The sequence below is a fragment of the uncultured Nostoc sp. genome (assembly GCF_964247315.1).
In the GTDB taxonomy this organism is placed as follows: Bacteria; Cyanobacteriota; Cyanobacteriia; order Cyanobacteriales; family Nostocaceae; genus Nostoc.
In genome coordinates this window covers 1-46,951 of the sequence record NZ_CAXTTT010000057.1, presented here as the reverse complement: position 1 = coordinate 46,951, position 46,951 = coordinate 1, and the positions used below count along the sequence as shown (strand labels likewise).

46 protein-coding genes, 2 tRNA genes and 1 pseudogene are annotated in these 46,951 nt (G+C 42.0%); 24 read left to right on the top strand and 25 right to left on the bottom strand.

Annotated elements, in window-relative coordinates:
* Nucleotides 1-14 precede the first annotated feature (14 nt).
* Nucleotides 15-290 carry a hypothetical protein gene (locus ACFE93_RS18090; protein WP_375474808.1) on the bottom strand — a complete coding sequence of 92 codons (276 nt, stop codon included), beginning with the start codon at nucleotides 288-290 and terminating at the stop codon, nucleotides 15-17.
* A gap of 217 nt (nucleotides 291-507) precedes the next feature.
* On the opposite strand from ACFE93_RS18090, the gene sat reads away from it, so the two are divergent.
* Nucleotides 508-1,686 (top strand): sulfate adenylyltransferase, encoded by a 1,179-nt coding sequence (gene sat, locus ACFE93_RS18085; protein WP_375474806.1) that lies wholly within the window; start codon nucleotides 508-510, stop codon nucleotides 1,684-1,686.
* Nucleotides 1,687-1,867: 181 nt separating this feature from the next.
* Nucleotides 1,868-3,976, top strand: a complete 2,109-nt coding sequence (locus tag ACFE93_RS18080) for a caspase family protein (RefSeq protein WP_375474804.1) — start codon at nucleotides 1,868-1,870, stop codon at nucleotides 3,974-3,976.
* A gap of 176 nt (nucleotides 3,977-4,152) precedes the next feature.
* On the opposite strand, the gene hisC is transcribed toward ACFE93_RS18080, so the two are convergent.
* The 4 genes from hisC to ACFE93_RS18060 form a co-directional block, all read right to left on the bottom strand.
* Nucleotides 4,153-5,202: a histidinol-phosphate transaminase gene (hisC, locus tag ACFE93_RS18075; protein WP_375474802.1), complete on the bottom strand. Its 1,050-nt coding sequence runs from the start codon at nucleotides 5,200-5,202 to the stop codon at nucleotides 4,153-4,155.
* A 402-nt stretch (nucleotides 5,203-5,604) separates the two neighbouring features.
* Nucleotides 5,605-5,676, bottom strand: a tRNA-Val gene (locus tag ACFE93_RS18070).
* Nucleotides 5,677-6,019: 343 nt separating this feature from the next.
* Nucleotides 6,020-6,508 (bottom strand): DUF1499 domain-containing protein, encoded by a 489-nt coding sequence (locus ACFE93_RS18065; protein WP_375474800.1) that lies wholly within the window; start codon nucleotides 6,506-6,508, stop codon nucleotides 6,020-6,022.
* 74 nt (nucleotides 6,509-6,582) lie between these two features.
* Nucleotides 6,583-6,807 (bottom strand): hypothetical protein, encoded by a 225-nt coding sequence (locus ACFE93_RS18060; RefSeq protein ID WP_375474798.1) that lies wholly within the window; start codon nucleotides 6,805-6,807, stop codon nucleotides 6,583-6,585.
* Nucleotides 6,808-6,831: 24 nt separating this feature from the next.
* On the opposite strand from ACFE93_RS18060, the gene ACFE93_RS18055 reads away from it, so the two are divergent.
* Nucleotides 6,832-7,095 carry a hypothetical protein gene (locus tag ACFE93_RS18055; protein ID WP_104907192.1) on the top strand — a complete coding sequence of 88 codons (264 nt, stop codon included), beginning with the start codon at nucleotides 6,832-6,834 and terminating at the stop codon, nucleotides 7,093-7,095.
* On the opposite strand, the gene ACFE93_RS18050 is transcribed toward ACFE93_RS18055, so the two are convergent.
* On the bottom strand, nucleotides 7,092-7,277 hold the full coding sequence (locus ACFE93_RS18050; RefSeq protein WP_375474796.1) for a hypothetical protein: 186 nt from the start codon (nucleotides 7,275-7,277) through the stop codon (nucleotides 7,092-7,094). The genes ACFE93_RS18055 and ACFE93_RS18050 overlap by 4 nt on opposite strands.
* 549 nt (nucleotides 7,278-7,826) lie before the next feature.
* Here ACFE93_RS18050 and fbp point away from each other — a divergent pair.
* The 4 genes from fbp to opcA all read left to right on the top strand — a co-directional run bounded on the left by fbp (nucleotide 7,827) and on the right by opcA (nucleotide 13,526).
* Complete coding sequence (gene fbp / locus ACFE93_RS18045) at nucleotides 7,827-8,876, top strand: class 1 fructose-bisphosphatase (RefSeq protein WP_334931501.1); 1,050 nt, start codon at nucleotides 7,827-7,829, stop codon at nucleotides 8,874-8,876.
* A gap of 300 nt (nucleotides 8,877-9,176) precedes the next feature.
* Entirely contained in the window at nucleotides 9,177-10,322 is a 1,146-nt protein-coding gene (tal, locus tag ACFE93_RS18040) for a transaldolase (RefSeq protein WP_375474794.1), read from the top strand.
* A gap of 134 nt (nucleotides 10,323-10,456) precedes the next feature.
* Nucleotides 10,457-11,986 carry a glucose-6-phosphate dehydrogenase gene (zwf, locus tag ACFE93_RS18035; protein ID WP_375474792.1) on the top strand — a complete coding sequence of 510 codons (1,530 nt, stop codon included), beginning with the start codon at nucleotides 10,457-10,459 and terminating at the stop codon, nucleotides 11,984-11,986.
* 157 nt (nucleotides 11,987-12,143) lie between these two features.
* On the top strand, nucleotides 12,144-13,526 hold the full coding sequence (gene opcA, locus ACFE93_RS18030; protein WP_375474790.1) for a glucose-6-phosphate dehydrogenase assembly protein OpcA: 1,383 nt from the start codon (nucleotides 12,144-12,146) through the stop codon (nucleotides 13,524-13,526).
* Nucleotides 13,527-13,796: 270 nt separating this feature from the next.
* Here the strand turns inward: opcA and ACFE93_RS18025 are convergent, their stop codons facing one another.
* Nucleotides 13,797-14,819 carry a Rieske 2Fe-2S domain-containing protein gene (locus ACFE93_RS18025; RefSeq protein ID WP_375474788.1) on the bottom strand — a complete coding sequence of 341 codons (1,023 nt, stop codon included), beginning with the start codon at nucleotides 14,817-14,819 and terminating at the stop codon, nucleotides 13,797-13,799.
* A 234-nt stretch (nucleotides 14,820-15,053) separates the two neighbouring features.
* Here ACFE93_RS18025 and ACFE93_RS18020 point away from each other — a divergent pair, with 234 nt between their 5' ends.
* A complete protein-coding gene (locus tag ACFE93_RS18020) occupies nucleotides 15,054-15,968 on the top strand; it encodes a DUF6602 domain-containing protein (RefSeq protein WP_375474786.1) in 915 nt (304 codons plus the stop codon).
* Between the two features lie 206 nt (nucleotides 15,969-16,174).
* Here ACFE93_RS18020 and ACFE93_RS18015 read toward each other — a convergent pair whose 3' ends face one another.
* From ACFE93_RS18015 to ACFE93_RS17985, 7 genes are all read right to left on the bottom strand, one after another.
* Nucleotides 16,175-16,639 (bottom strand): SMI1/KNR4 family protein, encoded by a 465-nt coding sequence (locus tag ACFE93_RS18015; RefSeq protein WP_375474784.1) that lies wholly within the window; start codon nucleotides 16,637-16,639, stop codon nucleotides 16,175-16,177.
* A 14-nt stretch (nucleotides 16,640-16,653) separates the two neighbouring features.
* On the bottom strand, nucleotides 16,654-17,046 hold the full coding sequence (locus ACFE93_RS18010; RefSeq protein WP_375474782.1) for a deaminase domain-containing protein: 393 nt from the start codon (nucleotides 17,044-17,046) through the stop codon (nucleotides 16,654-16,656).
* A 32-nt stretch (nucleotides 17,047-17,078) separates the two neighbouring features.
* Nucleotides 17,079-17,363, bottom strand: a complete 285-nt coding sequence (locus tag ACFE93_RS18005; protein WP_375474780.1) for a 2Fe-2S iron-sulfur cluster binding domain-containing protein — start codon at nucleotides 17,361-17,363, stop codon at nucleotides 17,079-17,081.
* 94 nt (nucleotides 17,364-17,457) lie between these two features.
* Nucleotides 17,458-18,591, bottom strand: a complete 1,134-nt coding sequence (locus tag ACFE93_RS18000; RefSeq protein ID WP_375474778.1) for a P-aminobenzoate N-oxygenase AurF — start codon at nucleotides 18,589-18,591, stop codon at nucleotides 17,458-17,460.
* A gap of 39 nt (nucleotides 18,592-18,630) precedes the next feature.
* On the bottom strand, nucleotides 18,631-19,521 hold the full coding sequence (locus ACFE93_RS17995) for a ferritin-like domain-containing protein (protein WP_375474776.1): 891 nt from the start codon (nucleotides 19,519-19,521) through the stop codon (nucleotides 18,631-18,633).
* A gap of 2 nt (nucleotides 19,522-19,523) precedes the next feature.
* Nucleotides 19,524-20,609, bottom strand: coding sequence for a Rieske 2Fe-2S domain-containing protein (locus ACFE93_RS17990; protein ID WP_375474774.1), 1,086 nt, complete (start codon nucleotides 20,607-20,609; stop codon nucleotides 19,524-19,526).
* A 5-nt stretch (nucleotides 20,610-20,614) separates the two neighbouring features.
* Nucleotides 20,615-21,355 carry a hypothetical protein gene (locus ACFE93_RS17985; protein ID WP_375474772.1) on the bottom strand — a complete coding sequence of 247 codons (741 nt, stop codon included), beginning with the start codon at nucleotides 21,353-21,355 and terminating at the stop codon, nucleotides 20,615-20,617.
* 454 nt (nucleotides 21,356-21,809) lie between these two features.
* Between ACFE93_RS17985 and ACFE93_RS17980 the strand changes: the two genes are divergently transcribed.
* A complete protein-coding gene (locus tag ACFE93_RS17980) occupies nucleotides 21,810-22,079 on the top strand; it encodes a hypothetical protein (protein WP_375474770.1) in 270 nt (89 codons plus the stop codon).
* Between the two features lie 268 nt (nucleotides 22,080-22,347).
* Here ACFE93_RS17980 and ACFE93_RS17975 read toward each other — a convergent pair.
* The 3 genes from ACFE93_RS17975 to ACFE93_RS17965 all read right to left on the bottom strand — a co-directional run bounded on the left by ACFE93_RS17975 (nucleotide 22,348) and on the right by ACFE93_RS17965 (nucleotide 24,098).
* Nucleotides 22,348-22,420 (bottom strand) — tRNA-Ala (locus tag ACFE93_RS17975).
* A gap of 65 nt (nucleotides 22,421-22,485) precedes the next feature.
* Complete coding sequence (locus tag ACFE93_RS17970) at nucleotides 22,486-23,214, bottom strand: HAD family hydrolase (protein WP_375474768.1); 729 nt, start codon at nucleotides 23,212-23,214, stop codon at nucleotides 22,486-22,488.
* Entirely contained in the window at nucleotides 23,211-24,098 is an 888-nt protein-coding gene (locus tag ACFE93_RS17965; RefSeq protein ID WP_375474766.1) for a class I SAM-dependent methyltransferase, read from the bottom strand. Before ACFE93_RS17965 ends, ACFE93_RS17970 begins: the two co-directional genes overlap by 4 nt.
* A 489-nt stretch (nucleotides 24,099-24,587) precedes the next feature.
* Between ACFE93_RS17965 and ACFE93_RS17960 the strand changes: the two genes are divergently transcribed.
* The 5 genes from ACFE93_RS17960 (at nucleotide 24,588) to ACFE93_RS17940 (ending at nucleotide 27,808) form a co-directional block, all read left to right on the top strand.
* Nucleotides 24,588-25,769, top strand: a complete 1,182-nt coding sequence (locus tag ACFE93_RS17960) for an RtcB family protein (RefSeq protein ID WP_375474764.1) — start codon at nucleotides 24,588-24,590, stop codon at nucleotides 25,767-25,769.
* Nucleotides 25,770-25,968: 199 nt separating this feature from the next.
* Nucleotides 25,969-26,265: a hypothetical protein gene (locus ACFE93_RS17955; protein WP_375474762.1), complete on the top strand. Its 297-nt coding sequence runs from the start codon at nucleotides 25,969-25,971 to the stop codon at nucleotides 26,263-26,265.
* 165 nt (nucleotides 26,266-26,430) lie between these two features.
* Nucleotides 26,431-26,664, top strand: coding sequence for a hypothetical protein (locus ACFE93_RS17950; RefSeq protein ID WP_375474760.1), 234 nt, complete (start codon nucleotides 26,431-26,433; stop codon nucleotides 26,662-26,664).
* On the top strand, nucleotides 26,661-26,888 hold the full coding sequence (locus ACFE93_RS17945) for a helix-turn-helix transcriptional regulator (protein ID WP_375474758.1): 228 nt from the start codon (nucleotides 26,661-26,663) through the stop codon (nucleotides 26,886-26,888). The genes ACFE93_RS17950 and ACFE93_RS17945 overlap by 4 nt, the downstream gene beginning before the upstream one ends.
* 107 nt (nucleotides 26,889-26,995) lie before the next feature.
* Nucleotides 26,996-27,808, top strand: a complete 813-nt coding sequence (locus tag ACFE93_RS17940; RefSeq protein ID WP_375474810.1) for a class I SAM-dependent methyltransferase — start codon at nucleotides 26,996-26,998, stop codon at nucleotides 27,806-27,808.
* A gap of 8 nt (nucleotides 27,809-27,816) precedes the next feature.
* Here the strand turns inward: ACFE93_RS17940 and ACFE93_RS17935 are convergent, their stop codons facing one another.
* Nucleotides 27,817-28,683 carry an Rpn family recombination-promoting nuclease/putative transposase gene (locus tag ACFE93_RS17935; protein WP_375474756.1) on the bottom strand — a complete coding sequence of 289 codons (867 nt, stop codon included), beginning with the start codon at nucleotides 28,681-28,683 and terminating at the stop codon, nucleotides 27,817-27,819.
* A gap of 162 nt (nucleotides 28,684-28,845) precedes the next feature.
* Entirely contained in the window at nucleotides 28,846-30,147 is a 1,302-nt protein-coding gene (locus ACFE93_RS17930) for a dihydrolipoamide acetyltransferase family protein (protein WP_375474754.1), read from the bottom strand.
* Nucleotides 30,148-30,615: 468 nt separating this feature from the next.
* Here ACFE93_RS17930 and ACFE93_RS17925 point away from each other — a divergent pair, with 468 nt between their 5' ends.
* A complete protein-coding gene (locus ACFE93_RS17925) occupies nucleotides 30,616-31,134 on the top strand; it encodes a hypothetical protein (RefSeq protein WP_375474752.1) in 519 nt (172 codons plus the stop codon).
* 62 nt (nucleotides 31,135-31,196) lie between these two features.
* On the opposite strand, the gene ACFE93_RS17920 is transcribed toward ACFE93_RS17925, so the two are convergent.
* Together ACFE93_RS17920 and ACFE93_RS17915 are read right to left on the bottom strand one after the other, a co-directional pair.
* The gene (locus ACFE93_RS17920) at nucleotides 31,197-31,646 is read right to left on the bottom strand and encodes a YlqD family protein (protein ID WP_069072569.1); all 450 of its coding nucleotides are present in this window, start codon (nucleotides 31,644-31,646) and stop codon (nucleotides 31,197-31,199) included.
* Nucleotides 31,647-31,688: 42 nt separating this feature from the next.
* Nucleotides 31,689-33,665 carry an AMP-dependent synthetase/ligase gene (locus ACFE93_RS17915; protein WP_375474750.1) on the bottom strand — a complete coding sequence of 659 codons (1,977 nt, stop codon included), beginning with the start codon at nucleotides 33,663-33,665 and terminating at the stop codon, nucleotides 31,689-31,691.
* A gap of 229 nt (nucleotides 33,666-33,894) precedes the next feature.
* On the opposite strand from ACFE93_RS17915, the gene ACFE93_RS17910 reads away from it, so the two are divergent.
* Nucleotides 33,895-34,140 carry a hypothetical protein gene (locus ACFE93_RS17910; protein WP_375474748.1) on the top strand — a complete coding sequence of 82 codons (246 nt, stop codon included), beginning with the start codon at nucleotides 33,895-33,897 and terminating at the stop codon, nucleotides 34,138-34,140.
* Nucleotides 34,141-34,236: 96 nt separating this feature from the next.
* Entirely contained in the window at nucleotides 34,237-34,419 is a 183-nt protein-coding gene (locus tag ACFE93_RS17905; protein WP_375474746.1) for a hypothetical protein, read from the top strand.
* 333 nt (nucleotides 34,420-34,752) lie between these two features.
* On the opposite strand, the gene ACFE93_RS17900 is transcribed toward ACFE93_RS17905, so the two are convergent.
* A complete protein-coding gene (locus ACFE93_RS17900) occupies nucleotides 34,753-35,676 on the bottom strand; it encodes a LysR family transcriptional regulator (protein WP_375474744.1) in 924 nt (307 codons plus the stop codon).
* A 560-nt stretch (nucleotides 35,677-36,236) separates the two neighbouring features.
* On the opposite strand from ACFE93_RS17900, the gene ACFE93_RS17895 reads away from it, so the two are divergent.
* The gene (locus ACFE93_RS17895; protein ID WP_375474742.1) at nucleotides 36,237-36,425 is read left to right on the top strand and encodes a hypothetical protein; all 189 of its coding nucleotides are present in this window, start codon (nucleotides 36,237-36,239) and stop codon (nucleotides 36,423-36,425) included.
* 300 nt (nucleotides 36,426-36,725) lie between these two features.
* Nucleotides 36,726-38,489 carry a Rieske (2Fe-2S) protein gene (locus ACFE93_RS17890; RefSeq protein WP_375474740.1) on the top strand — a complete coding sequence of 588 codons (1,764 nt, stop codon included), beginning with the start codon at nucleotides 36,726-36,728 and terminating at the stop codon, nucleotides 38,487-38,489.
* A 5-nt stretch (nucleotides 38,490-38,494) separates the two neighbouring features.
* Here the strand turns inward: ACFE93_RS17890 and ACFE93_RS17885 are convergent, their stop codons facing one another.
* Both ACFE93_RS17885 and ACFE93_RS17880 read right to left on the bottom strand, forming a co-directional pair.
* Nucleotides 38,495-38,635 carry a hypothetical protein gene (locus ACFE93_RS17885; RefSeq protein WP_375474738.1) on the bottom strand — a complete coding sequence of 47 codons (141 nt, stop codon included), beginning with the start codon at nucleotides 38,633-38,635 and terminating at the stop codon, nucleotides 38,495-38,497.
* Nucleotides 38,636-39,016: 381 nt separating this feature from the next.
* Nucleotides 39,017-39,988, bottom strand: a complete 972-nt coding sequence (locus ACFE93_RS17880; RefSeq protein ID WP_375474736.1) for an RsmB/NOP family class I SAM-dependent RNA methyltransferase — start codon at nucleotides 39,986-39,988, stop codon at nucleotides 39,017-39,019.
* 185 nt (nucleotides 39,989-40,173) lie between these two features.
* Here ACFE93_RS17880 and ACFE93_RS17875 point away from each other — a divergent pair, with 185 nt between their 5' ends.
* The 3 genes from ACFE93_RS17875 (at nucleotide 40,174) to ACFE93_RS17865 (ending at nucleotide 44,579) form a co-directional block, all read left to right on the top strand.
* Nucleotides 40,174-41,592 carry a DUF2157 domain-containing protein gene (locus tag ACFE93_RS17875; RefSeq protein WP_375474734.1) on the top strand — a complete coding sequence of 473 codons (1,419 nt, stop codon included), beginning with the start codon at nucleotides 40,174-40,176 and terminating at the stop codon, nucleotides 41,590-41,592.
* Nucleotides 41,593-41,725: 133 nt separating this feature from the next.
* Nucleotides 41,726-42,436 (top strand): GDYXXLXY domain-containing protein, encoded by a 711-nt coding sequence (locus ACFE93_RS17870; RefSeq protein ID WP_375474732.1) that lies wholly within the window; start codon nucleotides 41,726-41,728, stop codon nucleotides 42,434-42,436.
* A gap of 793 nt (nucleotides 42,437-43,229) precedes the next feature.
* Nucleotides 43,230-44,579, top strand: a complete 1,350-nt coding sequence (locus tag ACFE93_RS17865; RefSeq protein ID WP_375474730.1) for a beta strand repeat-containing protein — start codon at nucleotides 43,230-43,232, stop codon at nucleotides 44,577-44,579.
* A 288-nt stretch (nucleotides 44,580-44,867) separates the two neighbouring features.
* Here ACFE93_RS17865 and ACFE93_RS17860 read toward each other — a convergent pair whose 3' ends face one another.
* Entirely contained in the window at nucleotides 44,868-45,278 is a 411-nt protein-coding gene (locus ACFE93_RS17860; RefSeq protein ID WP_292858888.1) for a universal stress protein, read from the bottom strand.
* Nucleotides 45,279-45,367: 89 nt separating this feature from the next.
* Between ACFE93_RS17860 and ACFE93_RS17855 the strand changes: the two genes are divergently transcribed.
* A complete protein-coding gene (locus ACFE93_RS17855; protein ID WP_375474728.1) occupies nucleotides 45,368-46,570 on the top strand; it encodes a phosphoglycerate kinase in 1,203 nt (400 codons plus the stop codon).
* A 124-nt stretch (nucleotides 46,571-46,694) separates the two neighbouring features.
* Nucleotides 46,695-46,898 (top strand): annotated as a pseudogene (locus tag ACFE93_RS17850) (NUDIX hydrolase N-terminal domain-containing protein); the annotation flags it as partial.
* Between the last annotated feature and the right edge of the window lie 53 nt (nucleotides 46,899-46,951).

The following is a 46,951-nucleotide window of genomic DNA, read 5'->3' as shown; positions in this document are numbered from 1 at the left end:
GTGGTGCGGCAGCGCTACGCCCCGCCCGCTATTTGTGCCAGTTGCGTAAGTCCTGTAAGAGTAATACCTTCATTTTTTAAATCTTTAATTCTTTGAAAATAAGATAAAGCTTGACTGAACTGTTTTAATGCATCATGATAAAGTCCTTGGTTATATAAGTCAAGTCCTAAATTTAAATGTCTTATTCCGTCTGCTTGATATTCTTGTTTTATTAAAAACTTAACGAAACGATGGATTGCTTTTAATGGTCTAAGTAAAGCTGAAGCTAGCACAGGTAAGTAAGATAGCACTTGCAACCTCCAAAGGTTAGTTCTTGAGTTCAAACTTATTTTTCCTAATTATTAGTCTGGAGTTGCAGAAAACTGAAAGCAGTTCTTATCTCAGGTAAATCTATGTGGTAGGTTGAAATGACACTATTTTTCCAACTATTTTTTTTCTACGTACCAGCATTTGATAAGTTAGTACATAATCTGAAACAATAATAGTAAAAGCAGAGAGGGGATTACGTTGAGTCAGAATCCAGATGCCATAGCCCCCCACGGTGGACAATTGGTTAACCGTATCGCCACACCAGAACAAAGAGCAGAGTTTCTCTCAAAAGCTGACTTTTTGCCGCGAGTGCAACTTGACGATCGCGCCCTTTCCGATCTAGAAATGATTGCGATCGGTGCTTTTAGTCCACTCACGGGTTTTATGAACCAAGAAGACTACGATCGCACTGTCACAGAAATGCGATTAGCTAACGGTCTTGTGTGGTCAATCCCGATTACACTATCGGTAAGCGAAGAAGTAGCTTCACCATTGCCAGAAGGCGGCTTAATCCGTCTGGATAACTCGATGGGCGAATTTATCGGAGTTTTGCAACTTACGCAAAAATATGACTACGACAAAATCCGCGAAGCAATAAAAGTCTACCGTACTAATGATGTCAATCATCCTGGCGTACAGGTACTCTATAACCAAGGTACTGTAAATCTCGCGGGTGATATTTGGTTGTTGCAACGCGAACCTCATCCCCAGTTTCCCACTTACCAAATCGATCCAGCTGCCTCACGGCAACTATTTCAAGACAAGGGTTGGAAAACCATCGTCGGCTTTCAAACTCGCAATCCTATCCACCGCGCCCATGAATATATTCAAAAGTGCGCTTTAGAAATCGTTGATGGTCTATTTTTGCACCCATTAGTCGGGGCGACAAAAGAGGACGATATCGCTGCTGACGTGCGGATGCGCTGCTATGAAATTTTGCTGGAACATTACTATCCCTTAGACAGAGTATGTTTAGCAATTAATCCGGCCGCAATGCGTTATGCTGGCCCTCGTGAAGCCATATTCCATGCTTTAGTCCGCAAAAACTACGGCTGTACTCACTTTATCGTTGGACGAGATCATGCTGGTGTCGGTGACTATTACGGCACTTACGACGCTCAATATATCTTTGATGAATTTGCGCCAAGTGAATTAGGCATTGTGCCGATGAAATTTGAACACGCTTTTTACTGCACGCGCACTAAGCAGATGGCAACATCTAAAACCAGTCCCAGCAGGCCAGAAGAACGCATTCACCTATCAGGGACAAAAGTTAGGGAAATGCTGCGGCGGGGTGAGTTACCTCCACCAGAGTTTTCTCGTCCAGAGGTAGCAGCAGAGTTGGCGCGGGCAATGCGGATAGAAGTAAGGGCTTAGGGCATTGGCAAAGAGAAGGCAGGAGGCAGGAGGCAGGAGGCAGAAGTTGTTTAATTTTGAATTTTGAATTTATTTCTCCCTCATCTCCCCCACTCCCTACTCCCCACATTTTTGTAACTTTACAATACAGAGTTCAGCCCTGTAAGCTGCTAACTGAATAGCTGAGGGCTGATAGCTAATTATGAAACGTCGCACGTTTTTAGAGAGAATTGGCTCAATACTCGCGGTATTGGGGATAACTGAAGCTGAGTGGTTGTCTTTGGGAAATCGCTATTATCAGGCTTTAGCACAACCCAGTCCGCGCAAGTTGGCATTGTTAATAGGTATTAACCAATACCCAAAAATTCCAGCCCTCAGTGGTTGTCTGACGGATGTGGAACTACAAAGAGAACTTTTGATTCATCGCTTTGGTTTCCAAGGGTCAGATATCTTAACTTTAACTGAGGAAGAAGCTAGTAGGGAGTTCATTGAGGCGGCTTTTTTGGATCGCTTGGGTAAGCAAGCTAAACCCGATGATCTGGCCGTTTTTCACTTTAGCGGTTATGGCAGCCGTGTCAAATTGGGGACATCTCCAGAGACAATGCAAAATGCTCTGGTAACAGCTAATGCCAGTCTAATTTCACAAAAAGAGACAATAGTCAACTATATATTAGAAGAAACTCTACTGCTATTATTGCGATCGCTGCCTACAGATCGAGTCACAGCAGTATTAGATACTAGCTATTATGCGCCAACCCCAGTATTAGGATTAAAAAGTCGCGCCCTTCCAGAATCAGTAGAGGCAAAGCTAGCAGCAGAAGAACTTGACTTTCTCCAACAACTTAAAACTCAAAAGTTACCCAGCACGCCGATTGTCTTAGCAGCTACCTCAAATCCCAAGCAGTCGGCGAGGGAAGAACTCTTTGCTGGTTTTAGTGCTGGGTTATTTACCTACGCCTTGACGCAGTATTTGTGGGAATTCACCCCAACTACCAGAATTCAAGTCGCTCTCTCCTATATGGAAAATTCTCTATCCAAATTGGGTAGTAAACAGCAACCAGCGTTATTAAGTAGTCAGAAAAATCAACATCTAACCTCTCTACCGCCAGACGGTACTATTGGTGCAGAGGGCGCGGTGAGAGCGATGGAAGAAGATGGCAAAACAGTCCATCTCTGGTTAGCAGGATTACCCCCCCAAGTGCTGTTATACTACGGAGTTAATTCTCGATTCACCTTAGCAACAACAACAGAGGAATTAGTATTGCGATCGCGGGCTGGGTTAACAGCAAAAGCGCAAATTTCCCAAATTGAAGGTGTATCTCTACAAGTCGGGCAACTTGTCCAAGAAGCAGTCCGAGTTTTAGCCCGAAAGATCCATTTAATAATTGCCTTAGATACTGGATTGGAAAGAATTGAGCGGGTAGATGCTACAAGTGCCTTTGCTGCATTTCCCCATGTCTCCACCGTAGTTATAGGAGAAAAACCAGCTGATTATTTATTTGCCAAACTACAGCAAACACCTAGTCGCTATGGTTTATTTTCTCTTAGTGGCGAACTAATTTCCAATGCCACAGGGGAAGCAGGAGAAGCAGTAAAATCAACAGTGCAAAAGTTAGCGCCAAAATTATCAACCTTGTTAGCAGCTAAGTTATGGCGACTGACAGAAAATCAAGGTTCTTCCCGCTTGGCTGTGAAGACAACTTTAGAAATAATTAACAACATATCGCTTCGCGTTATTATGCAGCGCGAAACAGTACGAACTTTCAAAACAGAAACTTCGATTCAAAAATCACTTCCTACTCCGATTGTCCCTATCGGTAGTCAAGTGCAATATCGAGTAGAAAACCAGAGCGATCGCCCAGTATATTTAATCTTGCTGGGATTAAACAATAATCATACAGCGATCGCCTTCTACTCTTGGGAAACCCCCCAAGAACCAAACACTGCGGACACCAAGCCCGTCCTGAAACAAGTCGTCATCTCTCCAGGTGAAACCCTCACCCTACCCCAAACTAATACTACTTCCGAATGGATGATTTCAGGGCCAGCTTCTGAGTGCGAACACCAACTGATTTTTAGTACTGCCCCTTTTAGCGAAACTCTCGCCGTCTTGAACACTGCTAAGTATTCCACAGCCGAACAACAGCCGATTGTGCCATTGTCGAATCCCTTAGATGTTGCACAAGCCTTGCTACAAGATTTACATAACGCCAGCGCCCTCAAAACAGATATGAACGGCACAGCACCCGATTCATATAGCTTGGATGTGAATAGTTGGGCAAGTCTTGGCTTTAATTTTCAAGTACTGTAAGTTAATTCAGTAGTACTGAGTGCTGAGTGCTGAATATAACCCTATAGTTAAAACTAGCGAACAGAACTTTCTAACAGAAGGGCGCGACTACCCTATATGCTGAGTGCAATTAATTTTACTTTTTACTCAGCACTCGTTACTCTAAGCCGAGGCACTATTTTGGTGGGTGTGAATAATTAAAGGTTTGTAGTTAGTGCCTCTATCAAAACCTGATTTTGCTCATCAGTCCCAACAGTAATGCGTAATTTATCATCTAGTCCGGGCTGCTTGAAATAGCGGATTAAAATTCCCCGTTCCTTCAGTTTTTGATAGAGATATTCTGCGTTTCCTTCTCTTGGCTGTGCCAGCAAAAAGTTAGCTTGGGAATCCCAGATATGAAAACCTAATTGTTTCAAATCTGTAGCTAACTTAGTCCGTGATGCTTTAATCTTGGCTACACAAGCATTTTTATAAGCTTGGTCAGTGATGGCAGCCGTGCCAATTGCACAAGCGATCGCATCAATGTTATAGCTATCTTTAACCTTAAACAATCCCTGCAACAGTTTGGGATTCGCCACCCCAAAGCCTAATCGTAATCCTGCCAACGAGTACCCCTTAGATAGTGTCCGAATCACGATGACATTTTCGTACTCCTTAACCAAAGCTAATGCATTCTCTTCGGTAAAATCTATGTATGCTTCATCGATCGCTAAAACTCCAGATAACTGGCTGGCTAATTTTCGTAAATCATTTGTTGCTACCAGATGCCCCGATGGACTATTAGGCGACGCAATAAATGTCACCGCCCCATTGGCAGCAATTAATTCTTCCAAAGGTAAACTGTAATCTTTGCTGTAGGGAACCTCAATAATTTCCGCCGCTTGCATTTCTGTTAATGTGCGATATAGCACGTAAGTAGGCATCGGATAAACTACCTTCTTCCCAGGTTCTGCACAAGCTCGAATTATTACACTCAACAATTCATCACTGCCATTTCCGACAATTATCCAATCACTAGGAACTTCTAAAACTTTACTTGCAGCTTGCCGAAACTCCCCCCCAAAAGGTTCTGGATACCGCCGCAACCATTCACCATCAATATTCTGTAGCACAGCTAATGCCGCAGGAGAAGGAGGATAGGGGTTTTCATTGCTATTAAGTTTAATAATTTGTGTACCGCGTTGAGGCTGCTCACCAGGAACATAGCTAGCCATTGCATCAACATTGGAGCGAAAGTAGTTGGTCATAGGGCATTGGGAATTGGATAGGATTTCTACCACGGGCTACGCTTACGCACCTCATGGTGTATCTTAAGCAAATTTCAACCTGCAATTTCTGACGATATCGTTTTTTGTTGTTTACATCAGAAAATAGGGCTTTATAAATTAAGAATGTGATATTTTCTAGTGCAACATTGCAGCGCCCATTCTTTTTCCCCTATAAGCGCATCTTAATGTGGGGGGCGTATTTAAGAAACTGAAGCTAGTTAGCTGAAAACTTTATTAGACCTCTTGCAAAAATCCTTGAATTACCCCTCCCCAACCCTCCCCTTTACAAGGGGAGGGGGTAAGGTTTCAAGTTTCCCCCCTTTATAAGGGGGGATTAAGGGGGGTCTATTCGACTTATGCAAGAGGTCTATTGTGTATAAGTGGGCGATACTGGATTTGAACCAGTGACCCCATCCGTGTGAAGGATGTGCGCTACCCCTGTGCTAATCGCCCAAGACCTTTTATATTACCATAACTTACTAAATAGCAACGTAAAACGTAAGCTGAAATGCCAAAGGTTTATTTGCTGCGCCTACGCAATTGAAGTTATTTTTCATCATTGCCGTATGTCACGCAAGGACTGTCAATTATGAGTGCTGGCTCAAATGAATTGCAGAAAATGACAGTAGAACAATTAACCCCAGATTCATCAGGGTGAATGCACTTTATCGCTTCTTCTACTAAGGTATGGAAAGCACAATCATTGCAGATAGTCTGACATTTACCCACTAAGTATAAATTTTTAAATGGTATTGCTATCGCCTCTCTATCAGTTAAATGAGAACAAGTAGCGGCATCAGATGTTTAAATCGCGTAGAGCCAGACGAATTTGCTCGCTTCGCCTGCGGTTGACACCAAGATCAAACTCTCCCACGCGAGATGCCGATCGCAGATGAATTACTGACTCATTAGCAGGTAAATAAAATTCTACATCATCAACAAATTTGAAGATGCGGCTTTTAGAAAGAGCGTGGATGTAAGTATCTGTTTGTTCTACAATTTCTGTACGGGGAACAACGCTGAGAACTTTTAGTAAGATTTCTCTAGTTGTATTGCGGTCTAGATGATAATGAATCGGGTCGATGGCGTGTTTGGCATCTGCGTTTTGACTGACAACACAGTTGTTTGAAGCCGGACAAGAACTAAGATGACCATTATTAACTCCCAAGCTAGAAGCCGCCCAAGTAGCCCCAGGAAGTATTAAACTACTAATCAAAGTTAAGAGTATTGCAAAAGCGATACTCCGCAAGAATCGCTGCCGGAAGACTGTTAGCAGACGGGACATGATAAATTTACTCTTTTTGTTCGGTTATTTCGGGTGAGTACTGCGAGTTGCCAATTCGTTCTACAGATTATCATCTATCCAGCTACACTCTGAGTTTGGGCAATCCCAATGCACCCGCGCCGACCAGTCCCTTTTGCCATTATTGCTGCCAATAACGAAATCAAGCCAAAAAGTGACCAATAATTCAGATTTCCATTGACTACGAACCCAAAATCATTAGCAGGGGGTGCTACTGCATTCTCTGGTGATTCCAGCTTTGACTCAGAAGAATTGGCTGGTATCGACTTTGTTGTGGCCAATCTTAGAAAGTTTGATGGTTGTAGATGAATATAGGAATAATCCAGCCTTACAGTAACGGGTTTTTAGAAGTTGTACCAGAGAGCGATTATTGGCAGATTGCAGCTATACACATCAATGGCCAAGCTTACTGCCCTACTCCTCAGCTTTATCGTTCAGAAAAAGTGGCATTAGCAAAAGCTACACAAATTTATGATTGGATAGCTAACCACGAACACCAAATTAGCGATGAGGCTTACTACTGCTCTGAATTGAAACTCATCCTATGGCAGCAACCAAAAGTATCTTAATACAGCATTTCATTAATTTGTAGCGAATTAAATTTGGCAATACCTTGCAATGCCAATGCGTCCCTCTGCAATGCCAATGCATCCCTCTGCAATGCCAATGCATCTCGATACAATGTTAATGCATCTCTCTGCAATGCCAATGCATCTCGATACAATGTTAATGCGTCCCTCTGCAATGCCATTGCATCTCAATACAATGTCAATGCGTGCCGAGACAATGTTAATGCATCACCCTGCAATGCCAATGCATCACCATGCGTTAAAAACGCTACGCTTTTACGCAAAATTTTACTTAGTTAACCAGGGAGATTACTTGCCTTAAAGGTTGAAACCCCTCCCCTTTGTACCTCTGCTCCTGGAGCGGTCTTAATGATAAGTCTTTAGCTGGACACGATATTATACCGACAATACAACTTTTCAAACATTCTCTTAGGCAAATCTGATAAAACTTTCGTATTAATGTTTCAGAGTAAACCTATAGCCCCTGCTGCAAATGTGGGGATCTTACTTTGTTGATAGGATGCGTGGGTATACCTGCCCGCTTGAGAAAGTCGTGTTAAGTCAAAGTAGCTAGGCTCTGGTTGCAGGGGTCGCTGAAGCTTCATTTCTTTAGTTTATCTAAAGTCGCATCTAAGTTATCAAATTACCTTTCTAAGATAGAAGCAGCAACTATAAGTTGCTATAGATGACTAAAACCCAATTAACAGCTAGTGGCTGCGGAGAACATAAAAATGGCTAAAGCGCCAGAATCTTTAGACTTATCTACAGACGATATTACAGACAGAGCTTTAGATCGTGACTGTACAACCTTATCCCGTCACGTCCTCCAACAACTTCAGAGTTTTTCGCCAGATGCACAGGATTTAAGTGCGCTAATGAATCGCATCGCCCTGGCTGGGAAACTGGTTGCTCGTCGCATGAGTCGCGCTGGTTTAATGGAAGGCGTTCTCGGATTTACTGGGGAAGTTAATGTCCAAGGCGAATCCGTCAAAAAGATGGATGTCTATGCCAATGATGTATTTATCTCAGTGTTTAAGCAAAGCGGCTTAGTCTGTCGCCTCGCTTCTGAGGAAATGGAAAATCCCTACTACATCCCAGAAAATTGCCCCATTGGGCGCTATACCCTGCTGTATGACCCAATTGATGGCTCATCCAATACTGATAATAATCTCAGCTTAGGTTCCATTTTCGCCATTCGCCAACAAGAAGGAACTGATAGCGATGGCAAGGCAACCGATCTCCTCACTAATGGACGTAAGCAACTCGCTGCGGGATACATCCTGTATGGGCCCTGCACAATGTTGGTTTATACTATAGGTAAGGGCGTTCATTCTTTTGTCCTCGATCCCAGCTTAGGAGAATTTATTCTCACAGAAGAGAATATCCGCATTCCTAAACACGGTTCTGTTTACAGCGTGAACGAGGGTAACTTTTGGCAGTGGGAAGAATCGATTCGAGAATACATTCGTTACGTTCATCGCACAGAAGGCTACAGCGCTCGTTATAGCGGCGCAATGGTAAGCGATATCCATAGAATTTTAGTTCAAGGCGGCGTGTTTCTTTACCCAGGTACAATTCAAAACCCAGAAGGAAAATTACGCTTACTTTATGAAACGGCTCCTCTGGCCTTTTTGATTGAGCAAGCTGGCGGCCGTGCTACTACAGGACTGGTAAATATCTTGGATGTAGTGCCAAAAAAACTGCATCAGCGCACGCCTTTAATTATTGGTAGCAAAGAGGATGTCGCAAAGGTGGAGTCTTTTATTCAAAACGGACACTAGAAGACAATTCGTAATTCGTAATTCGTAATTACTGTTACGTAAGAGTTTTAGACGTTTTATAAGAGTGACTTATTTCCTCTGTGCTGTACTGTCATCTGCCTATTAATTAAACGTTAATCATAGTGATTTAGGATTGGGAATGCAGAATAGCACTTTTTGAAGATGTATTAAAGATTATCTCAGCTGGCCGATGCGATAAGTGATTGGCAACGCCACAATTCAAAGTAAGCATCAAATTTTGATGGGTTTTGCCAACTTACTTAGAAACATCACTATACAGGAGTGAAACAAATTAGAGCTATGTCTACCAATCATCTACTAGAAATTAACCAATACGGTCAAAGTATCTGGATGGATAATTTGACCCGTGACATTATTCAATCAGGTGAACTCAAAGACATGGTTGAAAATCAAGGTATATCTGGGATTACCTCTAACCCAGCCATCTTTGAGAAAGCGATCGCAGGTAACGTCATTTATGATGGCGATATCGAAGCCGGAGTTCGGGCTGGCCTACCGATATACAAAATTTACGAATCCCTGGTTTTTGCAGATATCCGTAATGCATGTGATATTTTACGCCCTGTTTATGAAGCCTCGAATAGACTAGATGGTTATGTGAGTATTGAAGTACCACCAACCATTGCCCATGATACTGAAGCAACAATAAGCGAAGCCCGACGCTATTTCCAAGAAGTTAGTCGGGAAAATTTGATGATTAAAATTCCTGGTACAGAACCTGGTTTGCCAGCAGTGGAGCAGGTAATAGCCGAAGGGATAAATGTTAATGTTACGTTGCTGTTTTCTGTAGAAAGCTACATTAACACAGCTTGGGCTTATATTCGGGGCTTAGAAAAACGGGTGGCTGAAGGTAAGGACATCAGTAAAATTGCTTCAGTCGCTAGCTTCTTCCTCAGCCGGATCGATAGCAACATTGACGGCAAGATTGATGCTAAGTTGAAAAAAGGCGTCGATGATATTACCGTAGAAGCAAAGCTCTTGGCTGTTAAAGGGAAAGTAGCGATCGCTAACGCTAAGATTGCGTACCAGGAATACAAAAAAATTATCGAGAGCGATCGTTGGAAAGCTTTGGTAGAAAAAGGAGCCACAGTACAGCGGCTACTTTGGGCTAGCACCAGCACCAAAGACCCCAACTACAGAGACGTAATGTATATCGAAGAGTTGGTTGGCCGTGATACCGTCAACACCGTACCACCAGCGACAATTAAAGCTTGTGCCGATCATTGTAACGTAGGCGATCGCTTAGAAACCGACGTAGAAAATGCTTACACACTGATCGAAAACCTCAAAGATCCTGACATCAACATCGATCTCGATAACGTAATGGATGAACTGTTAGTCGATGGTATTGACAAGTTTATCCAGCCCTTCCAGTCCTTGATGAACTCTTTAGAAGAAAAGATCAAGGTATTGTCACCAGTGTAGGGACTAGGGACTAGGGACTGGGGACTGGGGACTGGGGACTGGTAAACAATTTTCCTAATACCCAATACCCAATACCCAGTCCCTAATACCCAGTCCCCAATCTCAAAACCCAAAACCCAAAATCCAAAATTGTTATGGTTAGTCTGCTAGAAAATCCCTTGCGCGTTGGTCTGCAACAACAAAGGATGCCTGAACCCCAGATTATTGTCATTTTTGGCGCTTCTGGCGATCTCACTTGGCGCAAACTAGTGCCAGCACTTTATAAATTGCGGCGAGAACGGCGTATTCCCCCAGAAACTACTATTGTCGGTGTGGCACGTCGAGAATGGAGCCATGAGTACTTCCGCCAACAAATGCAAAAGGGCATGGAAGAGGCACATCCTGATGTCGATTTGGGGGAACTCTGGCAAGATTTCTCTCAAGGTCTGTTCTACAGTCCTGGGGATATAGACAACCCCGAAGGCTACCAAAAACTGAAAAATTTATTGAGTGAATTAGACGAAAAACGGGGCACGCGAGGGAATCGCATGTTCTACCTTTCGGTTGCGCCCTCCTTCTTTCCCGAAGCGATTAAGCAGTTAGGAAGCGCCGGGATGCTAGAAGATGCCTACAAACATCGTCTAGTAATTGAAAAACCCTTTGGTCGGGACTTGGCATCAGCCCAAAGTCTTAACCAAGTGGTACAGAAATTTTGCAAAGAAAACCAAGTATACCGCATCGATCACTACTTAGGTAAAGAAACAGTCCAGAATTTGCTGGTGTTTCGTTTTGCCAATGCGATTTTTGAGCCGTTATGGAATCGTCAATTTGTTGACCACGTACAAATTACCGTAGCAGAAACCGTGGGAGTGGAAGACCGGGCTGGTTACTATGAAAGCGTCGGCGCACTACGGGATATGTTGCAAAATCACCTCATGCAACTTTACTGCCTAACGGCGATGGAAGCACCTAACGCAATGGATGCCGACAGCATCCGCACAGAAAAAGTGAAGGTACTCCAAGCTACTCGTTTAGCTGATGTTCACAATCTGTCGCGGTCAGCAGTACGCGGTCAGTATAGTGCTGGCTGGATGAAGGGTGAAGCAGCGCCAGGATATCGGACAGAACCAGGCGTTGCTCCCAACTCCACCACACCGACCTACGTCGCCATGAAGTTTTTGGTAGATAACTGGCGCTGGAAAGGTGTACCTTTCTATTTGCGTACCGGAAAACGGATGCCGAAAAAAGTCAGTGAGATTGCCATTCACTTCCGCGAAGTTCCATCTCGGATGTTCCAATCTGCTGCCCAACAAACAAACGCCAATATTTTGGCGATGCGGATTCAGCCGAATGAAGGTATTTCCCTGCGTTTTGATGTGAAAATGCCGGGTGCAGAATTCCGTACTCGTTCCGTTGACATGGATTTTAGTTATGGTTCCTTTGGCATCCAAGCAACATCTGATGCCTACGATCGCTTATTCCTTGATTGTATGATGGGCGATCAAACATTGTTCACCCGCGCGGACGAAGTAGAAGCCGCTTGGCAGGTAGTAACGCCAGCCCTTTCCGTTTGGGATGCACCCGCTGATGCAAATACTATTCCCCAGTATGAAGCTGGTACCTGGGAACCAGCAGAAGCAGAATTCTTAATTAACCAGGATGGTCGTCGCTGGCGCAGACTTTAGAAAGTTAGGAGTGATGAGTTAAGAGTGATAAGTTATAAATTATGAGTTTTTGAGTTAAGAATTTCAGTTATTTTAACTCCTAACTCCTAACTCCTAACTCCTAACTTTTAACTTCTAACTGTATTCAACAAAACAAAGCTGACAACTCAAAACTACTATGGCTCCCCAAGCTTCTACAATTTATTCACTTCAGGCGCCAAAAGATATTTCGCTTAACGAAATAGATACGGAACTGAATCAAATTTGGCAAAGTTACGGCATTACTGGCAAGGACGGTGCGCTTCCTGCTGCTACTCGCGCCACAACATTTACCTTAGTGGTTTACGAACCCGAAGAAACCCAGTATCTTTTGGCTACTTTGGGATTTTACAACGGCCCGCTTGATGGGATTTTAGGGCCTCAGATGGAAGCTGCCTTGCGGCAAGTGCAGACAAAATATGCACTGCTAAATACTGGAACAGCAACACCTGAAACCGTGGCTGTCTTGAGAGAAGAATTCATCAAACGTCAAGGAAACGGGGCTACAGGAGACAATAGTTCTATTGAACTTCCCAGCTTAAGCTTAAATTCCCCAAGCCCTAGAATTGCCGACGAAATCGCCCTCCGCAACCCTTGCCGGATTATTGCCCTATTTCCCATTACTGGCGAAGATAAAGGGGTCAAGGCTCAAGTTTCTGCCTATTGCCCAATCCAAAAGCAATCGTCAAGTACACTAATTTGCTGCGAATACATAACTCTTAGTGGAACTGCTGCTGCCTTGGAACGGGTAGGGGGCATGATTCCAGCCTTGTTAATTGGCGGCTTACCAAAGTTTCTCTGGTGGAAAGCAACACCAGACCCCAACAATACTCTATTCAAGCGGCTGGCAGCAGTTTGCAATAATGTGATTGTGGATTCTTGCCGCTTTAACGAGCCAGAAAGTGATTTACTCCGCCTCCAAGAATTGGTGCAAAGTGGGGTTCCCCTGGCTGACCTCAACTGGCGTCGCCTTGCATCATGGCAGGAGTTGACAGCTGAAGCGTACGACTCACCTCATCGTCGGGCTGCCCTTCGGGAAGTTGACCGAGTAACTATTGATTACGAAAAAGGCAACCCCGCACAAGCATTATTGTTTTTGGGTTGGTTGGCAAGTCGTCTAGAATGGCAGCCAGTTTCCTATAAAAAGGAAACTGGAGATTATGATATCACTCGCATTAACTTTATTGCCCAAGACCAACGGCAAATAGAAGCCGAATTAGCGGGTGTTCCCCTTGCTGATGTAGGTGAGATTGCTGGTGATTTGATTGCTTTGCGCCTAAGTTCGACCAATCCGAAGGCAGACTGTGGTACAGTAATTTGCTCGGAAACTGGTGGTTGTATGCGCATGGAAACTCACGGCGGCGCTCAATCTGCTGGTCTGTTTCAACAGGTGACTTCACTTTCTGAACAAAAGGCGGAAGCATTGCTGAGTCAGCAAGTACAACGCTGGGGTCACGAGTCACTTTTTGAAGAAAGTCTGGGAGTGACAGCGAATATTTTCAAATTGGAAACAAATAGTTAGTTTCGCCTGGAAAGCATAAAAGTTACCAAAATTGCGAAAATCAAACACAAGCCCTTCAGATTTTTGGATATTTCAATCATCTGGAGGGTTTTTCTCTTGTGTGTACATTACACCGTAGCCGATTCTCGGAGGAGGGGATTAAGGGGAGCCAGTGCGGTCTTGGGGTCTCCCCAAGTGGAGCATCTGGCGTGTGGCGTGCATTGACTGTGGGAATTATAACTAATTCTCAGGACATGATATTGTTGATTCATTACGAATTAGGAATTATTCTTAAACCCAAAATGTAACTTTTACTGATTGATTTGGCAATAAACGCGGATCTTCTCCACGAGATATAGCTGTCATAATTGACTCTACAAATATATGAATTGTGTCTGCCGGCGTATTATAAAATTGTGTCCCGTATTTAGCGATCGCTTCTCCCTGAATACCCAAAATTTCCACGTCTTGGCGGATAATGTGTTGAGCAGTCCACCGCACAAAGGGACGTGCTAACTTATTCCAAATACCATAGTTGTAGGTGACATCGGTATAAACCAGAGTGGAATTATCGGTTTCTGGAATAGATTGACTGGTAATGAACAAATGGCGATTGTGTGCCATTTTATATTCCACAGAGGTAATATTTGGCATATAAAAGCGATCGCTATGTTTAATCTCTGCACCCTGCAAATTCAGAAAACGGCTGTACCATCCCAAATTACTGTTTTCGTTGCGATACTCCACCAAAACCGAACCATTCCACCGTTCAACAGTCATCTCTAACTTTTGTTGGCGGGAAGTACGGAAAACACCAGGATGAACAAAAGCCGTATGGGGAATATCAATAAAGTTCTCCGCAGAATTAGTAACATTGTTAGCAAAACGGTTAATTACCCGTAGCGTTTCCCATCCTGTTTGTCCGTAGTGAGGCATAGAAAAGGGTTCAAAATCAACCTTTGGGGTATCGGCTAACCGCACATAAACATAGCCATCTTGTTCTTTGGTAGCGTAACACTTGGCTCGACGCTGTGGCGAAGGTTTGAAGTCATCTCCTTCGGCTGGAACAGCAATGACGTTCCCAACCCCGTCATATACCCAACCATGATAGGGACATTGTAAAGCACCGTCACAAACTTTACCTACTGATAGACGGCTATTGCGGTGTAAACAGCGATCGCGCAAAGCTACGGGTTGTCCATCTTCACCGCGAAATATCGCTAACCATTCTCCTAAAACGGTTCGTGCTAATACCTTGTTAGATTGTAATTGTTCGCTGAGTGCGACAATGTACCAGAAATCTGCAAATTGCATGGTGGGTGGTGGAGGAAAGAGAGCGATCGTATTTAAATTATGGCAAGCTCTGAAGTAAATATTGCTGTATCTCTTATGGTGTGGTTTCAGGGAAATTTAGGAAATATTGTTTTACATTCTAATTAGCTTATGGAGTAATAGTGCCTATATATTTTAGGTAGTTTAGTAATTATTGTTGCTTGTAAAGCTAAAGATTATCTAGAATTGTCTGGTCACAACAATGAAGAGGACTAGATGACTGAATTCCATGTATCTCAATTGCTTAAAAGTGTTGCAGAACAAATGCGTATAGCATTGCAACAAAAATTGATTTCACATCCAGGAGAACTGGGAACAGGACGTGAGGAAGTAATTCGAGATTTTCTTCGGAAGCATCTACCTAAACGCTTTGGTGTATCAACTGGTTTTGTTTTTGATGCTCATGGGAAGGTTAGCCGTCAAATAGATGTCGTAATCTACGATGCATCCTTATGTCCTTCATTTGAGGCTGTTGGCGGTAAGATGTTTTTCCCCTGCGAGTCAGTTGTTGCTGTAGCTGAGGTTAAATCTCAGTTAACTTCTACAAAGAAAGTAGCAGAGGCTTATGATAATATCCGATCTGTGAAAGAACTAGATCGAAGTGCAGGTGACAAAAATTTATCAATCATAGATGGTTATCCAATTGATCAAAGGCACAATCACTTGGATCAAATATTTACATTTTTGATTGTCACTGATCAATGTGTAAGTGCAAAAAGTATGCGAGAGAAACTCTTCTACTACAATCGTGATTATCCTCGCTATCAATGGGTTAACCTGTGTTATTACTTTGATCAGTACCTAATTACATACTGCTGTGAAGATGGGGTCTGTCCGAACCCAATGGATGCATATGCGATCAGTTGCCTTGAAAACCAGCCTCCTGAACTGCTACTTTTAAGATTCTACAAATTACTAGCTAGAGCTATTGAAGTTATTAACCTCAGCAAATTCGCTTATTGGGAATACTTAAATGGTTCAGAGTCATGGAAAGCTTTCTCTTACCCATTTGATAGCATGATGCCCTACGATGTCTGGGTTCCACCTCATATGTCTTACAGACCTGGAGAACCTGGATATCAAGAGACAGATCCTTATGCCCCAAGCAGGGACTCAACAAACGCAACATGACAATACATTGGAGCCACCTCTTGAAAGATATTGTTGCTGATGTCAAGTGAACTGCCTACCTTCGATTTAGCCTTTACACAGCTAAAGTGCTAAAATCTTCTAGCGAGTAGGTCGGTTTGACATTAGGAAACCCAACATTTCCCAAAACGTATAGGAGCGATATTAGGTAGGAGAAAAGCTGATTGTTTATTTGATATGGCAAATATCTAACTCGCTAGAGACATTGAAGATTTTAAATAAAGGTCTATTTCTACCGCTAGAAAATCACTAAACGTATCATGACTTTTGACGAAATAAGGCTCTTGCTGCCCTTCGCAATATGAGTAAGTTGGTGGATTATCACCTTCTGACAGCCTGAAAAAGCTAAACTGATAACCCTGGTGCATGAAAAAGACAAAAGCATCCTCTGGCAAAGCTTCAGGAAAATCATTTTCTACCAAAAGTTCTTTAGCCCATTCTTGAATTTGCGGTAGATGCTCGTAGAAGCAATCAGAGCCACGCAAAAACTTACCTGCACCATGCCCCATCATCTTGAGAAAGTCTTTGTAATTACTGGGCAGAATAATACCTTTTTGTCGTTCAAATTGAATTATTTCCAAATCTGAACATGGCGAAAGTTGATTCTCGTTAAAAATAAGCTGAAGTGGTTCGGGTAAATTGCGAATTGACATTTATACCGACTCCTTTACGCAATGTTTCCGTGATATATATTTAGCTGAATGTTCGGGAAAGTTTGCCTAAACTGCTTAATGACATACTCACACGAATCACATGGCTCTCTTTCGCTGAATAACTCAATCTTACCCTTTACTTCTCTATTATTTGTATATTTTTCGGCGATCGCTTCTAATATTTTGTACTCTGAGTCTAAGTCTCTTCGGTGTCCGGTAACTTCAAAGGTTTTAAACATCGGTTGAGTCGGTACAACAACCGCTCCCTCTCGTAAGAGCTTACCACTAAAGGCGAATAGCTCGGTAAACGTCTCATCTACCCATACTCTAGCAATAGCAACATTTCGGGCTGGTGCTGGCACATTACAAGTTTTGCGAATTTTTGCGACGCGCTCTAACCAATCCATACTTGCTCTTTTAGTTGTTTTTAAATCACCATCTAAACCCTACGAATTTCAACATTCTCTGTAACATCAACCTGACAAGCTAACCGCGCATGAGGATGATTAGCTGCTAATGTCTCCAGCATTTCCTGTTCATCAGGTTGAGGAGGAGGAATATCACCAATAACCTCAACCAAACAAGTGCCACAAATACCAGTCCGACAACCAAACAAAACAGGTGAATTCTGAATAGTGAGATGTTCAGACAAACTTTGATGACATTCCAGAGTGATCGCAAAAAAATCACTTCCTGGAAACGATATCTTACAGAAGTTAGCCATAATACAAAACAATTTTACCTAAACAACACTCTTCCATTCCTCTCTGCGTGTTTGCGTCTCTGCGTGAGCTAAAAACAAACAAACAATCTCGCTGTTAAAAGCCTTGGAAAGCCCTTTTTTGAGTTGCCAAATATTGAGTAATTGAATTAGTAGCCATCAGCGACATATCCCGATTACCTTGCCAAATATAATCGAGTTTTTCAACATACACCTGATAAGATTTCATCGCCTCCTGATGAGTTGAAAAACTGCGCTGTAACCCTTCCGACTCCTTAGTAAAACAACGCCGCATCATTTCTTTAGCATCCATGTCACTCATCTCAAAAATTGGCGATCGCAATACTTGATAAATCTTACTATACAGCGCCGGATCATACCAAAAAATCCCGTTAATCGCCGCCGAAAAATGAAAATGATCGCGCTGACATCCCAGCAATCCTAAATTAGCAACTAGTCGCTCAAATGCAGTTGGTGGCTTAAGGCAAGTGACAACATCATGAGATATAATTGCCGAACTATTGAAATGAAAACTTTCATCTAGAAAATGATAATATGAAACTTTAGCAGGAATTGGAGCCGCTTCAGGATGGGGATGTTTTTGATAATAATTGCTGAGTTTGTGCTGTACTAACTTGCCATTTAGTGTCCGCACACCCCGGACTGTGAAATACTGACAAGCCAAAAAAGTATTATTCGCAGAAATCAGCCCAAAGTATTGAAGTTGAATTTTTTTCCACCAAGTTTTTAGGGCATTGGTGTCAGCATAAACCATCGTTTCTGTAAAGGGGCCGCGCATGGGGTAGGTAAAGATCAGTTCCCCAAACAAGGCTTGCTCAACCTGTTTGGCAATTGTGCGAAAGGCGTTAATGTGCGATCGCTCTTGGGAGGACTCCAAATCTAATGTATCGCAGATTAAGCGAAAATCTTCTTGAGCGTAAAGTCCGGCTGCACTGGTTTGATTGAAAAAGATAGTGGCAATTTCAGCAGAAACAATTTGTGAGTAGTAAGCTACCCAGTAAAGTTGGTTCAAAATTAGACGCTGATGTTGGCTGGACTGTTCCCATAAAGGTGTACCATATAGTAGGGAAAATTCCTCTGGGTTCCAATACTCGTTTTGGCAATCTTCATAGCGAAAATTCGTAACTACTTCATCCATTAAAGCAGTATGATCTTGCTGTTTGTTGCGGGTGTGATTAATTTGTAATTTGCGATGAATAGTTTTTTCCATATCCGTTTTTATTTCACGCAGAGATAAGATTGATATTTATTACACGCATTGATAAGCGGGGAGTGGTTGAAAGGCTCCGCGTTCTTCTAAGGTTTGCAGGATAGACTGGGCTGATTTTATCCCCATGAGCGATCGCAATATTTGTAATCGCGTTCCGCTATGAGTCTCTGTATTCAACTCTTCTAAAATTTGGATTTTTTGCGATCGCGTCAGATGTCCTTTCACTTGTTCCGCTGCTGCTAATACACTTTGCGGCCCCACCTGTACCATAAACAAAAACTGTGCCAATACATCAAGAATTGTTGTTTGACTGAATGCTGAAAGAGTAATTTGATTAAACAAGGTGGTTCCTGTGGCGTGATGGCGGGATTCAGATTGTAAAAAACTGGAAAAAAGTTCTGCTAAAACTGGATAGCGGCATTCCTTCGCTAAATGCCGATAATGGCTTAAACCCCATCCTTCTAAAACGACTTGCAGCACAAACAACAAAACTGTTTTATCTGCACTTTCAACCACTTCTGATAGTAAGCGCAAAAACAGATCGTCCGTGCTAGTTACTTCTATTTCTGGTAAAAAATGGCTAATTTGGTGAAGGTGGGTAGCTTCATCAGCCGTAAACAGTCCATAAAGCATTCGTTCTTCAACTGTTTCTGCTAACAGTACCATTTTTGCCATGTAGCCAACGCCTGCTTTCTCAATGAAATATGATTCTTCTAACAAACTGCGGTTGGCAAGTTCCAGAATAGCAGATTGTTCATTAATATTAGATTGTTGAAATATTTGGACTTGATGTAAGTTGAAAAATTCAGCATCCCAATAATTTAATTGCCGGGAAGGAGCATAATTATTCTGACTGGGTAATGCTGCTGTTAATATCCGCTGCAAACGACCATGAGAATCTGTGTGTGGTAGGTCAAAACCGACAAACAATGTTATATTTTAAATCCATTTTTTTCTTGTTCAATTAAAGTCAACTCAGGGTTAGGTGTTGATGGGATTTGAATATTTGAGTAATTAACAGTTTCCCACTTTACCCAAGTTAAGGCTTTTTGGTGATTAACGTGCTGAATAAATTGCAAAATTGATTTATCTGCTTTAGTGGGAGTCTGCAAATTAAATTGAATAGTTTGAAATACCTGGGTATCCCCCTTTGCAAAATAATTACCAACCTGCTGGGTTAACCATAGCAAACCACGATTTACTACCCATCCTAAAAATCCAGGACGTTTGGGAGTCACTAAAATTGTTTGTCCCTCAGTTTTTCCTCCTTCTATCATTCGCAGCGCAAATATAATGTAGAAGTGCAGGAAATCCGGCCCTAATGTCACAGTACCAGTGCTGCCATACCAATAACACATACTATAAGTAACTTCGTTGCGGTATAGAGGACGAATCAGGCGGATTAACCAGGAATCATCCCCTCCGCGTGTAGTGTTGCTGAAGGTAATAGCGTTGGGGTTGAGGTCTTGGGAATCAAATATAATCTCTAAAGGCAGATTGTGTACTGTATTAAAGTGGTGAGCATCAATCGCATTAATTAGTAAGACATTGGGATGGCAGTTTTTGACAAATTTAGTCCCCAATATATAATCACAGTCTGCCTGTTCTAGTTCTGGTACAAAAGGCAGCGAACTTGGATTTTCTTCTCCCACCCAAACCCAAATCATGCCGTACTTTTCCGCAGTATGCCAAGTTTTAATACATACAGGTAACGGTTTTTTGACAGAAGGAACATCTACACAAATTCCGCGCTCATTGTATTTCCAATTATGAAAAAAACAGCGAATATTATTACCTTCTACTTTACCTTCTGCTAAATGTGCGCCCATGTGTGGGCAATAGGCATCTATAGCTACTACTTGACTACTAACTCCCCGATAAATTGCCAGATTTCTACCTAGCAAATTTATAGCTTTTACCTGGCCAATTTTTAATTTTTTTGATGGTAATGTCCAATACCATCCCTCTATAAATTGTGTTGGATTGTTAAAGTTTAAGTGTAGGTTGGTAGATGGCATAAAAGTTAAATGAGAACACAATCTTGCACAAATTTTAACGATGATTCTGACTCCCACATCCGTTGTCCAGCACGGGTAAGATTGTCATAACTGATCTCAGTTAAACAAACCAATTCATCTCCTTGTCGATAGCCGGGGTTTTTTTGCTCGAAAAACTGGATATGGGGATTAGTCTGTCGTCCTGATGGAATTTCAATCAACCCTTCCTGTAAAATTTGGGGATGCAGAAACCGGACAATACCAGTTGCTTCTTGGTATAAGCTACCATAATATTCCTGTGCCAAATTCCCCATTAGATTCTTGACTTCAGCAGGTATTGTGACATCATAACGGGGGTAGAAATTTTGCCAAAAGGTAGGGAGAAAACGATAAGTGCGAAAACCAGAGCAAATTAGCAGCCAGTAAAGTTTATTTTCTGCATAGTGTTGACGCAGAAAATTGATAGCGGCAATCCAACTACGTGGTAGTGTTGTACTCGACCAAGCACTAGGATCAACAATAGTATCGCCGGAATATACCACACTAATTTTTTCTCCCAAAAAAGTCTTTTGGCATAACATCAGAGTTGAAAATCCTTTGAGTGCATTGGATGTTTCATCTCTCAACAATAAAACCCAGTTTTTGCGCTCTAGATCAATTTGAAACCCATCCCAGGTTATACCTTTAAAGTAATTTTGCAGTAGCACATACATTGCGGTGCGATCGCTTGGTTGCAACTTTTGAACCGGAATCAGCAAACTCTTCATTATTCGGAAATTACCTAAAATTAATTTGTAATATGTTTGTAATTAACACTTTATCGAGTACTTTAGTAAATTTACGGTGTAATGTGACAGATTCCAAAATGGTTATTTACACTACAATTGAGTATTCACATCTTGCACCTTCTCAATAAGAGTTGGTGGGTATTGCTCACTCTAGAAAATAATTCAGATGTTGGTTAGGTTGAAAAACAAAACCCAACATTACCAAAGCTTTTATTGGATTACGCTGTCGCTAACTGTCCATTAAATTATTATTGTCCATTTTCAAGAATTTTTGTCATTTTGCGTTGAAGAGTAGTAATCGCCAAAATCCTTATTGATTAAGGCTTATAGTGATTTTCTTTTTAAATAACTCAATCACAAATTTTTAAATTAAATGATGTCATAAATAACATAAAATTTTAAAGTAAATGATGACATATTTTTAAGAGTGTTTATGCCCAGGAAGCCTATGAGCAAAGGATTTCCAGCTTTGGAAATAGAGGAGGTATCAACAATAGAGGAAGAACAGACAAAGCACCTCCTTGTTAACGAAGATTCAGTAGATTACTTAAAAAAGGTGGACTTAATAGATGCTATTTGTCAAGCACCTGACAAAGCGGCTCGTAGGGATGCGATCGCACATAAAACGCAGCTATTTTATAGTAATGGAGCCTCTGCTTGGGTGAAAACAGCAAAAGAAGAGGTTATATATTTTTGTAATTAGACTGCAAATAAAGTGCTTTAAAGCTATTCTTGTAATTCAAGAGCCTTGGGCTTGCTGTAATAAATTAAATTAGAAAACATATATTTAGCCGAGTTTTACAGGCGGATTTTGGACAATAATTCTTTAAAACTGATTTCAACTCTGGACAATAATTCTTGAAAACTGATTTAATTGCTGAAAGCCGCGAAAATAAGTAACTTATGCCCCTAAACTTGGAAAAAATGGACATTAATTCTTTAAAACTGACAATAATTATTTAATGGACAACTGGAGAATAACGGATTCGAACCGATGGCCTCTGCGGTGCGATCGCAGCACTCTACCAACTGAGCTAATTCCCCTTAATCGGTGCTATGTCAAGAGTACTATTACTCCTTAATTTAAGACATTATCACCATAAATTATTCTAACATTCAGTTACCGATGGTTGAGGCTGTTTTTGGGAATAAACCTTCTGCACACGTTCGAGTTCCAAATCATTGAGATAATCAACAGTCCAGTTACAGCAGCGCTGGAGCATGTGGAATGGGTAAGTATTCGCTACACCAACAACTTGCATCTGCGATCGCTTCGCTGCTTCGATACCTGCTGGAGTATCTTCAATTGCCAGACACTCCTGTGGTTGAAGATTCAATTCGGGATATTCTTTATTTAGACGTTTTACTGCCAGTAAATAACCATCAGGTTCAGGTTTACTGGTATTGATGTCATCACCCGCGACAATGATTTTAAAATGTTCAGCGAGTTTAGCTCGATTTAGTACTAGTTCTATTTCTGTGCGAATCGCGCCACTAACTAATCCTAGTTTCAGATTGCGCGATCGCACCTGAAATATTAAGTCTTCTATACCTGGATATAAAGGCAGTTTCTCTATTTTTTTTAGTTCCACCACATAGGCTTGGGCTTTGCGGTACAGCAACTGAGTTAAATAGTTTTGGTCATTTACTCTACCACGATTAGCGAGTAGTTGCTGAAAACAAGCGCGATCGCTGCGTCCTAAAGAAGCTTGACGCTCACTCACCCTTTGGGGTTGGAGATTTTCTTCCATGAGAATCTCATCGATCAGTTGCAAGTGGATTGGCTCATCGTTAATGATTACACCATTAAAATCAAAGAGAACTGCCTTTAAACTCATGCCATTATGCCAAACGCTGGAGAACCAAGTCCCTCCAAATCATTATTATCTACTGATGTGGCAGTATACTGACGGACATTTTCGGTTGCTATTGGTTTAATGCCGCTAGTTACCTGATTTATCCACCATACATCCTGCGATCGCACTGCTTCAAATCCGGCTGCACCCATATTCGCTTCTATACTACTAGCAGCATATTCACGAATATATGGCTCTTCAAAAACATCATTGAGCCATTCTAACTGACGCAGAGTCTTCTGATTCCCATCTAGAATTAACACTTGTCCTCCAGTTACCAGCAGCCGAAAGCTTTCGTGCAGAATTGCTAAAGACGCCGCATCTGGTGTTTCGTGAAATAACAAGGAAGCTGTTACTAAGTCAAATGTTGCATCCCTCAAACCAGTTTTTTCAGCATTTCCATGTCGCCATACTATATCTAAACCAGCATTTCTAGCTTTATCTTCTGCCCTTATCAGCATATAGGGCGATAAGTCCAAACCAATAACTTCCGCTTCGGGGAAAGCCTGTTTTAACATTAAAGTAGTAGAACCTGTGCCGCAGCCTAAATCGAGTATGCGTCGTGGTTTTACCTTGACGGCATCAACTAAAGCTTGACGAACAATACTTTCATTCGGTGGCAAAACATAGTGGGTAATCGGATCGTAAGTAACTGCTGCATCGTAAGTCAGATATCCGCCAGCAATACCGTGAAAGTTTTGATTACTGTAGTACCACGGAATTATGACATCATCTCGTCGATAGCGATCGCTCTCTTTCTCCCAATCAATACTATCAGCGTAACGCCGTAACCCATCTTCATCAATCAAAAGACGCACTACAGGGGATAAAAAACGTTCCCAGATTGTATCTTGACGCACTGCCATATTGTGTCAGAACTTTAAGGAGCTATTTAAACAAAGTGATTTTCTTTACAAATTTTAATACATTTGGGAAGCATCTGCTTTCTCCCTATGGTGATACGTTGACGATTGTAACTTTTTGTAGTGTAATTGTATTATGTAAATGTCACTCCTAAAAGTAGTTCTTCAGCTTTACGAAAATTTAGAGAGCCAAATGAAAGACAATACAACATTTATATTGCTACAACTAACGTAGCAATATATAAGTAATGGTTTATAAGTTATAGCGATAATTATCACTGCCCTATACTCAATCCCTCCGGGTGACGCTCGTACCTCACTAACGCTGCGCTAACGGTAGTTGCTCATGGCGGAAGACGCTCGATGACTCGCTAACGCTGCGCTATCGCCCTTGGCGTCTCCCCTTCTCCCAAAGCGAGAGGCTAGCGCCAAGGGAGAAAACCGCACTACCTCACCAAAAATTAAAATTTAAAATCCAAAATAGAAAAAATTATGCCCTACGAAAAGTTAAAAATTACCACACCAGCACCCGTCTTATCTTGGGCAAATCACTCTTTGGGGCCAGAAGAAACCAAAATGGCCAAGAATGTGGCATCATTGCCATTTGTATTTAAGCATGTGGCATTAATGCCAGATGTTCACTTAGGAAAAGGTGCTTTAGTGGGTTCTGTAATTGCAACCAAAGAGGCAATTATTCCAGCAGCCGTCGGTGTGGATATTGGTTGCGGTATGAGCGCTATCAAAACAGCATTTACTGCTGAACAACTAGAAGGTAAACTGAAGAAAATCCGCTTAGATATTGAAGCAGCAATTCCGACTGGATTCAACGAAAATAAAGACGTTGAAAAATCTGTCAGCAACTGGCAGCACTGGGATGATTTTAAAGACTTGCATCGCGGCGTGCAAGACTTACAAAGTAAAGCGATGAAACAGATGGGTTCTCTCGGTGGAGGAAATCACTTTATTGAAGTGTGCCTCGATACAGAGAATCAAGTTTGGCTAATGCTGCATTCTGGTTCGCGTAACATTGGCAATAAACTTGCCCAGTGTCATATTCATACAGCCAGAGAATTAGCAAAAATGGCAGGTAATAAATTGTCCGATCCAGATTTAGCTCACTTTGTCGCTGGTACGCTAGAATTCCAGGCATATTGGCACGATTTACAATGGTCACAAAACTATGCACGTGTCAACCGTGATGTGATGATGGCGCGTTTTAAGCACATAGTTGAGAAGCATTTAGCCAGTGGGAAAGCAACTAAACCTTTATTGCAGGTTAATTGTCATCATAATTACGCCGAAAAAGAAGTGCATTTTGATGAGGATGTATACGTTACTCGTAAAGGTGCAGTCCGTGCCCAGACTGAAGATTATGGGATTATTCCTGGTTCGATGGGGGCAAAGTCTTTCATCGTTAAGGGTAAAGGTAATGCTCATAGTTTTTGTTCTTGTTCTCACGGTGCAGGGCGTTTGATGTCAAGAAATAAGGCAAAAAATGTCTACACACTTGATGATTTAATTGAGCAAACAAATGGCATAGAATGCCGCAAAGATGAGGGTGTGTTAGATGAGATTCCTGGTGCTTATAAACCAATAGAGCAAGTTATGGAAAATCAAGCAGATTTGGTTGAGGTTGTAGCAACGCTTAAGCAAGTTCTTTGTGTTAAGGGATAATTTAGGTAGGGTGGGTAATACCCACTTTTTTTATTTTTTTAAACGCAGAGGTACGCTGAGGAAGAAATGAGTGTTTTTAGTGAATGGACTGAGCAAATAGAGGCATCTGCTAGCGCTAGCGAAAATAAATTAATAGTGTAATTTTGTCACGCATTAGCTTACTATCTTTTTTGTAGTAGCTCATAAGTGAGTAGGCAACATGAAATCTGAACAACTCTCAGCCATTGATGTGGCAAGTGGAAATCTTGTGCCGATGAGCAGTAAATCTTCTATTTTATCCAGCACTAATCACTGGAACGGGATTGTGCTTGAACAGCATCATTTACCCGCCTTTGAATGTCCAGAGCTTTGCTTACAGCAGCACAGTGTTAATATTTGGCTTGGTAATTCATGTCAAATAGACTGGCGACTAGCAGGTGGAAGGTTACACAGTACGCAGATGAGGAGAGGTTTGGTTAACATCATTCCAAAGAAGATTCCGACTCAAGCGCGTTAGCACGAGGAAATAAAATTTCTCCTAGTCTCCTTTGATTCCAGTCTATTTAAGAGAGTAGCAGATGATCTGATCGTTGGGAGCGATGTCTACGACAGGCTACGCCTACGCACTATTGAAATTATCCCACAGCGCGGAGTCTGCGATCAGCAAATTTTTCATCTGGGAATGGCACTTAAAGCAGAGCTTGAAACCGGATATCCATCTGGTAAGCTATATGGTGAATCAGTTGCCATTGCTCTAGCAGCCCATCTCCTCAAAACTTATTCTGGAACACGGCAACCAATTGCAGAGCTTGAAATTAATCTTTCTGAGCGCCAATTACGGCAGATAATTGATTATATTTATGACAACTTAGCATTAAAGTTAACGTTGGTAGAACTGGCTAGTCTAGTAATATGAGTTCCTATTCATTCTGTCGTTGGTTTAAACGTTTAATGGATATCTTTCCACATCAAGATGTCATTAAATGTCGAATTCAACGAGCTAAATTTTTACTTACTTATAGTCAGTTACCTATTATTGAAATTACATATCAAATTGGCTGTTCTAACCAAAGTAACTTTACTACTATTTTTCGTAAGCATGTAGGAATCACACCCAAATTATATAGAGAAATGATATAAAATTTGGAATTTGGCAAGATTTCAATATTTTGAAAGCAAGTTTTCAGAAGACAGAAGCTGCACTCACAATTTATTCTCATAATTGTCCAGTGAAAATCGAGAATATCATGCAAAATAGCCAATACGAACAAGAGTATAAGAAAAAAGTAATTGATTTCTTTGATAGTAGAACTAGCTACGACAACGATTACACAATTGATCGCGCTCTGCCTCTATTAAATTTAGTTCAACTTAAAAAGGGACAACAAGTATTGGATATCGCAACTGGCACAGGTATCATTGCTATTGCTGTTGCACAAATTGTCGGCTCTGAAGGAAAAGTAATTGGAGTAGATTTTTCTTCAGGGATGCTAGCTCAAGCACAACATAAAATTGAAGAATTAGGCTTGCAAAATATCGAACTCATTGAGGCTGATGCTGAGTATATCGACTTCAAAGATGAGAGTTTCAATGTAATTCTTTGCTCTACAGCAATAGTGTATTTCAAAGATATTCCTGCCGCTCTACGTAAATGGTACCGTTTCCTCAAACCAGGCAAAGTTGTGGGTTTTTCTTGTTGTTCTGAAGAATCTTGTGGAGCACAACTCATCATCGAAATTTGTAACAAATATGATATTTTGCTGACAAGTATCAATGAGCCAACAGGTACACCCAAAAAGTGTCATCATCTGCTTGCAGAGGCTGGTTTTGAAAATATTAAAGTGAAGACTCAACAACTAGGTTTCTACCGCAATCTAGAGCAAGCTAGAGAATGGAATGGAGGATGGTTTCATCCCAGAGAAAATCCCTTGTTACAGGTTTCATCTGAACAAATGGCAGAATTAAAAGCAGAGTATCGTCAAAAAATTGAAGCAGAAGCAACTGAGCAAGGCGCTTGGTACGAAAATCTGACTTTTTTTGTAACTGGTCGAAAGGTTTAGAGGAAACTCTAATTTTCTATTGTATTTAGCCAATTCATTAAATCAGCCTCACTGGCAAAATCTAGTAATACTTCACCCAAGTTTTCTAACTGAGCCAGGGACAACTCTTGCAATCGAGATTGTAACTGAGAATTAATTGAACCAAGCCGACGAGTTAATAGACGTATCACTAGCCTTAGTTCTGATTGTCTTCCTTGTTCAATACCTTGTTCAATGCCTCGTTGTCTCCCTTCTTGCAGTCCTTCTTCAAGAATTTCTTGATAAATGGCAGATTCTTTCATATCTTCTCTCCTCAAAAACTGACGAATTAGTTCTGGCTCGAATACCAACCCTGCTAGAAGTTGGGTACATACCGAGATACTCTGCTTGGTGGCTTCTTCTTCAATCATACTCACCTGAACTGCTACCTGTTGAAGTAAGCTTTGAGGAGAATCTGTTCGCGCCAAAATTGCCAGAGGTAATAAACCAGGAGATAACAATAAAGGTTCTGGATCTTGTTCCCAAATTCGGATGATGCGGTAACGGTGGGTAGTATTGCGGGCAGTAAATTGATCTACAAAGACAGCTTCTGAAGTTGTGGGTTTAAGGAAAATCACTACCTGCTCGATATCACAATTATATTGTCGATATAGCCGCACCCAATAGTCCAACATCCGTAGTGGCAAGGGTGGAGTCGATGCTGGTAAGGTTTGAAACTCTAAATGCAGTATTTGATTAGCAGTTTGCGAAAAGGTTACTGAGTCGGCACGGATTGGTTCTTGATTTAATTCTGTTTTGAGAATCTGGATATCCGTTGTTTCAGATGCGAGTAAGTAGCGGATAAAATCTTCTGGATACTGCTCAACCAGATATTTTAAGGTGTTATCGTATGTCACTTTAATATCAGTTTAGACATAAACTCATGTAGAGACGTGGTATCGCTACATAGTTTGGACATAAAAAATTTAAATGTAGGTATTGTTTCTTGTTAGCGCTACTCTACGAAAAACTGCTGTTCGCTGATAGCGCTAACGTTTAAATTTGGTGTCTTTTCAAAACTACAGTGTCAAAGATTGAGGATTTGTCTCAATCAATTTTGCTAAATCTTGCAAGAACGCCGCAGCATGGGCACCATAAATAATCCGGTGGTCAGAAGTAATATTCACCTGCATTTGTTGCCGCACGCCAAATAAACCGTCGGGTGTTGCTACCACTTGCGGACGGGATGCCCCGATCGCTAAAATTGAACCTTGTCCAGGCGGTAAAATCGCATCAAATTTATCCACACCAAACATCCCCAAATTCGACAGGGTAAAAGTACCACTGTTGTATTCTTGGGGCTGTAGTTGTTTTGCCCTGGCACGTTCTACCAAAGACTTCCAAGTACGCGATAGAGAATATATATCCACTGCGTCTGCATTTTGCAGCACAGGCGTAATTAATCCGCCATCATCCATCGCTACTGCTACGGAAATGTTGATATCAGAATGATAAACAATACCCTGGTCTGAGTAGCTAGCATTTAACAATGGGTGTTTTTGCAATGTCACTGCTACAGCTTTCGCCAGTAGCGCTGTCATTGTCACACCTTTGGATTTAATTTGTTTATAAAGTTTGTCTAACCCATCAGTGGTAATTGTATAACCGACACGGAAGACGGGCACGGATATGGTAGCTACCATGTTCCGCACTACGGCATTTTGGAAGGTAGTTAAAGGTACGGTTTGACCAGGAACAGCCGCTACTACTGGCGTGGGTGCTGGTGTCCGAGGTGCTGGGGGTGCAACTGGGGCGCTGGTTGGTACGGATGCTGGTGGGGCAGCTGGGGCAGTGGCGGGTTGTTTGCCCTTATTAGACAATGCTTCTACATCTTCGGCGACAATGCGTCCGTGGGGGCCACTACCTTGGAGTGTAGTTAAATCAACTTTGAGTTCTTTGGCTAACTTGCGGGCACGGGGTGAAACTACAAGCCTTCCTTCTTTGTGGTTAGAACCGTTTTGAGACGCTAAGGCAGGTGGGGCGGCTGAGGCTGTGGCGGCAACTGGTTTCGGAGAAGAGGTAGTAGTAGCAGCCACGCCGCCGGAATTAGCCTGAGATTTGGCAGTTTCAATTTCAGCTTCCGTTTCGGCGATGAAGGCGATCGCAGATCCTACCGGGGCAGTTTCACCAGCTTCAACTATGATATGGGCAAGAAAGCCTTCATAAAAGGTTTCTACATCCATATCTGCCTTATCTGACTCTACAACCACCACTGTTTCGCCTTTTTCCACTTTGTCCCCAGGCGATTTCACCCAAGAGACGATTTTGCCTTCCGTCATGGTGGAACTCAGCGCCGGCATAAATACTTCGTGAATGCTCATAGGGTGGTTTGGAAATCAATGGTTTATGGACTTTAACAGTTTTTGTCAGATCGAATTGTATCTTGATGAGAGAGTTTTAGACTGTTTATATTTTAGGTTGGGGATTGGGCAAAACAGTTTCGAGTTTCGAGTTCCAAGTGCTGAGTAAAGAAGTAACATTCCCCACTCAGCACTCAGCACTCAGCACTCCCGAAGGACATTGGGCATTCTCTAGGAACCTAAATATAGCTTAGAGGTCTATAATACAGAGCTATCCTCTATGGTTAGCCAAAATCTCGATCTCGTTTTAGTCACTGACTTCCAAAAACCACCACGAATTTCTCACAGATTAAATGGGATTGCTATTTAATATTCCTCATAACCACTACTTAAGATACAAGAGCTTCTCACGGATAGAGGATATAGGATGTAGTTCAATCTAGAATTCAAAACTGGTAATAAACCTATTTGAAATTCCTGTTTATTTTTATGTCGGCAAAGCTAAAATTCTTTTTGATTGTGATATTAAGTATCTCTGCCACAGCTGGTGCTGGAATTTATATTATTCAGCACCAGCAATCTGCACCGATTGTTGAGACTAGTGATGAGCAACCCCAGCAGATGGGAGCAATACATCAGTCTCAGGAAGTTGCAGTATTCTCAGAGCGTTCCGATTATCAAACTATACCTTTAGAAAAGCTCAACTCATCTCTCCAAGGCAGTAATCCTACGACCCTCGCCCTGAATGCGTTTGAGGATATAGCAGTGGGAGGAACGCGAAAGATAGATGTAGTTTATCCGCAACCAAATCAGGCGTTAGTAACGATTACGCAAATCAAGCGGGGTAATAATTCAGTTGGGACGGTTAAATATCGAGCAGAGATGACAACCTTTGGGCGATCGCTTTTTATTAGCTCACCTCCAGTGTGGCAAATTGTTTGGGCTGGCTCCCAGGCAGAATGTTGGTCTGGGAGCCGTCACACTAAGTTAAATTCCATCTGTCATTAGTCATTGGTCATTGGTAACAAAACAAATGACTAATGACTAATGACAACGGACAAATGAAAAATTTAAATGTCGCCGCGAATTTCTTCTACAACGCCATCGCGTAAAACGATTTCGACTTGCATTTTGCTAATCAGGTTATCACCGGTTTCTACCCGGAAAAAACCTTCCATTTGAAATTGGTTGACTTCCTGATCTTGCTGGAGAAACTGTACTTGCTGGAGGTTTTGCAGCAACTGGTTTTTTTGCTCCAAAAATTCACTTTTCTTTTGATTGACTTGGAGTTGGATATTGTCAATTTGTTGGAGGGTCTGGGGGCCAGGTGGTTGCAGACTCTGCTTTTGAATTGCTGCGATCGCTCTTTGTCCTTCAACGTCTAGCTGTTGCAGTTGCTGATCGAGTTGATTGATCTGGGTTTGCAGCTGCTGTTGTACTTCCTCTTTCCAGAGAGGAGTCACAATGACTTTGACGTTAACGACGCGTTTCAGAAGTAAATTAGATTTGGAGACATCCATAAATATTTCACGTTCACTCTTTACAGTTAGCAGGTGGAATGATCAGGCAAACATGCCGTCAATAATATCGCGATAGCGTTCCGTGACGATATGTCGGCGAACTTTTAGTGTTTGTGTCATCAAGCCATTTTCGATGGAAAACGGTTCCAGGATGAGTTTAAACGTTCCGATGCGGTCATCCGGTCGATAGCCTGGACGATTTTGGACTTCCCGATTCAATTCTTGGCGAAATAAATCCTGGATCATTCTACTCTCCAAGTCAATTTTTTGACTATCTGAGGAAGTCACTTGATCGTTGGGCGTGTCCAGCGTTAGATTCTGACTTGCTGCCCATTTTTCTAAGGCTTCGACATTAGGGACAATTAAGGCTCCCAGGCTGCGCCGATCTTGACCAATGAGCATAATTTGATCGATGTATGGCGATCGCAAACACGCATCTTCGATCGGCTGTGGCTCGATGTTTTCCCCGTTAGTCAATACAATCGTATCCTTAGACCTGCCAGTCAGCACTAAGTCATCTTGTGGTGTCAGCCAACCCAAATCGCCACTATCAAACCAACCTTCAGCGTCAATTGCTTTCGCTGTCGCTTCAGGATTTTGGTAATAGCCTTGCATAATTTGCGGGCCTCTCAACAATACTAAGCCTCGCTTCTCTATTGGTAAAGGCGCTTTTGTCTCTGGATCGACGATTTTAGCTTCTGTAGCGGGTAGTGGTAGCCCTGATGCACCAATCAAATTTCGCCAAGGACGACGCACATGGGTGACAGGAGAAGTTTCTGTCAAGCCATAGCCTTGCAAAATCTGCACACCAATAATTTCAAAGAAATTATCTATGTGTCTGGGAAGGGCACCACCACCACTAATCATCTGCTTAACTTGTCCCCCTGTGGCTTCCCTAACTTTGGCGTAAACCAGTCGTTCTCCCAATGCATGGAGGGGTAATAAAGCTGATGCTTGGATCTTAGCTGCTAATCGTTCGCTGGCTGAAGCATGAAGATTATTTAAATCCAATCCCTGAGCAGTTCGCCGCGCTTTGATATATTTCTCGCTAATACCCAATAAAGAGTTAATTAAGCGTTGCTTGTTCGCTGGTTGTTCCCGGAACTGCTTTTGCACTCCTTCATAAATTGATTCCCACAGGCGGGGTACACCGACCATGTAATTAGGTTTAAATTGTCTCAAATCCCCTTTTACGGAGCGTAAATTAGTATAAACTTGGGTGCAACCTTGAGATAGTAGGTAATATTCAACGGTTCGTTCGTAGCTGTGCCACGAAGGTAGGATACTGAGAACAATATCGCTGGCATTTGGTTGCAATACTGTCCCAAAGGTTGTTACTTGGTGCATTAAGTTACTATAAGACAGCATTACACCTTTGGGTTTACCCGTAGTACCAGAGGTATAAATTAGGGTTGCCAGAGCGTCACGATTTTGCTTGACTGGCACAAAATTATGACTTTTCCCAATTTCGAGCAACTGCGAAAAGTTGAGTACCTTTAGGGTTTCGTCTGTTGGTGGTGCTTCATCCGAAAGTAAGATTACCACTTGAATTGGTAAATCTTTGAGGCGGTCTTGTAGTTTTTTAAGTGTTTTTAAATCCTCAACGACGATCGCTGTACTACCGCTATTAGTGATAATAAACAGCAATTCTTCTTTTTCGGCTTGGGAACTACGCACTGCATCAACGCCTCCAGCAGTCATTATGCCTTGATCGGCAATAAACCACCGAGGACTATTGTCAGCAATTAGGGAAATGCGATCGCCTACCTTTACTCCCAACGCCTGTAAGCCAGCAGCAAATAGTTGGATTTTCTCTGCTAACTGAGTATAAGTAATCATTACCTCTGGTTTAGCGTGAGGATTGCGCAGAGCGACAATATCACCAAATCGTTGAGCTGCCAAAGGCCAAATTTCTGGTAGCGATTCCACATTTGTGTAATCTACCAACCGCTTTAATGCCTGCCGTTCTCGCTCACTGATGTTAGATAAAAAAGAAGACGCGGTTTGGGTTGTTGACATAACACCTTACCTAAATATTTTTAACTGATCGTTTTCCAGCTTATTTTGTTATTAGGCTACAATAACCGTCCTTATTATCCACATTCCCTTCTGTGTACGATCATTCCAGGAATTCCACGTTTCTATTCACAAAAATTTATGTTAAAGTTAATTTACATAGAGTGCAAGCAATGATTGTGTTTGCATCAAAGAACAGCGATCGCCTATATTTCACAGGAGATGATTACCTATGAATTTTATCGACACCATCATGCTAACGCTGCTCAATATTGCTGCTTGCATAGCGTTACCGAAGATTTTAGCTATCCTTTTGGATGATAAAACCAAACTTACTAAAGCTTTGGTGAATACTTCCAAATTACAAACAGCCAAAATTGAACTTACAAGTTTTCCTTATTGTACAGCTTACCAATTGACAGGTAGTCAATACTGCAAATTCAGTCCTGATTTTTGTGCCAAGTGTTCTCCGAATTAATGGACTGTTTGTCAGTAAAAATTCCTCAGTGCTTCTGACGGCCAGCTCTTAAATTAACTTTTTTACACATATTCATTCTCATTTGTCAAATATCTTATGTTGTTCGCAGTTTGCGCTTTCTTCGCTAAAGCGCAAACTCTGATGGCTAACCCTAACCTGAATAAACCTGTGTTCGGTATGGTGACAAATGGCGGCGAGATTTTATTTGTGAAAGTCGCAAAATACATTAAGCTCCTTGCATCACAAACACACAAAGAGATTTTCCTCTTCTGGGAATGACTTGGGTTAATATTTCTTGGCTTCTAAGTGAATTTTGTAATTATTTTGGCGTTGCATAATTAAGGGATGAACTGTGCTCATTGTGCATCAACCCATATTCGTAAGAACGGGCATCGACGTGGTAAACTTTCATTACATTTGTGTATCATGCGATCGCAAACGGTTCGGATAAAATCCTCCCGGCTGTGGCGATCCCCTTAAAAAGCCACCGTGTACACACAAATCTCTCTTGAGGCAATTTACGGTATTCATTTTTTCCTCACCGTGCCCGTTCAGGTTTTTTGTACGCTTAGAAATTTTTAAGTGCCTGGAACGACACTTTTTCTCTATGTTTCAAAGCTGCTGAGTTTGGGACGCTATTAGCTCGCGTAGCCAAATGTGTAGCGGATCGCGATCGCAACGCTCATGCCAAATCTGTAGAAAATTGTACTTACCAAGTTCAATCGGTGGCTTAAGGATAGCAAGGTTTGTATATTCAGCAAAGAGCATTGCAATTCGACTAGGCAACGTAACAATGAGATCAGTCTGAGCGACTATCAGAGGAGCCGAGAGAAAATGTGGTAACTTCAACATTACTCGACGCTTCATGCCTAAGCCTTCTAACACAGTATCCACACGGGTTTTAGTCGAACCCGGTATTGCGTTTATAGGCGTAATGAAGGCATGTGGCCAAGCAACATAAGATTCAATTGTAAGATCCGTTTGAGTAATGGGATGGTCAGCCCGAACTACAGATACATAATCTTCTACAAATAACTTTTGGAACCTAAACTCCGAAGTTTTTGGTAGATTAGGAACTCCTAAGCCTAGATTGATAACTCCATTTCTCAGTAAATCTAATGTATCAGAACGCCAATGATGGCATTCCAAATTCAGTTGGGGAGCCTGTTGAGAAATTTGCTTCAAAACCTTCGGAAGAATCAAAACGGTTGCGTAATCTGATGCAGCTAGCTGGATTGTGCCTTGTGCTGTTTTAGGTTCAAAATCGGTTGGTTGAATTAACTGCTCAATATTTAACAAAATTTTCTGTAGTGGTTCGAGTAGCTCTTGAGCACGTGGTGTAAGAACCATGCCTTTCTTAGACCGCACAAGTAATGGATCGTTGAACACTTGGCGTAATCGCCCAAGTGCGTGACTGGTAGCTGATTGACTCAAACCAATTTTTTCTCCAGCATTCGTGACGTTACGCTCTTGCAGCAAGGCATATAACACCAGTAAAAGATTAAGATCCAATTGCTGCAAATTTATTTCATGCATAAATATTATTTATTCTATGAATTTGACAAATAATCATGAATTACTTACGATCAGTATGTTTATTAGAAGCAAGGTATAGGATAAAAGTTTGGCAATAATTTGGATCAAAATCAGTAAGCAACCCTTGACTGAAAATCACGGGCTGTCAAGAGGATAAAACTTTTCATGCTTCTCCTATTTTTTTTATTTATTAAGTAAGTCAGCACAAGAAAAACAACCTGTGTAAATCAAAGTAAAGGAGGCTAAAACTCTTGTCCTCTCAGGAGTTGGGGACTCAGTGGCTCATCTGGGGATTGGGGGAAATGGTGCGTAGGCGTAGCCCGTCGTAGACATCGCTTTTTCAACTTCATCATTCCGCCTTTGAGTCTCATGGTTCAAGCTCAGAACTCGAAACGCCGAGCTTTTATCTTGGAACTTGATGCTCAGAACTCGAAATGTCGAGCTAGGAAGCTGGGAAATCTAAACTTTGCTGAAAAGAGATGACTATTTCATTCAATGATCGCCTCAAGCCTTGATTATGTGCTTGTAGTTAATGCACATGAGCAACGCGATTTTATGAGGTGCTAAAAATTAGGGGTATAAACCACCTGTTTAATAGTGCCGCAGCTACGCCCGCACAACTCTTGGAGACGCTGCACGTAGCTTGCTTCCACGAAATGGTACGGCAAAGCTACTTCTCTGCGAGAGGCTGCGCCAACGACTACGGTCAGTACAAGTCAGTCACCGCCGCAGGCATCGCAGCGAGATAGCTGTTTTTATTGAGAATCTGGCTATGTGACTGAGAATTCAAACCCGATCTCACAAAATTGTGTTGCTCCCTTAATGCACTGAGGCTTATAGAATTCGCACTGGTTCTAGTTGTAATTAACGATTTTGCCAATTGTCTAGATGCAGTGGTGTTGTGCCTTGTTAAATTGTCGTCACCAATCACCTTTCTCGTAAATGCCCTACCAGTTAACAAAAATTACAATTGCATCGTTGCTCAAACCGTTAGAAAGTTCGCCAGAGTGCGAGTAGGAGTTTTTATATTACTTTTGTGGAAAACTGAAATGATTCAAAAATTTACAACCCCAATCCATAGAGGCAAATACATCCGTGTTGCTAAATTTGCAGATGTTCAAGCAGCAGGTAGTTTGTTGGTTCCTAGCGAAAAACATACTATTGCTCTGTTTTACTCACACAATAAAGTCTATGCAATTGATAACCGTTGTCCTCATATGGGCTTTCCCCTCCACGGAAGCACTTGCAAAAATGGCATTGTGACTTGCCCTTGGCACTATGCCCGTTTCGATCTCGCTAGTGGCGGAACATTTGACTCTTGGGCAGATGATGTTCCCTGTTTTGGTGTAGAAATCCGCGATGGGGAAGTTTGGGTAAATTTAGATCCCCCAGTTAACCTCTATGCCCACCACAGCCAACGTCTTCAGGATGGTTTAGAACAGAATATTTCGTTAGTTATTGCCAAATCAGCGATCGCATTACTAGACATGGGGGTAGATTTTACCGAACCATTTCAGGTGGGACTGGAATTTGGCACACGTTATAACAAAGCAGGCTGGAGTACAGGCTTAACCATCCATACTTGCATGATGAATTTGCTGCCTTATCTAGATGCAGAAGACAAACCCCGCGCCCTTTTCCAAGGACTTTCAGCAGTCGCTAGTGATAGCGCTGGAGCGCCGCCTCATTTTGTAGTTCATCCATTGCCCAATTCTATGGTTGACGTTAGTACCCTTAAAAGCTGGTTTTGCCAGTTTATCGAGGTGCGTGATAGTGAAGCAGCAGAGAGATGTCTGATATCTGCAATTCGGGCAGGAGCTAATTCTCAGCAGATCGCAGACATGCTGTTCACATCTGCCACAGACCACTGTTACATCGATAGCGGTCATGTACTCGACTTCATTAACAAGGCACTGGAAGCCCTGGATGCCGTTGATTGGCAAGGGGCAGAGTCAGTTTTGGCGAGTCTAGTTTCTGGTTTAGCAACTGCTGACCGCATGGAAGAATCCAATTCTTGGTGCTACCCGGTGGATTTAGTAGGAATTCTAAAATCTGCCTTTGAGCAGTTACCTATGGTTTTGGCAGCAGGACGACCTCGACAAGGAACTTGGTCAGGTGAGGAGGAATTAGTGCCGATTTTGTTAGGGGACGATCCACAGAAAATTATCAATTCTCTTCTGACTGCTCTAAAAGCTGGTTGTACTGAAGAACAATTGGCAGGTGTAGTTACTTACACAGCAGCACTTCGGGTAGCTCGTTTCCAGACTAACAACGACTTTAGCGACTGGAATTCAGCGCACCATTCGTTCACTTTTGCCAATGCAGTGCATCAAGGATTACGACGAGTGTCTTCACTGGAATTACTACGAGGTGTGTTTGATGCTGCTATGAGTGTATATCTGAATCGTTTTTTGAATGTGCCACCAGCAAGACTCCCAGAACCAAAAGACTCTGCTCAAAATCCTGAAGAATTGCTCAACCAACTACCAGATTTATTAAATCGCCAACAACAAGTAAATCAGATAGGTCAGTTAGTGGCTGATTATTTGTACAATGGCGGCTCTGTTGAGCGACTGATGGCAATGTTGGGTAAGTTGATGCTACGCGAAAATCGGGAGTTTCATGTGATTCAGGAAATGGAAGCAGCTTTTAGACAATACTCGCTCTTAAGTGAAACTTCTGCTGGTATTCATGTACTAGTTGCTGCTGCTCGTTATTTAGCAGCACACGCACCCACAATGCGATCGCAAGAGCAAACCTATGAAATTGCTGATCGGTTGCATAAAGGCGATCGCCTGTTTGAAGAATCATAATTTAGCTAATCTGGGAGAATAATTGCTGCGATCGCCTGATACAGGATTATTTGTGCGATCGCGGCAATTTCTGCCTTGTGACTAGATTTCCAATCTTGTTTTTCTTGCTCATTAGGGAAACTCAAGAGGCGAATTAAAAATTGCATAAATGTTCAACTCGCCTCAGTTAAATACTTGAAAATTTCAATAAATCGATCAATCAAGTCCGTTTGTCAATAGGGTTTGAGACGCGCTAACCCTGAATTATATATCGTATAAAAGGGAAGGATTTTTTTAGATACAAAATTGTCAGCATCACATTTTCTGTTTCTGTATTATTGTTAGCTGGATGTATAAATTTAAATTTAAAACATTTGTATGTAATTAAAAAAATATTTTCTCCAAGTTTAGGGGGTAAATGAGGAGTCATGGTGACTAAGCCGCCCTGTCACCAGAGCAACTCGTCTACAAAACCGGACGTGAGATACCACCTTTGTGGTGAACTTCATTCATGAATGATTTAAGATTGCTAGATGCTATCGATATAATTAACTTGACTTTTTCAAATTTTGGTAAATGTACAGCGAAGAAATTGTATTTAAATCTACTTCTTTAGGCTCATATTCATCCTCATTAGTATTTTTAAATAGGACTGTAAATGCACCAGCACCTAACCTATCTTGAGGAAATATCCGATAACAAGGCATCATAGTTAAATGCGATTGATATTTGGCTAAATTACTAATTTCTATCGCTTTAAACTGGGAAAACCGCTCTAAAAACCATTCACAAACTTGCTCATTTTCTTCGGGCGAATATGTGCAAGTCATATAAGCAAGATAGCCTTGCGGTAAAACAATTTTAGCAGAGTTAGCTATAATACGCTTTTGCCGATTTGCACTCTTATTAATAGCAGTTGGGTGAAAACATCCAGGTGCTTTTTCACCTTTAGCAAGTAACGATTGTCCAGTACACGGAGCATCTACTATGACTATATTGCTAGAGCCAGGAAGCATTTCGGCAAATATGCTCGAATCTCGATTAACCACTGCACTAGGGCTAATCTGGCAACGCTTCAAATTAGAAATTAGCATTCCTAGACGTTTGCCAATTACTTCATTACTGATGAGCAATTCAGGTTTTAAAGCTCTCCAAGCGAAGATACTTTTACCTCCTGGTGCAGCACACATATCAAAAACTAAACGCACTGACTCAGGAATAGCTAACAAAGTAGTAGCTGCAAACACCGAAGAAAAATCTAAACAATAGAAATATCCTTTTTCATGCAAGGGATGCTGACCAGGTTTTTCTCCCAGAGATAAGCGGTCTATAAATTGTGGTTGCCAAGATATTGGTGTTTCCACTGCTAAAGGCGAAATAGCTGGCTTTTCTTGACACCAAAGAATACTAGGTGAAAAAGGCTGAGGATTGATTAAAGCCTCAATAAACTTTTCTTGCTCATCTAAGTTAGCGAACAAACGCCGCGAGACTTTAAGTAATAAATTAGAAGGTTTTTCCATGTAGATTATGAATTATCAATTACGAATTACGAATTACGAATTACAAATTAGTACGTTGTATCTAAATCAAAATCAAACTGTTACACAAGAACAATGTAATTAAGGCTTTTGGCTTCATACTCAAAATATAATGACCGCCATTGGGATCGCAATGGCCAAGCTACCCCACTGCACCGGAGAAGGTCATGTTATTAGATAGTTTTCCGCAAAAATTACGCAAAGAAGCACACTTATGGAGGGATGAAGGATTAATTAGTTCTTCGCAGTATGAGCAGATAGCAGAACGTTATCAATTTAAAAACCTGGAAGCTGCTGCACGCGATCGCAATAAAGCGATTGCGATCGCTATCGGCAGCATACTTTTATGCTTAGGCATAATTACCTTTGTATCAGGAAACTGGCAGGGAGGATCGCGAGAAATCAAAATTATTCTGATGATGAGTTTGTTTTTTGCGATCGCCATCACTGGATTTTACACCTGGAGGCCACCTGAAGGAAAAAAGCCAGAACGAAGCAAACGCCTACTAGGAGAGGGGTTGCTAATTTTAAGCGCCTTCATCTTCGGTGCAAATTTACTGCTGATGGCCCAGATGTTCAATATCATCGGTTCAACTTCCCAACTGTTTCTCGCTTGGGGATTCGGTGTTGTAGTCATGGCCTTCAGTTTATCCTTAAATTCTTTAGGAATTCTATCAATTGTCCTTGTAGAAATCGGCTACTGGACTGGACTAGAAGACTTATGGTACGCTTCAGGTGAGTTAACTTGGTCGCGGCTAGTAGTGCAACATATGCCTTTGTTGGCATGGCTGGTATTTGTACCTTTAGCCTACTTCTGCCGATCCCGTTGGATTTTTGGCCTAGCAGCCTTTGTTTTTGCTAGTTCCTTACAAGCTAACCTTAATCCTCTGCCACTGCTGAATTATGCTGATATAGCCCCTTGGGTGGCATCTTTTGCTTTTGCACTCCCACCTGCATTATTCTGGAGTTATGATGACTTACTGTTTCCAACGATAAATTACAGATTGTTTCAATCTCTAGCCCGTAATTTAGCGTTGGTATGCTTCGGCATCGTCTTTTACGTTTTGTCTTTTCGTTGGGTCTGGGAATCTCCAGATTATAGTTATAATCAGCCAACGAATTTGACAAACTTATTCGAGTCTCTGCCAATTATCGATTTGGGGATTCTCAGCGGCTTGGCGGTATTACAATGGTTGTTTCTACTGCGCCAAAGAAATAATCCTCCGCGCCGCGAAGTGGTTTTCACAACTGCTGTCATTAGTACATTTCTTGTCTTTATTGCAATAGTACCTTTTTGGCATCAAACTATCAGTCGGATTGATGAACTTGGCATTTTTATTTTCAATGTACTTCTTGCAACATTAGCCTGGGGACTAATTCAAGAAGGATTGAAATTAAGCAACAGAAGTTCCTTTTGGGGCGGTATGTTGTTAGTAACACTGCAAATTATCAGTCGCGTACAGGAGTACGACACCGACTTACTTTTTAAGTCACTGGTCTATGTCCTGTGCGGTTCTGCTTTAATTAGCGCTGGACTCTGGTTTGAACGCCGCTTACCTGGTGGTAGCTCTACAAATAAAAAGTAGTGCAAATTCAGAATTCAGAAATCTGCCCATCATCAAAATTTCTGTGCGGCAAAATTTTTAAAGTTTCTCTGCGTCAGTCCTAATCTCGTTACTTTTGAACTCCTCAAGACCTCTGCTTTTTAGGACTACGCTCATGACTAATACCTCTTCTGAATCTAAGAATAAACCCTTGTCTCCCGAAGCCGAATTTTCCAATAAGGTGACTTTTCGGGATTACTTGATTGCTACTGAACAAAAATCGAATAAGCCCTTACCTTTTTGGCGGTTACTTGCTCCCCTGGCGCTGCAAACAGGGCTAATTATGGCAGTACCAGCCCAAGCAGTTTATACAGACGTAACAGGTAAGACGGTAATTTTGCAAACCGTACCTGTAGACCCTAACAATGCGATCGCAGGTAACACCTTAGCCTTAGATTACAACATATCCCGTACCTCAAATTTGAGCAGACTACCTGGCTGGCAAACATTAGTCAGCAGAGGTCGTGGAAGTGGCAGAAGATTGCCTGAAGGAACCAATATCTACGTGACTTTGCAAGAGCAATTCTCTACTGGTGGCGGTGTTCCGAGAGCTTGGAGACCGTTACGAGTAAGTGGCGATCGCCCCACAACTCTTAGAGCTAATCAAGTAGCCTTAAAAGGTGTTTATCAGGATGGTTCCGTTAACTACGGCTTGGAAACATATTACATCCCAGAAAACCAACGGCAGCAGATTCGCAACGACTTACAAGCCCAACGCGCTCGCAGAGGACAAGTACCACCTATTGTGGTAAAAGCGAAAGTAGATCCCCAAGGTAAGGCGGTGCCACTTAGTATGTGGGTGCGCGATCGCAACTATCGCTTTTAAGCTGTTAGGTAAAGCGTGAAAATATGCAAGCTTTGTCTCTAAAGTTCTGAGCGCTGACTCCCGGCGCTCAGAATTTTCTATTTGTCATCTGTAAATAAAATTACAAATAAAGAAATTAATTTTAATACTTGAAGCTGAGTTGACACTCTTAGTACTGAGTTGACTCTAAGTTACAGTTACACTTCAAGAACCGTCAACTTGTTATGTACAATCACCTGAGCCAAAAGTTACAAAGTATCCAAAATTTTTTTATAACCTGGAAATTAGGTTGTTACGCGATCGTTAAAATATAAAGAATATGTAAATAACATTACTTTTATATAAATTTTTCAATAAGAACATGAAAATAATGGTTCTAGAAATCTAAGTAAATTTTCGCTATGTAAGTACTATCAGGTTATATTTAGGTTTCTATTTTCAAATAGAGGATGTTTGAAAAGTCGCAAAGTATACTAAAGACCCCTCTCCAAACCTTTCCCTGATATGGGGAGAGGTTTTGAAACCCCCATTTGTTTGTAGGTAAGGGGGGCTAGAGGGTTAGGTTTGGGAAGTTTTGGTGTTAGCAATAATACTTTTCAAACATCCTCTTAGAGGTTGTTGAAATCGTGACAAAAAATTTGTTAATTAATACTTGTTAAGTTTGCAACTTTCTAGTTCTGACTCTGTGAAGTTCTGATCGAATAAAGCCCGATCTCAGAGTTATGTGTGAATTCTGACATAAAGAATTCTTATTGAAAGAGCAAGACTTTCAGGGATTAAAGCTTTATCACACTCAATTGAGGAAAGTTATATTATGCCCAGACTAATTGTTTCTGTTCCCCTGCTCGTAGGCACCTCTGGCTCGGATCTAGTGGTGGGCCAAGAGGACAATGCATTCCCAGCAATTGGAATTCAGGTTCTAAAAAATGGAGTCATTAATACTCAAGCAGGCAAGGACACTATCAAAGGTAGTGGCACAGGCGGCGACGACTTTGACAATGCAGGCACTGGCACAGGCATTGCTAACAGTGGCATCATCAATGCAGGGACGGGAGATGATACGATCTCTGGCACAGGTACTGGTGGTTTTGAGTATCGATCCTATGTAGCTGGTATAGGTATCTCCAATACTCAGGGTGGCTATATCAATGGAGGAGATGGAAAAGATTTGATCTCCGGTTTGGGGACATTTTTTGGTACAGGCATCCAAAACACCAAGGATAGCCTTATTGATGGAGGAAAGGGGGATGACTCTATCTCTGGAACTGGAAGTGGAAAATTTAGCGGGTTTGCTATAGGAATCTCTAACACTCAGAGCAGCGATATTAATGGAGGAGAAGGGAACGATTCTATCTCTGGAACTGGAACTGGTGGAACTGCTTTCAATGGAGGAGATGGTACAGGCATCTTTAACAGTGGTGGCAGCAACATTAATGGAGGAGACGGAAACGATTCTATTACTGGTATCGGCAAGGGCAGTGATGCAGATGCAGATCCGTCCAGAAGTTACGATCCGGGTAAGGGTACAGGCATCTCCAACGGTCAGGGTAGCACGATCAGTGGAGGAAAGGGAAACGACTTCGTCTCTGGCACAGGCACAGGCGGTGCAGGACTTTCCGATAACCCTTTTGACACGATTGCACCTAATGTAGGTATAGGTATTGTTAACAGTGGCACGATCAGTTTAGGCGATGGCAACGATAGGCTCATCGGTACTGGCATTAATAAAGGCATAGGTATTGTTAATACTAATGGCATTATCTATGGAGGAGAAGGAAATGATACCCTTACTGGGTATGGCACTAACACTGGCATCCAAGGTGGCACAATTGATGGCGAAAACGGTAACGATTACTTTAAAGCCCGTCGAATTGATGCTAGCGGTAATGCCTTTTCAGACCAAGGGGGCGCTATCGCCAATGTCTTGATTAAGGGTGGAGCTGGAGACGACACATTTGATGTTGGTTACGGTAATGCCAAAATTGATGGTGGATTGGGATCGGACAAGCTAATTCTGCCTGGTTTAAAAAGTAATTACATCATTCTAGGCAACTCCAACAATTACACTATTAAACGTGATGAGTTCACCCTTAATGTCTTGAATGTTGAGCAAATCGCCTTTTTTGGCGCTTCCTCTACATTAGGCTCTGCTTTGGTTTCTTAATCGGATAAGGTAGAGCCATCTAGAACAAAAAACCTTTAATAGGTATACAGACGAATGGCACTAAGAAAAGCGTAAATCCCTAATATAGCTAACTTTTAAATGTAAGGGTGTAAGGGTTGTACGGTCAGGAATTCAAAACAAAATAATACTTACAAATCAACTACTTTTTCTACATCCCCACAGCCAGAATAAGCAAAGGTTTCACCTTTTCTGGGTGACATTCGTCCTTTTCCCGTCTTTTTTAATTTGCGATCGCACACAAATTTACTAGTATTTCAAAACACACTGCTAAGGCACAATCAGCACTGGGCAAGGGGAAAGGTTAATCACGCGAGTAGTAACACTATCATCCGCTCCCTCTTCAGTCAAGCCTAGCCCTCGACAGCCCATGATAATTAAATCTGCCCCGATTTCATCAGCGACATCGCAGATCGTAAAAGCTGGTTTGCCTCGCCTTTCCAAGATTTCAGATTTAATTCCTTGCCCAGAAAATAAAGATTGGGCATTTTCCAGCAATTTAGCAACTACCTCTGGCGACACCATCGGATCATCGGCGCTAGGCGCATCTGGAGGCGGTTCTTCTACCACAGACAGCAGCACCAAGCGACTGCTGTACTTTTTGACTACGTTGGTAACAACATCAGCAGCTTCCCGCGTTTCCCGGCTTTGATCGATAGGAAATAATACTGTCTTAAATATATCTGTCACTTGGGTACCCCTGACTCCGGTAAAATCTTGATGGTTCTACTTTCAAAACAATAACAAAAAGGCAATCAGGAGAGTTTGGTGTGTCCAAAAAAAGTTTAGCAAGTTTATCTTCGGCTGATATCTCTGGGAAACGTGCCTTAGTGCGAGTTGACTTTAACGTGCCTGTGGACGATCAAGGCAACATTACCGACGATACTCGCATTCGCGCCGCTCTACCAACCATCCAGGATTTGACGCAGAAGGGAGCTAAGGTCATTCTCGCCAGCCATTTTGGCCGTCCCAAGGGTGTGGATGACAAATTACGCCTAACTCCCGTTGCCAAGCGTCTGTCTGAGTTACTGGGGCAAGAAGTCATTAAAACTGATGACTCCATTGGCGATGAAGTTGCAGCTAAAGTTGGCGCTTTGCAAAATGGTCAAGTGCTGTTATTGGAAAATGTGCGCTTTTACCCAGAAGAAGAGAAAAATGATGCAGAATTTGCCAAAAAATTGGCAGCTAATGCTGATTTTTATGTAAATGATGCTTTTGGCACTGCACACCGCGCCCATGCTTCTACTGAAGGTGTAACTAAATTCCTCAGCCCTTCTGTGGCTGGATATTTAGTTGAGAAGGAATTGGAATATTTGCAAAACGCCATTGAAAATCCCCAACGTCCTTTGGCGGCAATTATTGGTGGTTCCAAAGTTTCCAGTAAAATTGGCGTAATTGAAACGTTGCTGGAGAAGTGCGACAAGCTGATTATCGGCGGTGGGATGATTTTCACATTCTACAAAGCCCGTGGTTTGAATGTTGGTAAGTCATTGGTGGAAGAAGACAAGCTAGAACTAGCAAAATCTTTGGAAGCTAAGGCTAAGGAACGGGGCGTTACCTTCTTGTTACCCACGGATATCGTATCAGCAGATAAGTTTGCTCCCGATGCTAATGCGACAACCGTCAGCATTGAGAACATCCCCGATGATGGTATGGGTTTGGATATTGGCCCAGACTCAGTAAAAGTTTTCCAAGACGCCCTTGCAGATACCAAAACGGTAATTTGGAACGGGCCGATGGGTGTGTTTGAGTTTGATAAGTTTGCCGCAGGTACGGAAGCGATCGCTCATACCCTCGCCGAAATCAGCAAAACTGGCACAACTACCATCATTGGCGGCGGCGACTCGGTAGCGGCTGTGGAAAAGGTTGGTTTAGCCGATCAAATGAGCCACATCTCCACCGGCGGTGGCGCTAGCTTGGAGTTACTTGAAGGCAAGGTACTGCCTGGAATTGCAGCTTTAGATGATGCTTAAGTAGGCACTGGGGACTGGGAACTAGGGACTAAAGAAGGGAATAGGGTACAGGTTATTCCCGATCGCCTGTCACCTGTCACCTTTCCCCAATACCTAAGATCCAAGCCCCTATATAGAAAAATATATGCAACCTAAATGGCTGGAATGGGGACAGAAGTTACAAGCGATCGCTCAAAATGGTCTAACCTATTCTGAAAACCCTTTTGATATCGAACGTTACAAACAATTACGAGCGATCGCCACGGAAATCATGGCGAGTTACTCAAATGTAGAACACAGCTATGTCCTCGATTTATTTAGCCGTGAATTAGGATATGCAACTCCCAAAGGGGAGCATCCCACTTTTTATTTAGGGAGCAAAGATTAATCCATTAAGGTAGG

Coding starts and splice junctions, on each gene's coding strand:
- ACFE93_RS18080 (WP_375474804.1), top strand. CDS start 1,868: ATGAAACGTCGCACGTTTTTAGAGAGAATTGGCTCAATACTCGCGGTA.
- hisC (WP_375474802.1), bottom strand. CDS start 5,202: ATGACCAACTACTTTCGCTCCAATGTTGATGCAATGGCTAGCTATGTT.
- ACFE93_RS18065 (WP_375474800.1), bottom strand. CDS start 6,508: ATGTCCCGTCTGCTAACAGTCTTCCGGCAGCGATTCTTGCGGAGTATC.
- ACFE93_RS18055 (WP_104907192.1), top strand. CDS start 6,832: ATGAATATAGGAATAATCCAGCCTTACAGTAACGGGTTTTTAGAAGTT.
- ACFE93_RS18050 (WP_375474796.1), bottom strand. CDS start 7,277: ATGGCATTGCAGAGGGACGCATTAACATTGTATCGAGATGCATTGGCA.
- fbp (WP_334931501.1), top strand. CDS start 7,827: ATGGCTAAAGCGCCAGAATCTTTAGACTTATCTACAGACGATATTACA.
- tal (WP_375474794.1), top strand. CDS start 9,177: ATGTCTACCAATCATCTACTAGAAATTAACCAATACGGTCAAAGTATC.
- zwf (WP_375474792.1), top strand. CDS start 10,457: ATGGTTAGTCTGCTAGAAAATCCCTTGCGCGTTGGTCTGCAACAACAA.
- opcA (WP_375474790.1), top strand. CDS start 12,144: ATGGCTCCCCAAGCTTCTACAATTTATTCACTTCAGGCGCCAAAAGAT.
- ACFE93_RS18025 (WP_375474788.1), bottom strand. CDS start 14,819: ATGCAATTTGCAGATTTCTGGTACATTGTCGCACTCAGCGAACAATTA.
- ACFE93_RS18020 (WP_375474786.1), top strand. CDS start 15,054: ATGACTGAATTCCATGTATCTCAATTGCTTAAAAGTGTTGCAGAACAA.
- ACFE93_RS18015 (WP_375474784.1), bottom strand. CDS start 16,639: ATGTCAATTCGCAATTTACCCGAACCACTTCAGCTTATTTTTAACGAG.
- ACFE93_RS18010 (WP_375474782.1), bottom strand. CDS start 17,046: ATGGATTGGTTAGAGCGCGTCGCAAAAATTCGCAAAACTTGTAATGTG.
- ACFE93_RS18005 (WP_375474780.1), bottom strand. CDS start 17,363: ATGGCTAACTTCTGTAAGATATCGTTTCCAGGAAGTGATTTTTTTGCG.
- ACFE93_RS18000 (WP_375474778.1), bottom strand. CDS start 18,591: ATGGAAAAAACTATTCATCGCAAATTACAAATTAATCACACCCGCAAC.
- ACFE93_RS17990 (WP_375474774.1), bottom strand. CDS start 20,609: ATGCCATCTACCAACCTACACTTAAACTTTAACAATCCAACACAATTT.
- ACFE93_RS17985 (WP_375474772.1), bottom strand. CDS start 21,355: ATGAAGAGTTTGCTGATTCCGGTTCAAAAGTTGCAACCAAGCGATCGC.
- ACFE93_RS17980 (WP_375474770.1), top strand. CDS start 21,810: ATGCCCAGGAAGCCTATGAGCAAAGGATTTCCAGCTTTGGAAATAGAG.
- ACFE93_RS17970 (WP_375474768.1), bottom strand. CDS start 23,214: ATGAGTTTAAAGGCAGTTCTCTTTGATTTTAATGGTGTAATCATTAAC.
- ACFE93_RS17965 (WP_375474766.1), bottom strand. CDS start 24,098: ATGGCAGTGCGTCAAGATACAATCTGGGAACGTTTTTTATCCCCTGTA.
- ACFE93_RS17960 (WP_375474764.1), top strand. CDS start 24,588: ATGCCCTACGAAAAGTTAAAAATTACCACACCAGCACCCGTCTTATCT.
- ACFE93_RS17955 (WP_375474762.1), top strand. CDS start 25,969: ATGAAATCTGAACAACTCTCAGCCATTGATGTGGCAAGTGGAAATCTT.
- ACFE93_RS17950 (WP_375474760.1), top strand. CDS start 26,431: ATGGCACTTAAAGCAGAGCTTGAAACCGGATATCCATCTGGTAAGCTA.
- ACFE93_RS17945 (WP_375474758.1), top strand. CDS start 26,661: ATGAGTTCCTATTCATTCTGTCGTTGGTTTAAACGTTTAATGGATATC.
- ACFE93_RS17940 (WP_375474810.1), top strand. CDS start 26,996: ATGCAAAATAGCCAATACGAACAAGAGTATAAGAAAAAAGTAATTGAT.
- ACFE93_RS17930 (WP_375474754.1), bottom strand. CDS start 30,147: ATGAGCATTCACGAAGTATTTATGCCGGCGCTGAGTTCCACCATGACG.
- ACFE93_RS17925 (WP_375474752.1), top strand. CDS start 30,616: ATGTCGGCAAAGCTAAAATTCTTTTTGATTGTGATATTAAGTATCTCT.
- ACFE93_RS17920 (WP_069072569.1), bottom strand. CDS start 31,646: ATGGATGTCTCCAAATCTAATTTACTTCTGAAACGCGTCGTTAACGTC.
- ACFE93_RS17915 (WP_375474750.1), bottom strand. CDS start 33,665: ATGTCAACAACCCAAACCGCGTCTTCTTTTTTATCTAACATCAGTGAG.
- ACFE93_RS17910 (WP_375474748.1), top strand. CDS start 33,895: ATGAATTTTATCGACACCATCATGCTAACGCTGCTCAATATTGCTGCT.
- ACFE93_RS17905 (WP_375474746.1), top strand. CDS start 34,237: ATGTTGTTCGCAGTTTGCGCTTTCTTCGCTAAAGCGCAAACTCTGATG.
- ACFE93_RS17900 (WP_375474744.1), bottom strand. CDS start 35,676: ATGCATGAAATAAATTTGCAGCAATTGGATCTTAATCTTTTACTGGTG.
- ACFE93_RS17890 (WP_375474740.1), top strand. CDS start 36,726: ATGATTCAAAAATTTACAACCCCAATCCATAGAGGCAAATACATCCGT.
- ACFE93_RS17885 (WP_375474738.1), bottom strand. CDS start 38,635: ATGCAATTTTTAATTCGCCTCTTGAGTTTCCCTAATGAGCAAGAAAAA.
- ACFE93_RS17880 (WP_375474736.1), bottom strand. CDS start 39,988: ATGGAAAAACCTTCTAATTTATTACTTAAAGTCTCGCGGCGTTTGTTC.
- ACFE93_RS17875 (WP_375474734.1), top strand. CDS start 40,174: ATGTTATTAGATAGTTTTCCGCAAAAATTACGCAAAGAAGCACACTTA.
- ACFE93_RS17870 (WP_375474732.1), top strand. CDS start 41,726: ATGACTAATACCTCTTCTGAATCTAAGAATAAACCCTTGTCTCCCGAA.
- ACFE93_RS17865 (WP_375474730.1), top strand. CDS start 43,230: ATGCCCAGACTAATTGTTTCTGTTCCCCTGCTCGTAGGCACCTCTGGC.